The sequence below is a fragment of the Actinacidiphila acididurans genome (assembly GCF_016918855.1).
GTDB classification, from domain to species: domain Bacteria; phylum Actinomycetota; class Actinomycetes; order Streptomycetales; family Streptomycetaceae; genus Actinacidiphila; species Actinacidiphila acididurans.
Map to the genome: position 1 here is coordinate 57672 of NZ_JADKYB010000028.1, position 55651 is coordinate 113322.

The 55651-nt window shown below is 71.9% G+C and carries 55 protein-coding genes and 7 tRNA genes (2 of these 62 only partly in view); 22 read left to right on the plus strand and 40 right to left on the minus strand.

Going from position 1 to position 55651, the window contains the following annotated elements:
* The 3 genes in view from alaS to ITX44_RS35440 are tightly spaced (at most 6 nt apart) and all read right to left on the minus strand, a layout consistent with a single transcriptional unit that may run on beyond the window.
* A protein-coding gene (gene alaS / locus ITX44_RS35430) for an alanine--tRNA ligase (RefSeq protein ID WP_205363214.1) crosses the window boundary here: on the minus strand, window positions 1-2183 show its 5' portion. Its footprint begins 490 nt before the window's first position; the window shows 2183 of its 2673 coding nt (coding positions 1-2183); its start codon is at window positions 2181-2183; its stop codon lies beyond the left edge, outside the window.
* Window positions 2183-2581 (minus strand): DUF6167 family protein, encoded by a 399-nt coding sequence (locus ITX44_RS35435; RefSeq protein ID WP_205363216.1) that lies wholly within the window; start codon window positions 2579-2581, stop codon window positions 2183-2185. Before ITX44_RS35435 ends, alaS begins: the two co-directional genes overlap by 1 nt.
* A 6-nt stretch (window positions 2582-2587) precedes the next feature.
* Window positions 2588-3028 carry a DUF948 domain-containing protein gene (locus tag ITX44_RS35440; protein ID WP_205363218.1) on the minus strand — a complete coding sequence of 147 codons (441 nt, stop codon included), beginning with the start codon at window positions 3026-3028 and terminating at the stop codon, window positions 2588-2590.
* A 173-nt stretch (window positions 3029-3201) separates the two neighbouring features.
* Here ITX44_RS35440 and ITX44_RS35445 point away from each other — a divergent pair, with 173 nt between their 5' ends.
* Window positions 3202-3468: a hypothetical protein gene (locus ITX44_RS35445; RefSeq protein WP_205363219.1), complete on the plus strand. Its 267-nt coding sequence runs from the start codon at window positions 3202-3204 to the stop codon at window positions 3466-3468.
* Here ITX44_RS35445 and rpsD read toward each other — a convergent pair.
* Entirely contained in the window at window positions 3456-4067 is a 612-nt protein-coding gene (gene rpsD, locus ITX44_RS35450) for a 30S ribosomal protein S4 (protein WP_205363222.1), read from the minus strand. The genes ITX44_RS35445 and rpsD overlap by 13 nt on opposite strands.
* Before the next feature lie 196 nt (window positions 4068-4263).
* On the opposite strand from rpsD, the gene ITX44_RS35455 reads away from it, so the two are divergent.
* On the plus strand, window positions 4264-4914 hold the full coding sequence (locus tag ITX44_RS35455) for a DUF2470 domain-containing protein (protein ID WP_372441079.1): 651 nt from the start codon (window positions 4264-4266) through the stop codon (window positions 4912-4914).
* Between the two features lie 13 nt (window positions 4915-4927).
* Here the strand turns inward: ITX44_RS35455 and ITX44_RS35460 are convergent, their stop codons facing one another.
* The 4 genes from ITX44_RS35460 to ITX44_RS35475 all read right to left on the minus strand — a co-directional run bounded on the left by ITX44_RS35460 (window position 4928) and on the right by ITX44_RS35475 (window position 9239).
* Window positions 4928-6397, minus strand: a complete 1470-nt coding sequence (locus tag ITX44_RS35460) for a replication-associated recombination protein A (RefSeq protein WP_205363224.1) — start codon at window positions 6395-6397, stop codon at window positions 4928-4930.
* A 66-nt stretch (window positions 6398-6463) separates the two neighbouring features.
* Window positions 6464-7126, minus strand: a complete 663-nt coding sequence (locus tag ITX44_RS35465; protein WP_205363226.1) for a vitamin K epoxide reductase family protein — start codon at window positions 7124-7126, stop codon at window positions 6464-6466.
* A gap of 128 nt (window positions 7127-7254) precedes the next feature.
* The gene (gene hisS, locus ITX44_RS35470) at window positions 7255-8517 is read right to left on the minus strand and encodes a histidine--tRNA ligase (RefSeq protein WP_205363228.1); all 1263 of its coding nucleotides are present in this window, start codon (window positions 8515-8517) and stop codon (window positions 7255-7257) included.
* Window positions 8518-8528: 11 nt separating this feature from the next.
* Window positions 8529-9239 carry an MBL fold metallo-hydrolase gene (locus ITX44_RS35475; protein ID WP_205363229.1) on the minus strand — a complete coding sequence of 237 codons (711 nt, stop codon included), beginning with the start codon at window positions 9237-9239 and terminating at the stop codon, window positions 8529-8531.
* 252 nt (window positions 9240-9491) lie between these two features.
* Between ITX44_RS35475 and ITX44_RS35480 the strand changes: the two genes are divergently transcribed.
* On the plus strand, window positions 9492-10358 hold the full coding sequence (locus tag ITX44_RS35480; RefSeq protein WP_205363230.1) for a peptidylprolyl isomerase: 867 nt from the start codon (window positions 9492-9494) through the stop codon (window positions 10356-10358).
* Between the two features lie 247 nt (window positions 10359-10605).
* Window positions 10606-11835, plus strand: coding sequence for a DUF349 domain-containing protein (locus tag ITX44_RS35485; RefSeq protein WP_205363231.1), 1230 nt, complete (start codon window positions 10606-10608; stop codon window positions 11833-11835).
* 145 nt (window positions 11836-11980) lie between these two features.
* Here ITX44_RS35485 and ITX44_RS35490 read toward each other — a convergent pair whose 3' ends face one another.
* The 15 genes from ITX44_RS35490 to pgsA all read right to left on the minus strand — a co-directional run bounded on the left by ITX44_RS35490 (window position 11981) and on the right by pgsA (window position 27863).
* Complete coding sequence (locus ITX44_RS35490) at window positions 11981-14446, minus strand: RelA/SpoT family protein (protein WP_372441076.1); 2466 nt, start codon at window positions 14444-14446, stop codon at window positions 11981-11983.
* Between the two features lie 171 nt (window positions 14447-14617).
* Window positions 14618-15178, minus strand: a complete 561-nt coding sequence (locus ITX44_RS35495) for an adenine phosphoribosyltransferase (protein ID WP_205363232.1) — start codon at window positions 15176-15178, stop codon at window positions 14618-14620.
* A gap of 172 nt (window positions 15179-15350) precedes the next feature.
* Entirely contained in the window at window positions 15351-16529 is a 1179-nt protein-coding gene (gene secF / locus ITX44_RS35500; RefSeq protein WP_205363233.1) for a protein translocase subunit SecF, read from the minus strand.
* Window positions 16529-18334, minus strand: a complete 1806-nt coding sequence (gene secD / locus ITX44_RS35505; RefSeq protein WP_205363234.1) for a protein translocase subunit SecD — start codon at window positions 18332-18334, stop codon at window positions 16529-16531. Before secD ends, secF begins: the two co-directional genes overlap by 1 nt.
* A gap of 78 nt (window positions 18335-18412) precedes the next feature.
* Window positions 18413-18844 carry a preprotein translocase subunit YajC gene (gene yajC / locus ITX44_RS35510; RefSeq protein ID WP_205363314.1) on the minus strand — a complete coding sequence of 144 codons (432 nt, stop codon included), beginning with the start codon at window positions 18842-18844 and terminating at the stop codon, window positions 18413-18415.
* Between the two features lie 194 nt (window positions 18845-19038).
* Window positions 19039-20118, minus strand: a complete 1080-nt coding sequence (gene ruvB / locus ITX44_RS35515; RefSeq protein WP_205363236.1) for a Holliday junction branch migration DNA helicase RuvB — start codon at window positions 20116-20118, stop codon at window positions 19039-19041.
* A 100-nt stretch (window positions 20119-20218) separates the two neighbouring features.
* On the minus strand, window positions 20219-20827 hold the full coding sequence (ruvA, locus tag ITX44_RS35520) for a Holliday junction branch migration protein RuvA (RefSeq protein WP_205363238.1): 609 nt from the start codon (window positions 20825-20827) through the stop codon (window positions 20219-20221).
* Window positions 20824-21417: a crossover junction endodeoxyribonuclease RuvC gene (gene ruvC, locus ITX44_RS35525; protein ID WP_205363316.1), complete on the minus strand. Its 594-nt coding sequence runs from the start codon at window positions 21415-21417 to the stop codon at window positions 20824-20826. The genes ruvA and ruvC overlap by 4 nt, the downstream gene beginning before the upstream one ends.
* 159 nt (window positions 21418-21576) lie before the next feature.
* Window positions 21577-22326: a YebC/PmpR family DNA-binding transcriptional regulator gene (locus ITX44_RS35530; protein ID WP_205363240.1), complete on the minus strand. Its 750-nt coding sequence runs from the start codon at window positions 22324-22326 to the stop codon at window positions 21577-21579.
* Between the two features lie 67 nt (window positions 22327-22393).
* The gene (gene pdxT / locus ITX44_RS35535; RefSeq protein ID WP_205363242.1) at window positions 22394-23020 is read right to left on the minus strand and encodes a pyridoxal 5'-phosphate synthase glutaminase subunit PdxT; all 627 of its coding nucleotides are present in this window, start codon (window positions 23018-23020) and stop codon (window positions 22394-22396) included.
* Between the two features lie 2 nt (window positions 23021-23022).
* Window positions 23023-23934, minus strand: a complete 912-nt coding sequence (pdxS, locus tag ITX44_RS35540) for a pyridoxal 5'-phosphate synthase lyase subunit PdxS (RefSeq protein WP_205363244.1) — start codon at window positions 23932-23934, stop codon at window positions 23023-23025.
* 278 nt (window positions 23935-24212) lie between these two features.
* Window positions 24213-24773, minus strand: a complete 561-nt coding sequence (locus ITX44_RS35545) for a LemA family protein (RefSeq protein WP_205363246.1) — start codon at window positions 24771-24773, stop codon at window positions 24213-24215.
* Between the two features lie 212 nt (window positions 24774-24985).
* Window positions 24986-26176 (minus strand): glycosyltransferase family 4 protein, encoded by a 1191-nt coding sequence (locus tag ITX44_RS35550; RefSeq protein ID WP_205363248.1) that lies wholly within the window; start codon window positions 26174-26176, stop codon window positions 24986-24988.
* Window positions 26173-27189: a phosphatidylinositol mannoside acyltransferase gene (locus ITX44_RS35555; protein ID WP_205363250.1), complete on the minus strand. Its 1017-nt coding sequence runs from the start codon at window positions 27187-27189 to the stop codon at window positions 26173-26175. Before ITX44_RS35555 ends, ITX44_RS35550 begins: the two co-directional genes overlap by 4 nt.
* A complete protein-coding gene (pgsA, locus tag ITX44_RS35560) occupies window positions 27186-27863 on the minus strand; it encodes a phosphatidylinositol phosphate synthase (protein WP_205363252.1) in 678 nt (225 codons plus the stop codon). Before pgsA ends, ITX44_RS35555 begins: the two co-directional genes overlap by 4 nt.
* Window positions 27864-28200: 337 nt before the next feature.
* Between pgsA and ITX44_RS35565 the strand changes: the two genes are divergently transcribed.
* Together ITX44_RS35565 and ITX44_RS35570 are read left to right on the plus strand one after the other, a co-directional pair.
* A complete protein-coding gene (locus tag ITX44_RS35565) occupies window positions 28201-30405 on the plus strand; it encodes an elongation factor G-like protein EF-G2 (protein WP_205363254.1) in 2205 nt (734 codons plus the stop codon).
* Between the two features lie 241 nt (window positions 30406-30646).
* Window positions 30647-32296, plus strand: coding sequence for an AbeC-like domain-containing protein (locus ITX44_RS35570; protein WP_205363257.1), 1650 nt, complete (start codon window positions 30647-30649; stop codon window positions 32294-32296).
* Between the two features lie 96 nt (window positions 32297-32392).
* On the opposite strand, the gene ITX44_RS35575 is transcribed toward ITX44_RS35570, so the two are convergent.
* Window positions 32393-32950 (minus strand): HIT family protein, encoded by a 558-nt coding sequence (locus ITX44_RS35575; protein WP_205363258.1) that lies wholly within the window; start codon window positions 32948-32950, stop codon window positions 32393-32395.
* Between the two features lie 65 nt (window positions 32951-33015).
* On the opposite strand from ITX44_RS35575, the gene ITX44_RS35580 reads away from it, so the two are divergent.
* Window positions 33016-33690 (plus strand): potassium channel family protein, encoded by a 675-nt coding sequence (locus ITX44_RS35580; RefSeq protein ID WP_205363260.1) that lies wholly within the window; start codon window positions 33016-33018, stop codon window positions 33688-33690.
* Window positions 33691-33701: 11 nt separating this feature from the next.
* On the opposite strand, the gene thrS is transcribed toward ITX44_RS35580, so the two are convergent.
* The 3 genes from thrS to ITX44_RS35595 form a co-directional block, all read right to left on the minus strand.
* The gene (gene thrS, locus ITX44_RS35585) at window positions 33702-35684 is read right to left on the minus strand and encodes a threonine--tRNA ligase (RefSeq protein WP_205363262.1); all 1983 of its coding nucleotides are present in this window, start codon (window positions 35682-35684) and stop codon (window positions 33702-33704) included.
* A gap of 276 nt (window positions 35685-35960) precedes the next feature.
* Window positions 35961-37154, minus strand: coding sequence for a hypothetical protein (locus ITX44_RS35590; RefSeq protein WP_205363264.1), 1194 nt, complete (start codon window positions 37152-37154; stop codon window positions 35961-35963).
* 37 nt (window positions 37155-37191) lie between these two features.
* Entirely contained in the window at window positions 37192-37761 is a 570-nt protein-coding gene (locus ITX44_RS35595; RefSeq protein ID WP_205363267.1) for a DUF4365 domain-containing protein, read from the minus strand.
* A gap of 214 nt (window positions 37762-37975) precedes the next feature.
* Between ITX44_RS35595 and ITX44_RS35600 the strand changes: the two genes are divergently transcribed.
* Complete coding sequence (locus tag ITX44_RS35600) at window positions 37976-38707, plus strand: exonuclease domain-containing protein (protein ID WP_205363269.1); 732 nt, start codon at window positions 37976-37978, stop codon at window positions 38705-38707.
* A gap of 15 nt (window positions 38708-38722) precedes the next feature.
* Here the strand turns inward: ITX44_RS35600 and ITX44_RS35605 are convergent, their stop codons facing one another.
* Complete coding sequence (locus ITX44_RS35605) at window positions 38723-39595, minus strand: alpha/beta fold hydrolase (RefSeq protein ID WP_205363271.1); 873 nt, start codon at window positions 39593-39595, stop codon at window positions 38723-38725.
* A gap of 261 nt (window positions 39596-39856) precedes the next feature.
* Here ITX44_RS35605 and ITX44_RS35610 point away from each other — a divergent pair, with 261 nt between their 5' ends.
* Complete coding sequence (locus ITX44_RS35610; RefSeq protein WP_205363272.1) at window positions 39857-40135, plus strand: hypothetical protein; 279 nt, start codon at window positions 39857-39859, stop codon at window positions 40133-40135.
* Window positions 40136-40419: 284 nt separating this feature from the next.
* The gene (locus ITX44_RS35615; protein ID WP_205363273.1) at window positions 40420-41151 is read left to right on the plus strand and encodes an HAD family hydrolase; all 732 of its coding nucleotides are present in this window, start codon (window positions 40420-40422) and stop codon (window positions 41149-41151) included.
* Between the two features lie 240 nt (window positions 41152-41391).
* Here ITX44_RS35615 and ITX44_RS35620 read toward each other — a convergent pair whose 3' ends face one another.
* Window positions 41392-42687: a helix-turn-helix domain-containing protein gene (locus tag ITX44_RS35620; RefSeq protein WP_205363274.1), complete on the minus strand. Its 1296-nt coding sequence runs from the start codon at window positions 42685-42687 to the stop codon at window positions 41392-41394.
* A gap of 308 nt (window positions 42688-42995) precedes the next feature.
* Here ITX44_RS35620 and ITX44_RS35625 point away from each other — a divergent pair, with 308 nt between their 5' ends.
* The 3 genes from ITX44_RS35625 to ITX44_RS35635 are packed head-to-tail and all read left to right on the plus strand — an operon-like array spanning window position 42996 to window position 44072.
* Window positions 42996-43400 carry a hypothetical protein gene (locus ITX44_RS35625; RefSeq protein WP_205363275.1) on the plus strand — a complete coding sequence of 135 codons (405 nt, stop codon included), beginning with the start codon at window positions 42996-42998 and terminating at the stop codon, window positions 43398-43400.
* Window positions 43390-43797: an ATP-binding protein gene (locus tag ITX44_RS35630; protein ID WP_205363276.1), complete on the plus strand. Its 408-nt coding sequence runs from the start codon at window positions 43390-43392 to the stop codon at window positions 43795-43797. Before ITX44_RS35625 ends, ITX44_RS35630 begins: the two co-directional genes overlap by 11 nt.
* A 5-nt stretch (window positions 43798-43802) precedes the next feature.
* Entirely contained in the window at window positions 43803-44072 is a 270-nt protein-coding gene (locus ITX44_RS35635; protein WP_205363318.1) for a helix-turn-helix domain-containing protein, read from the plus strand.
* A gap of 154 nt (window positions 44073-44226) precedes the next feature.
* On the opposite strand, the gene ITX44_RS35640 is transcribed toward ITX44_RS35635, so the two are convergent.
* The 3 genes from ITX44_RS35640 to ITX44_RS35650 all read right to left on the minus strand — a co-directional run bounded on the left by ITX44_RS35640 (window position 44227) and on the right by ITX44_RS35650 (window position 44965).
* Window positions 44227-44298: transfer RNA gene (locus ITX44_RS35640), tRNA-Val, on the minus strand.
* A 37-nt stretch (window positions 44299-44335) separates the two neighbouring features.
* A complete protein-coding gene (locus ITX44_RS35645; RefSeq protein ID WP_205363277.1) occupies window positions 44336-44881 on the minus strand; it encodes an SRPBCC family protein in 546 nt (181 codons plus the stop codon).
* Between the two features lie 12 nt (window positions 44882-44893).
* Window positions 44894-44965 (minus strand) — tRNA-Val (locus tag ITX44_RS35650).
* Window positions 44966-45299: 334 nt separating this feature from the next.
* On the opposite strand from ITX44_RS35650, the gene ITX44_RS35655 reads away from it, so the two are divergent.
* Window positions 45300-45713, plus strand: coding sequence for an SsgA family sporulation/cell division regulator (locus ITX44_RS35655; protein WP_003959770.1), 414 nt, complete (start codon window positions 45300-45302; stop codon window positions 45711-45713).
* Window positions 45714-45916: 203 nt separating this feature from the next.
* Window positions 45917-46474, plus strand: coding sequence for a CGNR zinc finger domain-containing protein (locus tag ITX44_RS35660; RefSeq protein WP_205363278.1), 558 nt, complete (start codon window positions 45917-45919; stop codon window positions 46472-46474).
* Window positions 46475-46513: 39 nt separating this feature from the next.
* Here ITX44_RS35660 and ITX44_RS35665 read toward each other — a convergent pair whose 3' ends face one another.
* Together ITX44_RS35665 and ITX44_RS35670 are read right to left on the minus strand one after the other, a co-directional pair.
* The gene (locus ITX44_RS35665; RefSeq protein WP_205363331.1) at window positions 46514-46759 is read right to left on the minus strand and encodes a hypothetical protein; all 246 of its coding nucleotides are present in this window, start codon (window positions 46757-46759) and stop codon (window positions 46514-46516) included.
* Window positions 46760-46958: 199 nt separating this feature from the next.
* Entirely contained in the window at window positions 46959-47435 is a 477-nt protein-coding gene (locus ITX44_RS35670; RefSeq protein ID WP_205363280.1) for a hypothetical protein, read from the minus strand.
* Window positions 47436-47685: 250 nt separating this feature from the next.
* Here ITX44_RS35670 and ITX44_RS35675 point away from each other — a divergent pair, with 250 nt between their 5' ends.
* Window positions 47686-48195 (plus strand): DsbA family protein, encoded by a 510-nt coding sequence (locus tag ITX44_RS35675; RefSeq protein ID WP_205363282.1) that lies wholly within the window; start codon window positions 47686-47688, stop codon window positions 48193-48195.
* Between the two features lie 129 nt (window positions 48196-48324).
* Here ITX44_RS35675 and ITX44_RS35680 read toward each other — a convergent pair whose 3' ends face one another.
* From ITX44_RS35680 to ITX44_RS35690, 3 genes are all read right to left on the minus strand, one after another.
* Window positions 48325-49146 carry a GNAT family N-acetyltransferase gene (locus ITX44_RS35680; protein WP_205363284.1) on the minus strand — a complete coding sequence of 274 codons (822 nt, stop codon included), beginning with the start codon at window positions 49144-49146 and terminating at the stop codon, window positions 48325-48327.
* A 189-nt stretch (window positions 49147-49335) separates the two neighbouring features.
* Entirely contained in the window at window positions 49336-50157 is an 822-nt protein-coding gene (locus ITX44_RS35685) for an aminotransferase class IV (RefSeq protein WP_205363285.1), read from the minus strand.
* Entirely contained in the window at window positions 50154-51314 is a 1161-nt protein-coding gene (locus ITX44_RS35690) for a chorismate-binding protein (RefSeq protein WP_307795638.1), read from the minus strand. The genes ITX44_RS35685 and ITX44_RS35690 overlap by 4 nt, the downstream gene beginning before the upstream one ends.
* A gap of 222 nt (window positions 51315-51536) precedes the next feature.
* Here ITX44_RS35690 and ITX44_RS35695 point away from each other — a divergent pair.
* The 5 genes from ITX44_RS35695 (at window position 51537) to ITX44_RS35715 (ending at window position 52008) form a co-directional block, all read left to right on the plus strand.
* Window positions 51537-51609, plus strand: a tRNA-Gly gene (locus tag ITX44_RS35695).
* Between the two features lie 30 nt (window positions 51610-51639).
* Window positions 51640-51713 (plus strand) — tRNA-Cys (locus ITX44_RS35700).
* A gap of 1 nt (window position 51714) precedes the next feature.
* Window positions 51715-51786 (plus strand) — tRNA-Val (locus ITX44_RS35705).
* Between the two features lie 55 nt (window positions 51787-51841).
* Window positions 51842-51913 (plus strand) — tRNA-Val (locus ITX44_RS35710).
* Window positions 51914-51936: 23 nt separating this feature from the next.
* A tRNA-Val gene (locus tag ITX44_RS35715) sits at window positions 51937-52008 on the plus strand.
* A 192-nt stretch (window positions 52009-52200) separates the two neighbouring features.
* Here the strand turns inward: ITX44_RS35715 and ITX44_RS35720 are convergent.
* The 3 genes from ITX44_RS35720 to ITX44_RS35730 all read right to left on the minus strand — a co-directional run bounded on the left by ITX44_RS35720 (window position 52201) and on the right by ITX44_RS35730 (window position 54499).
* Window positions 52201-52521 (minus strand): TFIIB-type zinc ribbon-containing protein, encoded by a 321-nt coding sequence (locus tag ITX44_RS35720; protein ID WP_205363286.1) that lies wholly within the window; start codon window positions 52519-52521, stop codon window positions 52201-52203.
* 30 nt (window positions 52522-52551) lie between these two features.
* The gene (locus ITX44_RS35725; RefSeq protein ID WP_205363287.1) at window positions 52552-53715 is read right to left on the minus strand and encodes a phosphotransferase; all 1164 of its coding nucleotides are present in this window, start codon (window positions 53713-53715) and stop codon (window positions 52552-52554) included.
* 547 nt (window positions 53716-54262) lie between these two features.
* Window positions 54263-54499: a DUF8836 family protein gene (locus ITX44_RS35730; protein WP_205363288.1), complete on the minus strand. Its 237-nt coding sequence runs from the start codon at window positions 54497-54499 to the stop codon at window positions 54263-54265.
* Between the two features lie 213 nt (window positions 54500-54712).
* Here ITX44_RS35730 and ITX44_RS35735 point away from each other — a divergent pair, with 213 nt between their 5' ends.
* Window positions 54713-55651: the 5' portion of a serine/threonine-protein kinase gene (locus ITX44_RS35735; RefSeq protein WP_205363289.1), read on the plus strand. The gene runs 330 nt beyond the window's last position; only the first 939 of its 1269 coding nucleotides appear in the window; it begins with the start codon at window positions 54713-54715; its stop codon lies beyond the right edge, outside the window.

Sequence of the window (55651 nt, forward strand, 5' to 3'; positions counted from 1 at the left end):
TCGGTCAGCCGGGAGACGAGGGTGTGCTCGCGGGCCAGGAAGGTGTAGGCGTCCACGCCGACCAGGGCTTCGACGCGGCGCACGCCGGAGCCGATGGAGGACTCGCCCAGCAGCTTGACCAGGCCGAGCTGCGCGGTGTTGCCCACGTGGGTGCCGCCGCACAGCTCCTTGGAGTAGTCGCCGATGGTGACCACCCGGACCCGGTCGCCGTACTTCTCGCCGAACTCGGCGATGGCGCCCTGCTTCTTGGCCTCGGCGATCGGCATCACCTCGGCGGTGACGTCGAGTTCCCGGGCCAGCACCTCGTTGATCTTCTGCTCGACGTCGGTCAGTACGGTGCCGGGGACCGCGGTCGGCGAGCCGAAGTCGAAGCGGAAGCGGCCCGGGGAGTTCTCCGAGCCGGCCTGGGCGGCCGTCGGGCCGAGCGCGTCGCGCAGCGCCTGGTGGGTCAGGTGGGTGGCGCTGTGGGCACGGGCGATCGCCCGGCGCCGGGTCAGGTCGATCCGGGCCTGCACGTTGGCGCCCAGGGTCACCTCGCCGACCTGGACCACGCCCTTGTGCACGCTGACGCCGGGCACGGGCTGCTGCACGTCGCGGACCTCGATCACCGCGCCGCCCTCGACCCGGATCCGCCCGGTGTCGGCGAGCTGGCCGCCGCCCTCGGCGTAGAAGGGGGTGCGGTCGAGGACGACCTCGACCTCGTCGCCCTCGGTCGCGGCGGGCGCCGGCACGCCGTCCACCAGCAGGCCGACCACGGTGGCCTCGTTGGTGTCGCTGAGGTAGCCGGTGAAGTCGGTGGTGCCGGCCCGGTCGGCGACCTCGCGGTAGGCGGACAGGTCGGCGTGGCCGGTCTTCTTGGCGCGGGCGTCGGCCTTGGCGCGGTCGCGCTGCTCGCGCATGAGGCGGCGGAAGCCGTCCTCGTCGACCGACAGGCCCTGCTCGGCGGCCATCTCCAGGGTCAGGTCGATCGGGAAGCCCCAGGTGTCGTGCAGCAGGAACGCCTGGTCGCCCGGCAGGACGGTGGCCCCGGTTGCCTTGGTCTCGGTGACCGCGGCGTCCAGGATGTTGGTGCCGGCGGCCAGGGTCTTCAGGAACCGGGCCTCCTCGGCCAGCGCCACCGACTCGATGCGCTGCCGGTCGGTCAGCAGCTCCGGGTACTGCTGGCCCATGGTGTTCAGCACGACGTCGATCAGCTCGGCGGCGACCGCCTCGTGGGCGCCCAGCATCCGCATGTTCCGGATGGCGCGGCGCATGATGCGGCGCAGCACATAGCCGCGACCCTCGTTGCCGGGGACCACGCCGTCGCCGATGAGCATCATCGCGGTGCGCATGTGGTCGGCGACCACGCGCAGGGACACATCGGTGTCGTGGGACCGGCCGTACGGCACCCCGGTCAGCTCGGTGGCCTTGTCGATGACCACGCGCAGGGTGTCGGTCTCGTACATGTTGTGCACGCCCTGGAGGATCATCGCCAGGCGTTCCAGGCCGAGGCCGGTGTCGATGTTCTTGGCAGGGAGGTCACCCAGGATCGGGAAGTCCTCCTTGCCGTCGCCGGCACCGCGCTCGTACTGCATGAAGACCAGGTTCCAGATCTCCACGTACCGCTCGTCGTTGACGGCCGGGCCGCCCTCGGGGCCGAACTCGGGGCCGCGGTCGTAGTTGATCTCGGAGCAGGGGCCGCAGGGGCCGGGTACGCCCATGGACCAGAAGTTGGGGCCCATGCCGAGCCGCTGGATGCGCTCGGCGGGCACGCCGACGACGTCCCGCCAGATGGCCTCGGCCTCGTCGTCCTGCTCGTAGACCGTGATCCACAGCCGGTCCGCCTCCAGGCCGTAACCGCCCTGGTCCTGCGGGCTGGTCAACAGCTCCCAGGCGTACTTGATGGCCCCTTCCTTGAAGTAGTCGCCGAAGGAGAAGTTGCCGCACATCTGGAAGAACGTGCCGTGCCGGGTGGTCTTGCCGACTTCCTCGATGTCCGGGGTGCGCACGCACTTCTGGACGCTGGTGGCGCGGTTGAAGGGCGGCTTGACCTCGCCGAGGAAGTACGGCTTGAAGGGGACCATGCCCGCCGGCACCAGCAGCAGGGTGGGGTCGTCGGCGATGAGGGACGCCGACGGCACGACGGTGTGCCCGCGCTCCTCGAAGAAGCGCAGCCAGCGGCGGCGGATTTCTGCCGACTCCATCAGTGTTCGTCCTTCCGGTTCTCGTGCGCGTCGTACGTGATGCCCCGGCGCGGTGCCGGGAGGTCGCTGTCGCGGGCGGGCCGGCCCGCGCGGTCGTCGTGGTGCCGGCCCTGGAGGTCCTCGCCGGGTTCGAGCGCCCGTTGCGCGGCGCGGCCGGGCAGCTCCGGGTGGCCGGTGCGCAGGCCCAGCGCGTCGTGCAACTCGCCCTCGCGCTGCGCCATGCCGGCCCGGACGTCGCGGGCGAACAGCCGCAGCCGCGCGCCGGTCTCCAGCGCGCGGTCGGCGGCGGTGGCTGCCAGGCTGTCGGGGCTGAGCCGGCGCAGGGCGCGGTTGACCTTGACGGTGGCCCACACCCCGGCGGTGGCGCCGGAGAAGAACCAGAACAAGCGGCGGAACATGGGGCCTCAGTCCTTGGAGCGGTCGCGTCGGCCGCCGCGCCGGGTGGCGCGCAGCACCTTGCCGGGCGTGGCCGCCCGGGCCCGGGCCCGGCCCGCGTCGCCGGTCTGCAGGCCCACCGCGCGCCGCACGCCGTAACCGAAGGCGGCGACCTTCACCAGGGGCCCGCCGAAGGCGGTGGCGACCGTGGAGGACAGGGCGGAGGCGTTGGCGGTCACCTCGGCGACGTCGGAGGTGATGGTGTCGACCCGGTCGAGCTGGGTGTGCGCCTCGCGCAGCGTCCGGGTGGCCTCGCCGAGCAGCGGTACGGCCTGCTTGGTGATCCCGGCCACCAGCTCGGTGGTGCGCCGGAGCGTCTGGGCCAGCCGGAAGAGCGCGACGGCCAGGAACGACACCAGGATCGCCCAGAACACCGCCACGATCAGGCCGGCCACCTCTCCACCGGACACGCTGCCGCTCTCCCTCGCCTCGGACCCGCCTCGGACCGCCCGACCGGCCGCCTGCCGGTCGCCCGACCCGCTCGTGCGACCGGGCTGTGCGACCTTGCCGTGCGAGCACATCGGTAGGACACCGACCTTATCGCGCCGGACCTGCGCCCCCGTACCGGATTCGTCCCCGGCCGGTGCGTGGCGCCGGGCGCGGGAGCGGGGCGTACGCGCTGTACGTACTCGCCTGTGCCGCCTGGCTCGACGGGCAGCCCGGCCGGGCCCGCCGCTTGGCCGAGGAGTCCCTGGCCTGCGACCACGCCTTCCACGACCTGGCCGGCGCCGTCCTCACCTTCGACGCGGCGGTCCACCGCGCCCTGCACCCGCGCCCCTCCCCCGACGGCCGGCCCGGAATCGGCGCGGCCGTCGGAGAGGTGGGGCCACTGCGAGGTCAGCGGGCGTAGAACTCCACCACGAGCTGCTCGTCGCAGATCACCGGGATCTCGGGGCGGTTGGGCTCGCGGTCCAGGCGGAAGGCCAGGGCGGCCAGGTTGACCTGGAGGTAGCGGGGGGACTCGCCCTCGCCGGCCCAGCCGCCCTCGCGGGCGACGACGAAGGGGGTCTTCTCCCGGGAGCGCTCGCGGACCTGGACGACGTCCTCCGGGCGGACCCGGAAGGAAGGCTTGTCGACCTTGCGGCCGTTGACCTCGATGTGGCCGTGCACGACCATCTGCCGGGACTGGTAGATGGTGCGGGCCAGGCCCGCCCGCATCACCAGGGCGTCCAGCCGGCGCTCCAGCTCCACGATCAGCGCCTCGCCGGTCTTGCCCTGCACCTTGCGGGCCCGGTCGTACGCGCGCAGCATCTGCCGCTCGCTGATGTCGTACTGCGCCCGCAGTCGCTGCTTCTCCAGCAGCCGGGTCTTGTAGTCGCTGTTCTGCTTGCGGCCGCGGCCGTGCTCCCCGGGCGGGTACGGTCGAGTCTCGAAGTACCTGACCGCCTTCGGGGTGAGTGCGATGCCCAGCGCCCTGGACTTCTTGACCTTGGGACGCGACTGATTCACGTGCGTCGAACCTCCATGTAAATTAGGTAAGGCTTACCTTAACCGAGGAGTGCGCATGATCCGACCCGGGAACCCCAGGCCCGACGTATCAGGCTCTGGTCAGCCGCGTCCCGAAGCGCGAGAAACGCCGCGCCGGCCCTCGGCCGCACGGCGTGCGCGAACTCTCGTCGAGGGTAACTCCTCGCTCGCCCTGGACATTCCGGGCCTGAGCGGGGCCGAAACGGATCCGCCGGTGCCGCTGCGGCACTTCGTGGCGCCGACCGGTGACGTGTTCCTGCTGTTCCCGGGCGGCTCGGCCGCGGTCCGCGCCGTGCGTGCCGTCGACTCCGGCGAGGCCGCCGCTGTGCTGGAGGTCACCGACGTGGCACCGGTGGCGGTGCCGCACCGCATCCGCGGCCGGGCCCGGGTCGTCGGCTGGCTGTCCGAGGTGCCCGGCGGCGCCTTCGAGTCCGGCACCGAACTGCTGAAGCTGGAACCGGCCGAGGTCACGGTGGACGACCTGTGGGGTGCGGGCCGCGTCGAGCCCGAGGACTTCGCGGCGGCCACACCCGATCCGCTGGCCCCCTACGAGACGGCGGTCCTCCAGCATCTGGCCGCGGACCATGCCGAGGAGGTCGCGGCGCTGAGCGCGCTGATCGACGACCGGCCCGGGTCGGGCCCGGACGGCGGTCGCCCGCCGGTCACCGCGGTGCCGCTGGCGCTGGACGCCTACGGTCTGCGGGTCCGCTTCAGCGGGCCGGACGGCCTGTTCGACGCGTACTTCGACTTCCCCGAACCAGTGGACGGCGTGCCCGCCGCCCGCCGGGCCCTGCACGCGCTGTTCCGCGCCGTGGGCGACGAGGACTGAGCGCGGCGCTCCCCTACTCCCCCGAGCCGTCGCCGCCCGCGCCGTCGGGGCCGCTTCCCGCGCCGTCGGCCCCCGAAGTCCTGCTTCGCGAACCGTTGGGCCCGGCGCCGTTGGCCCCTGCCGCGTTGGTTCCCGAGCCGCCCGCCAGCCGGTCCCGTACCCGTTCCAGTACGTCCGCGTAGCGGGCCTCGGCGCCGTAGCGGGTCGGGTCGTAGTAGTGGCGGCCGCGCAGTTCCTCCGGGAGGTACTGCTGGGCGGCAATGGCGCCGGGTACGTCGTGCGGGTAGACGTACCCCCGGGCGTGGCCGAGTTTGGCGGCGCCCTTGTAGTGGCCGTCTCGCAGGTGCGGCGGGACCGGGCCGGCCTTGCCGTCGCGCACGTCGGCCATCGCCGCGCCGATCGCGGTGGTGGCCGCGTTGGACTTGGGGGCCAGGGCCAGCGCGATGGTGGCGTGGCTGAGGATCAGGGACGCCTCGGGGAAGCCGATCATGGCCACGGCCTGGGCTGCCGCCACCGCGGTGGGCAGCGCGGTGGGGTCGGCCAGGCCGATGTCCTCGCTGGCGGAGATCATCAGCCGCCGGGCGATGAAGCGCGGATCCTCGCCGGCCACGATCATCCGCGCCAGGTAGTGCAGCGCGGCGTCCACGTCGGAGCCGCGGATGGACTTGATCAGGGCGCTGGCCACGTCGTAGTGCTGGTCGCCGTCCCGGTCGTACGCGACGGCCGCCTTGTCGACGGACTCCTCCAGGGTGGCCAGGGCGATGGTGTCCTCGCCCTTGGCCAGGGCGGCGCCGGCGCCCGCTTCCAGTGCGGTCAGCGCGCGGCGGGCGTCACCGCCGGCCATCCGCAACAAGTGCGCCTCGGCGTCCTCGGGCAGGGTGACCGCGCCGCCCAGGCCGCGCTCCTCGGTCAGCGCCCGGCGCAGCACGCCCCGGATGTCCTCGTCGTCCAGCGGTTCCAGGGTGAGCAGCAGCGAACGGGACAGCAGCGGGGAGATCACCGAGAAGTACGGGTTCTCGGTGGTGGCCGCGATCAGGGTCACCCAGCGGTTCTCCACGGCCGGCAGCAGGGAGTCCTGCTGGGCCTTGCTGAACCGGTGGATCTCGTCCAGGAACAGCACGGTCTCCCGGCCGTAGCCGCCGGACTCGCGCTTGGCGGACTCGATGACCGCGCGGACCTCCTTGACGCCCGCGGTGATCGCCGACAGCTCCACGAACCGCTTGTTGGTGGCCTTGCTCACCACGTACGCCAGGGTGGTCTTGCCGGTGCCGGGCGGGCCCCACAGGATCACCGAGGACGGGCCGGCCGGGCCGCCGCCGCCCTCCCCCACCAGGCGGCGCAGCGGCGAACCGGGCCGCAGCAGGTGCCGCTGGCCCACCACCTCCTCCAGGGTGCGCGGGCGCATCCGGACGGCGAGCGGGCTGGCGGCGGGGTCACGCTCCTGACGGGCCTCGGCGGCGGCGGTGAACAGATCTGGCTCCACGTTGTGCAGCGTAAGCCACCCCACCGACAGTCCCGGCCCGGGCCGGAGACTCAGGTCACGCCAGGGTCAGACGAGGGTCTTCCAGTACGACCACCAGCGGGTCAGGATCAGCGTGGCGATGATCCCGTACCACAGCACCGGCACCACCCAGTGGAACTCCAGCACCAGCGACCGGGCACCCGCGGGGACCTTGATGATGCGGTGCTTGATGTTGTGCACCAGCGTGTACCAGAAGATCGCGATGGTGACGGTCCACGCCAGGCTGCACCACAGGCACAGGGAGCCGATGGTGTACAGCGTCTGGTACTGCAGCCAGGAGCAGAAGACCACGCCGAACAGGCCGCCGGCCTGCAGGCCCAGCCAGTACCAGCTGCGGTAGCGGGCCCCGGCGAACAGGCTCATGGCGACGGCCATGACCACCGGGTAGGCGACCAGTCCGATGATCGGGTTCGGGAAGCCGAAGGCGTGCGCCTGCGGGCTCTGCATCACATTGGTGCAGGAGATGATCGGGTTCAGGCTGCACGCGGGGGTGTAGGTCTTGCCCTCGGCCTTGGCCTGGAGCAGCTTGAACTTGTCGTCCGTGATCACGAAGGACGCGACCAGGCCGAGCGCGCCACAGATCAACAGCAGCCAGGTGAAGGCGCGGCCGGCGGCCACGCCGCCGGGAACTCCGGGTTCGTCGCTGCCGCCGTCCGTGCGTGTGGTCTCGTCGAGCGCGGATGTGGTCATGGCCGCCGTTCTTCTCCGTCGGTGGGGGTGACCGGGCAACCCCATTGTGCATGCGGGTGCTGTGGACGCTATAAGGCCGAAGGTCCCTCGTACTCGCACGAACGGCGGCGACAACCCTTACGAGCGGTTCAGGCGAGCCGCTCCTTGACGGCGGTGACGATCTCGTCGAGCGCGACCGGTGCCTGGTCCCCGCTGTCGAGGTCCTTGAGCTGGATCACGCCCTCGGCCAGGTCCCGCTCGCCGGCCACCAGCGCCAGCCGGGCGCCGGAGCGGTTGGCGGACTTCATGGCGTTCTTCATGCCCTTGCCGCCGTACGCGAAGTCCGCTGCGACCCCGGCCCGGCGCAGCGCGGTGACTATGGTGAACAGGGCGCGGCGGGCCTCCTCGCCGAGCGGCACCGCGTACACGTCGGTCATGGCGGGCAGCGGCAGCTCCACCCCTTCGGCCCTGAGCGCCAGCACCGTGCGGTCCACGCCCAGTGCCCAGCCGACCGAGGGCAGCGCGGGGCCGCCGATCATCTCCGACAGGCCGTCGTAGCGCCCGCCGCCGCCCACGGCGGACTGCGAGCCGAGCCCCTCGTGCACGAACTCGAAGGTCGTGCGGGTGTAGTAGTCCAGGCCGCGGACCAGCTTCGGGTCGTCGGTGTACGCCACGCCCTCAGCGGTCAGCACCTCGCGCACCTGCTCGTGGTACGCCTTGCACGCCTCGCACAGGTGGTCGGCGATCAGCGGCACGCCGGTGAGCTGGGCCTGCACCGATTCGCGCTTGTCGTCCAGCACCCGCAGCGGGTTGATCTCGATCCGCTGCCGGGTGTCCTCGTCCAGGTCCAGGCCGCGCAGGAAGTCCTGGAGGGCGGCCCGGTAGACCGGGCGGCACTCCTTGTCGCCCAGGGAGTTCAGCAGCAGCCGGACGTTGCTCAGGCCCAGCGAGCGGTGGGCGTCGACCGCCAGCACGATCAGCTCGGCGTCCAGCACCGGGTCCTCGGCGCCGATCGCCTCCGCGCCGACCTGGGAGAAGTGCCGGTAGCGGCCGGCCTGCGGCTTCTCGTAGCGGTAGTAGGAGCCGGAGTACCAGAGCTTGACCGGCAGGTTGCCGCCGCGGTGCAGGTTGGCCTCCAGGGCCGCGCGCAGCACGGAGGCAGTGCCCTCGGGGCGCAGCGCCAGGTTGTCGCCGCCCTTGGTGGTGAAGGCGTACATCTCCTTGGTCACGATGTCGGTGGACTCACCGACGCCGCGGGAGAAGAGTTCGACGTTCTCGAATCCGGGGGTCTCGACGTAGCCGTAGCCGGCGCGGCGCAGCGGCGCGGCCATCGCCTCGCGCACCGCCAGGTACACCGCGGAGTCGGGGGGCAGCAGGTCGTAGGTGCCCTTGGGGGCCTGGAACGTGCTCACAGCAGGTCTCGTCACAATCCTCGTCGTGGAGCCGAGCGGTGGGCTCCTGCGGCGCGGGCCGCCTCCCCCAGATAGGGGTTGGTGGCGCGCTCGCGGCCGATGGTGGTCTGGGGGCCGTGGCCGGACAGTACGACGGTGGAGTCGTCCAGCGGCAGGCACACGCGGGCCAGCGACTGGTACAGCTCGGTCGTCGAGCCGCCCGGCAGATCGGTGCGTCCGACGGAGTCGGCGAACAGCAGGTCACCGGAGAACAGCACCGACGGGACGTCGGCGGTCTGCGGCAGCCGGTAGGTCACCGACCCCTTGGTATGCCCGGGCGCGTGCGCGACCTCGAGCTCCAGCCCCGCCAGCGCCAGGGTGCCGCCGTCGGTCAGCTCCCGCAGGTCGTCGGGTTCGCCGACGGTCAGCTCGCCGAGCAGCTGCTGCCCGATGGCGCGGCCGAGCGCCTTCTCCGGGTCGCTGAGCATGTACCGGTCCGCGGGGTGGATCCAGGCGGGGACGTCGTGCGCCCCGCACACCGGGATCACCGAGGCCACGTGGTCCACGTGGCCGTGCGAGAGGATCACCGCGACGGGCTTGAGCCGGTGCTTGGCGAGGGCGTCCTCGACGCCTTGGACGGCCTGGTGGCCCGGGTCGACGATCACGCACTCCTCACCCGCGGCGGGGGCGACCACATAACAATTGGCCCCCCAGGCCCCGGCGGGGAACCCGGCAATCAGCACGTTCGTCCTTCTGTCGCTCGTGTCGTCCGCGGCGGTGTGGGCCGCGTCGGCAGGTCAAAAGCCTACCGGCGCGGGCCCGAGCGCCGCGAACTCGTATCGCGCCCGCACAGGTCCGCCTCGTATCGTGCCCCCCGGCGGGCTGGACGGAGGGCGCGCGGAACGCGAAGATCCTCGCACGCGACACGGACGGCACGTGCGTCATCACAGGACACATCGGACATCAACACCGACATCAACGACGGAGACGGTGCAGTGGTCACCAAGGATCAGCGGCGACGACAGCTCGCCCGGGAGAAGTTCGAGCGGCAGCAGCAACGCCGGCATGAGGCGCGGCGCAAGTCGCGGATCCGCAACTCGGTGATCGCCGCCGTCGTGGTGGCGGCGCTGGCCGGCACCGGCGGGGCCTGGGCGGCGGGGGCGTTCAAGAGCGACAAGAAGACGAGCGACAGCGCCGCGGCCAAGGCCTCGGCGACCCCGTCGGCCGCGCCGTCCGCCACCAAGGCGGCGGCCAAGGTGCCGGACCCGTGCGCCAAGCCGGCGGGCGGCACCCCGGGCAAGCAGCAGTGGAAGACGGCGCCGGCGATGGCGATCGACAAGACCGCGAAGTACACCTTCACGCTGGACACCACCTGCGGCGCCATCCCGATGACGCTGGACGCGGCCAAGGCGCCGCAGACCGTGAACTCCTTCTCGTTCCTGGCCGGCAAGGGCTTCTTCGACCACACCAAGTGCCACCGGCTGACCACCAACGGCATCTACGTGCTCCAGTGCGGCGACCCGCAGGGCACGGGTGGCGGCGGCCCGGGCTACACGCTGCCGGACGAGAACCTGACCGCCTTCGGCAAGGCGTCCTCGGCGCAGGCGCCGGTGACGTACCCGGCGGGCACGGTGGCGATGGCCAACACCGGCCAGCCGCACACCGGCGGCAGCCAGTTCTTCCTGGTCTACAAGGACAGCCCGCTGCCCCCGCAGTACACCCCGTTCGGCACCATCGGCGCGGACGGCATGAAGGTGCTGCAGAAGATCGCCAAGGCCGGCGACAACGAGAGCAACGGGCAGGGCGACGGCGCTCCCAACGCCACGGTGGTGATCAACAAGGCCACGGTCGTCAAGTCCTGACGGCGGCCGCGGGGCGCCCGGATCGTGTCGCACACGGCCCGGGCGCCCCGCCCGTAGCGGCCGGGAAGCCGCCCGGGATCTCCGATCGGCACCAAATCAGGATTGGGCCCGTATCGGATGCGGACAGCCGGGCGGCTGGTCGCCTATGTTGGCGTTGGACCGGTCGGGGCCGTCGGCACGGCCGGAGGAAACTGTGGACGATGCCCGTCGGGCGCGCTTCGGCGGGGCATCACGTGGAGGAGGCGCTGTGAGCAGCGACCCGTGGGGCCGCGTCGATGAGACGGGGACCGTGTACGTGCGTACGGCCGAAGGGGAGAAGGAGGTCGGTTCGTGGCAGGCGGGCTCTCCCGATGAGGCCCTGGCCTACTACGAGCGCAAGTACGAGGGGCTCGTCGTGGAGATCGGCCTCCTTGAGAAGCGGGTGCAGACCACGGATCTGGCACCCAAGGACGCCCTGACCGCCATCGAACACCTGCGGGTCATGGTGACCGAGGCGCACGCGGTCGGTGACCTGGCGGCGCTGGGGCAGCGGCTGGACGCGCTGGTGGCGCTGGTGGACTCGCGCCGCGAGGAGCGCAAGGCGGCCAAGGCGAAGCAGCACGACGAGGCGAGGTCCGCCAAGGAGGAGCTGGTCGTCGAGGCCGAGCAGCTCGCGGAGAGCGAGCAGTGGCGGTCGGCCGGGGAGCGGCTGCGGGCGCTGGTGGACACCTGGAAGGGCCTGCCGCGGCTGGACCGCAAGACCGACGACGAGCTGTGGCACCGGTTCAGCCACGCCCGGTCGGTGTTCTCCAAGCGGCGCAAGGCGCACTTCGCGTCGCTGGACGCGCAGCGCGAGGAGGCCCGGCGCACCAAGGAGAAGCTGGTCGTCGAGGCGCAGTCGCTGTCGGACTCCACCGACTGGGGACCGACCGCGGCCCGCTACCGCGAGCTGATGGCGGACTGGAAGGCGGCCGGTCGGGCCCAGCGCGAGGCCGAGGACGACCTGTGGAACCGCTTCCGCGGCGCCCAGGACGTGTTCTTCGCCGCGCGCTCCGCGGTGTTCGCCGAGCGGGACACCGAGCAGCGGGACAACCTGGAGCGCAAGGAAGAGCTGGTCGCCGAGGCGGAGAAGCTGCTGCCGGTGACGGACCTGAAGTCGGCGCGGGCGGCGTTCCGCTCGGTCAACGAGCGCTGGGAGGCGATCGGCCATGTGCCGCGCGACGCCCGCGCCCGGATCGAGGGCCGGATGCACGCGGTCGAGCGCGCCCTTCAGGAGGTCGAGGACGAGCAGTGGCGGCGCTCCAACCCGGAGGTGCGGGCCCGCGCCGCGGGTCTGACCGGTCAGCTCCAGGCTGCGGTGGACAAGCTGCGCGCCCAGGTCGAGGCGGCGCGCGAGTCCGGCAACACCGCCAAGGCCGACAAGCTCCAGGCCGAGCTCGACGGCCGTCAGGCCCTGCTGGACTCGGCCCTGAAGGGCATGCGCGAGTTCGGCGGCTGAGCAGCCGTCAGCGGACCCCTGTCCCCCGGCGCCACCAGGTGCCGGAGAGCAGGGGTCCGCTGCTCGTACGGGGTGCGGCTGCCGCGCGTACTGCCCGCAGCGTGCGCTGTCGCCGGGCCCTGAGCAGCGGGCCCGGTGGGGCGGCTCAGCGCTGCTGACGGCCCGACGTCACCCGGTAGACGTCGTAGACACCCTCGACGCCGCGTACGGCCTTCAGGACGTGACCCAGGTGCTTGGGGTCGCCCATCTCGAAGGTGAAGCGGGAGGTGGCCACCCGGTCCCGCGAGGTCTGCACGGCCGCCGACAGGATGTTGACGTGCTGGTCGGACAGTACGCGGGTGACGTCCGACAGCAGCCGCGACCGGTCCAGCGCCTCGACCTGGATGGCGACCAGGAACACCGAGGACTGGGTCGGCGCCCATTCGACGTCGATGATCCGCTCGGGCTGCTGGGACAGCGACTCCACGTTGACGCAGTCGGCGCGGTGCACCGACACCCCGTTGCCGCGGGTGATGAAGCCGATGATCGGATCGCCCGGCACGGGGGTGCAGCAGCGGGAGAGCTTGACCCACACGTCGCTCTCGCCCTTGACGATCACGCCCGGGTCGGTGGTGGCCCGGCGCTTGCTGCGGCCCGGGGTGGGCGTGGTGATCTCGGCGATGTCCTCGGTGGCGCCGTCCTCCCCGCCGAGCGCGTCCACCAGCTTCTGCACCACCGACTGCGCGGTGATGTGGCCCTCGCCGATCGCCGCGTACAGCGCGGAGATGTCCGGGTAGCGCATCTCGTGCGCCAGGGTGACCAGGGAGTCGCCGGTGAGCACCCGCTGGATCGGCAGGTTCTGCTTGCGCATGGCCCGCGCGATGGCGTCCTTGCCCTGCTCGACGGCCTCCTCGCGGCGCTCCTTGGAGAACCAGGCGCGGATCTTGTTGCGGGCCCGCGGCGACTTGACGAAGCCGAGCCAGTCGCGGGACGGGCCGGCGCCGGGCGCCTTGGAGGTGAAGACCTCCACGGTGTCGCCGTTGTCGAGGGTGGACTCCAGCGGCACCAGGCGGCCGTTGACGCGCGCGCCTATGGTGCGGTGGCCGACCTCGGTGTGCACCGCGTACGCGAAGTCCACCGGGGTGGCGCCGGCCGGCAGCGCTATGACGTCTCCCTTGGGCGTGAAGACGAAGACCTCGCTCTGGGACAGGTCGAACCGCAGCGACTCCAGGAACTCCCCGGGGTCCTCGGTCTCCTTCTGCCAGTCCAGCAACTGCCGCAGCCAGGCCATGTCGTTGACCGCGTCGTCCTTCTTGTCCGACCGCGGGCCGTCGGTGCGCACCTTGGAGGCGCCGGCCACCGCCTCCTGCTTGTACTTCCAGTGCGCGGCGATGCCGTACTCGGCGCGGCGGTGCATGTCGAAGGTGCGGATCTGCAGTTCGACCGGCTTGCCGCTGGGCCCGATCACCGTGGTGTGCAGTGACTGGTACATGTTGAACTTCGGCATCGCGATGTAGTCCTTGAACCGGCCCGGGACCGGATTCCACCGCGCGTGAATGGTGCCGAGCGCCGCGTAGCAGTCCCGTACGGTGTCGACCAGCACCCGGATGCCGACCAGGTCGTAGATCTCCGCGAAGTCCCGGCCGCGGACGATCATCTTCTGGTACACGCTGTAGTAGTGCTTGGGGCGTCCGGTGACGGTGGCCTTGATACGGGCGGCGCGCAGGTCCTGCTGCACCTGGTCGGTGACGATCGCCAGGTATTCGTCGCGCTTGGGCGCGCGCTCGGCGACCAGGCGGACGATCTCGTCGTACATCTTCGGGTAGAGGATGGCGAAGGCCAGGTCCTCCAGCTCCCACTTGATGGTGTTCATGCCCAGCCGGTGGGCCAGTGGGGCGTAGATCTCCAGGGTCTCGCGGGCCTTCTTCTCCTGCTTCTCCCGCTTGAGGAAGCGCATGGTGCGCATGTTGTGCAGGCGGTCGGCCAGCTTGATGACCAGCACCCGGGGGTCCTTGGCCATGGCGACGACCATCTTGCGGACCGTCTCGGCCTGCGCGGCCTCGCCGAACTTGACCTTGTCCAGCTTGGTGACGCCGTCCACCAGGAGCGCCACCTGGTCGCCGAAGTCGCGCCGCAGCTGGTCCAGCCCGTACTCGGTGTCCTCGACGGTGTCGTGCAGCAGCCCGGCCATCAAGGTGGCCGGATCCATGCCCAGCTCGGCCAGGATGGTGGTGACGGCCAGCGGGTGGGTGATGTACGGGTCGCCGCTCTTGCGCTTCTGCCCGCGGTGCCAGCGCTCGGCCACCTGGTAGGCGTACTCGATCTGGCGCAGCTGGGCGCTGTCGCCCTTGGGGTCGTTGCCCCGCACGATCCGCAGCAGCGGCTCCAGCACGGGGTTGTACGAGGTCGAGCGCTGCACCCCGAGCCGGGCCAGGCGGGCGCGCACGCGCGAGGAGGAGGCCCCCGGGCGGGAGGGCGCGACGGTGCCCGCGGTGCGCACCGGCCGGACGGCGGGCGGCACCGGGCGTACGGCGGGCGACTGGCCGTCCACCGGGGCCGGGGCGTCGTCCACCCTGCCCGCGGCCGGTTCCGTCGCGCCTGCGGCTTCGAGTCGCTGTACCTCGTCTGGCAAGAGCACTCCTCACGCGAGTGGGAAGTCCCATGGTATCGACCCGTGGCGCGATACGGGCGCCCGCGGTGGCCGGGCGGCTCCCGGAACACGCGGTACGCGCCCGTGTGCGCCCCGTACACGGCCGATCGGGTCCGGGAGCCTCCAGGGCCTTCCAGCGGCCCCGTGAAGCCCTCAGACGGCCACCAGGGCCTCCAGCGGTGCTCCGCCGAGGGAAGGGGCCAGCCGCTGCCGGCCGCCGAGGAAGCCGAGCTCCAGCATCACCGCGACCCCGGCGACGGTCGCGCCGCAGCGGCGGACCAGTTCCAGGGACGCCTCGGCGGTGCCGCCGGTGGCCAGCACGTCGTCGATCACCAGCACCCGGTCGCCGTCGGTCATGGCGTCGGCGTGCACCTCGATCTGCGCGGTGCCGTACTCCAGCTCGTACGACTGGGTGAGCGTGGGCCCGGGGAGCTTGCCGGCCTTGCGGACCGGGACGAAGCCGAGCCCCGCGCGGGCGGCGGCGGGGGCGGCCAGGATGAAGCCGCGCGCCTCCAGGCCGACCACCTTGGTGGCGCCGTGCCGGGCGCACATCTCGGCCAGGGCGTCCACCAGCGCGTTGAAGGCCACCGGGTCGGCCAGCAGCGGGGTGATGTCCTTGAAGACCACTCCCGGCTTGGGGTAGTCGGGCACGTCCCGGATCCGGGAGAGCAGCAACTCCCGCAGGTTGGCGGAGGCGGCTTCCGTGGTGGTCATCGCACTACTTTCGGTTCTCGCTTCGATCGACCCGTACAACCTACCGGGCGGTGGCCGTCCCGTGCCCCGGGCCGGGCCCGGGCCGCGGCCTGAACGGCACCGAACCGGCCCCGAACGCACCGCGCCGCCCGGGCCTGGGCGGTCCGGGCGGCGGCGGTTGCGTGCGTAGGGCTCAGCGGCGCTTGCCCGAGGGGCGGCCGCGGCCGCGGCTGCCCCGGCTGGGCTGGTTGCGGGCGGCGCGGGAGGCCGACGACGGGCCCTGGCCACGCTGGCCCACGACACCGGCGGCGGCCGGCGCGGCGTCGTCGTCCTCGTCGTGCTCCGCGTCCAGGTCGGCCGACTCCGCGTCGTCCTCGTGGGCGGCCTCCTCGGCCTTGCGGGCGTCGCCCTGGCGCTTGGCCAGCACCCGCTTGCGCAGCGCCTTCATGGCCGGGTCGCGCTCCTTGATCTCGGCCACGATCGGGGTGGCGATGAAGATCGAGGAGTAGGCACCGGCGGTCAGGCCGACGAACAGCGCGAGCGCGATGTCGTTCAGCATGCCGGCGCCCAGCAGGCCGCCACCGATGAACAGCAGCGCGGCGACCGGCAGCAGCGCCACCACGGTGGTGTTGATCGACCGGACCAGGGTGGAGTTGAGGCTGCGGTTGGCGATGTCGCTGTACGTGAAGCGGTTCTGCCGGGTGACGTCCTTGCTGGCTTCCTTCAGGCCGTCGAAGACGACGACCGTGTCGTACAGCGAGTAACCCAGGATGGTGAGCAGACCGATCACCGTACCGGGCGACACCTCGAAGCCGACGATGGCGTACACGCCGGTGGTGATCGTCAGGTCGTGCAGCAGGGCGATCAGCGCGGCCAGGGCCATGCGCCACTCGAAGGTGATGGCGAGGTAGATCACCACCAGCACCAGGAAGATGATCAGACCCTCGACCGCCTTGTGGGTGATCTGCTTGCCCCAGCTCGGACCGACGATCTCCGCGTCGATCTTGTTCTGGGGCATCCCCAGGTCCTTGGCGATCTCCTGCTGGACCTTCGTCGACTGCTGGGTGCTCAGCCCGCTGACCTGGATCCGCAGGCTGCCGGTGCCCAGCTTCTGGACGGTCGCGTCACGGCCGCCGGTGTCACCGGAGATCTTGCTCTGCGCGTCGGAGACCGAGATCGAGGTCTTGGCCGTGGTGAAGACCGCGCCGCCGGAGAAGTCGATGCTCTCCTTGAGACCGTTCACCGCCAGACCGACGATCGCCACGATCGTGACCAGGATCGAGAACGAGTACCAGATCTTCCGCTTGCCGACGAAGTCGTAGCTGACCTCGCCGCGGTGCAGTCGGTGACCGAGAGTGCCGAGCTTGGACATCAGGCTTCCTTCGTCTCGGTGTGCTGGCGGCGGACGCGGCGCAGCGGCGCCTGAACGCCCAGGCTCTCCGGGTTGAGCCCGGACCACTTGTGGCCCTGGGCATAGAAGGGACGCCTGGCCAGGATCGTCATGAGCGGCAGGGTGAACAGGAACACCACGGCGACGTCGAGCAGCGTGGTCAGGCCCAACGTGAACGCGAAGCCCTGGACCTTGCCGACCGACACCACGTACAGCACGGCCGCGGCGAGGAAGGACACGAAGTCCGACACGAGGATGGTGCGCCGGGCGCGCGGCCAGCCGCGGGCCACGGCGGGTTGCAGGGACCTGCCTTCGCGCAGGCCGTCCCTGATGCGTTCGAAGAACACGATGAAGGAGTCGGCGGTGATACCGATGGCGACGATGGCACCGCAGACGGCCGGCAGGTTTAGCGCGAAGCCGATGGCCGAGCCGAGCAGGCACATGATCGTGTAGGTCAGGGCGGCCGACACCATCAGGCTGAGCACCGCGACGAAGCTCAGGCCGCGGTAGTACGCCAGCAGGTAGAGCACGACCAGGGCCAGGCCCACCGCGCCGGCGATCATGCCGCCGCGGAGCTGCTCGCCGCCGAGCGCGGCGGAGACGGTGGTCTGGTCGGAGATCTTGAAGGCCAGCGGCAGCGAGCCGTACTTGAGCACGTTGGCCAGGTCCTCGGCGGACTTCTGGGTGAAGCTGCCGGAGATCTGGGCGTTGCCGCCGGTCAGCGCGGAGGAGACGCGCGGGGCGGAGATCACGTCGCCGTCGAGGTCGATGGCGAACTGGTTGTTCGGCTGCTGCTGCGAGGCCAGGTCACCGGTGACCTTGGTGAACTGGCTGGCGCCGCTGCCGTCGAAGGTCAGGTTGACCACCCAGCCGTTGCCCTGCTGGGAGTCGAAGTTGGCGCTGGCGCCGGAGACCCGCTTGCCGTCGATCAGCGTGGGGCCGAGCAGGTACTTGTACCAGTGGTTCTGCTCCTGGCCGCAGGCGATGACCTGATCGGTGGGCTTGGCACCCTGGCTGGCGTTGGCCCGTGCCGATTTGTTGGTGCAGTCCAGCGCGGTGAACTTGTTCTGCAGCGCGACCGGGACGGACGCGGCGGGGGAGGTCGTCGACGGCGTGCCGGTGCTCGGGGTGCTGCCGGCCGGCGCACTCGGAGTGCCGGTGGGCAGCGGGGTCGGCGCCTTGGCCGGGGCCGCCGTCAGCGCGCCGGTGACGGCGCGGCCCTGCGGGCTGGCACTGCCCGAGGGCGTGGCCGAGGAGGAGGGAGTGGCCGTGGACTTCGCGCCGGAGGACGCCGAGGGAGAGGAGCTGGGCTTGCCGCTGGGCGTGGCCGACGGCTTCGGCGTGGCGCTCGACGACGGCTTCGGGGCGGCCTTCGCCGGCTCGCCGTCCTGCTCGGCGAGCACCTGGCGGAAGTCCAGCCGGGCCGTGGTGCCCACCTGCTGTGCGGCCTGCTGGGAGTTGGTGCCCTTGGGGATGTTGACGATGATGTTGTCGGACCCCTGGGTCTGCACCTCGGCCTCGGAGACACCCAGACCGTTGACACGGCGGTTGATGATGTCAACCGCCGTGTTCATGTTGGCCTTGGTGACCGCGCTGCCCTGATCGGGTTTCGCGGTCAGGGTGATGCTGGTGCCACCGGCGAGGTCGATGCCCAGCCGTGGGGTCCGCTGGCCGGAGATGAAGATCCCTCCGGTCAGCGCCACCAGGGCGACGAGGATCACGGCCAGAGCACGCCCGGGGTAACCCTGGCTCCCCGAGGACCTGCGGCCCTTGTTGGCTGCTGCCACCTTCTTGATTCTCCCTGTTGTACCGCCCCCGATCCGCGCGCTCACGGGTGGCGTCGAGTGTTGTGAGAGCCTGGCAGGTTACTTCGAGTCGGTGCTGGAGGCGCCGGCGGCCGCGTCGGAGACGTCCTTCTCCGTGTCCGCGGACTTCGTCAGATCGATGTGCTCGTCCCGCTCACCCGTGGCGCCGTGATCGTCCGCGGCCGGCGCGGCGGTGTCCGCCGCGTCCTCGGTGTGCTCGGTGTCCTCGGACTCCTCCGGTTCGATGCCGTGCACGATCCGGTTGAACTCGTCCTCGGACAGCACCGTCCCGATGGCGTTCTTGGCGAAGTGGGCGTGCACGCCGTCCGTCAGCTCCAGCAGCACCGTCTCCTCGTTGACCTCCTTCACCACGGCGTACATGCCGCCGATGGTGCGGACGCCGGCGCCCGGCTCCATCTTGTTGCGCATCTCCAACGTCTGGCGCTGCTTGTTCCGGGCGGACCGGGTCATGAGGAACATGACTCCGATCATGACGACGAAGACGAGGATCAGAGGATTCACGGTTAGGACGTTCCTTCGCGCGGCCGGCGTGGGGGCTGGCCTTGGTGTGGGATGTGAGCGCCGCTCCAGAGGAAGGGGCGTCGGCGGAGTTTAAGCTCTGACTTGCCGCTGGAACAACGCCAAGCATGGCACCGGGGTTCCTGAACGGGCGATTCCGGCCGAGGTCACGGCCCGAACAGCCCGGTCTGTCCCGGTCCGCCTGCTCCGCCTCCTTGCGGTGGGGTCAGGCCCAGGTGGGCCCAGGCCGCCGGGGTGGCGATCCGGCCCCGTGGAGTACGGGCCAGCAGGCCCTCGCGGACCAGGAAGGGTTCGGCGACCTCCTCCACAGTCTCACGCTCCTCCCCCACTGCGACCGCCAATGTGGACAAACCCACAGGACCTCCCCCGAAAAGGTTGAGCAGGGCGTGCAGGACGGCCCGGTCCAGCCGGTCCAGACCGCGCTCGTCCACCTCGTAGACCTCCAGGGCCTTGGCGGCGATCTCCTGAGTGATCACGCCGTCCGCGCGGACCTGGGCGTAGTCGCGGACCCGGCGCAGCAGCCGGTTGGCGATCCGGGGCGTGCCGCGGGAGCGGCCGGCGATCTCGGCAGCGCCTTCCACGGCGACGGAGACGTCCAGCAGTCCGGCCGAGCGGTGGATCACCCGTTCGAGTTCGGCCGGCCCGTAGAACTCCATGTGGGCGGTGAAGCCGAACCGGTCGCGCAGCGGCGGCGGCAGCAGGCCGGCCCGGGTGGTGGCGCCGACCAGGGTGAAGGGCGGCAGCTCCAGCGGGATGGCGGTGGCGCCGGGGCCCTTGCCGACCACCACGTCGACCCGGAAGTCCTCCATCGCCATGTACAGCATCTCCTCGGCGGGCCGGGACATCCGGTGGATCTCGTCGAGGAACAGCACCTCGCCCTCCTGGAGGGAGGACAGGATCGCGGCCAGGTCGCCGGCGTGCTGGATGGCCGGGCCGGAGGTGATCCGGATCGGCACGCCCATCTCGGCGGCGATGATCATGGACAGGGTGGTCTTGCCGAGGCCGGGGGCGCCGGAGAGCAGGACGTGGTCGGCGGTGGCGCCCCGCTGCCGGGCGGCCTTGAGCACCAGGTCGAGCTGCTGGCGGACCCGCTCCTGGCCGATGAACTCGTTCAGGTCCTTGGGGCGCAGGGCCGCCTCCACCGCCTGGTCCTCGCGGTCGGCGGCGGCGCCGACCAGTCGCTCGGGGCCGGCGTCGGGGGCTGTGTCGGAGGCGTCCCAGTTCATGGTGGTCTTCGTGATCTCTCGGTCCGGGGGCGGCCGGCCCGGGCGGGCCGGCGGCGGGGTCAGGGGCGCGTACGGGCCGGGTGCGGCGCCCGGCGGCGGGTCAGCGGGTGCGGTTGAGGCTCTGCAGGGCGGCCCGCAGCAGGGTGCCCAGGTCGGGAGCGGCGGCGGCCTCGGCCTGCGGGGTGACCGCGGCGACCGCGTCGTCGGCCTCGCGGGCGGCGTAGCCCAGGCCCAGCAGCGCCGCGTGGAGCTGGTCGTTCCAGGACAGGTCCGCCCGGGCGGCCGGGATCGCGGCGCCGCGGCCGACCGGTGCGCCGAGCCGGTCCTTCAGCTCCAGCAGCAGCCGCTGGGCGCCCTTCTTGCCGATGCCGGGCACGGCGGTGAGCGCCTTCTCGTCGCCCGCGGCCACCGCGGCCCGCAGCGCGTCGGGCGCGTGCACCGCGAGCATGGTCTGGGCGAGCCGGGGCCCGACCCCGCTGACGGTCTGCAGCAGCTCGAAGACCTGCCGCTCGTCGTCGTCCGCGAAGCCGTACAGGGTCAGCGAGTCCTCGCGCACCACCAGGGAGGTGGCCAGCCGGGCCGGCTGTCCGACGCGCAGTTCGGCAAGGGTGCCGGGCGCGCACTGGACGGCCATCCCGATGCCGCCGACCTCGACGACCGCGGCGTCGGGGGCGAGCGCGGCGACCGTGCCGCTGACGAAGGCGATCATGGGGCGGACTCCTGGGCCGGTGCGGGGGCGGGCGGTGCGGTGGAGGGCTTGGAAGCGGGCGGTATGGAAGCGGGCGGGCGGCGGTGCGTCTGGATGGCCTGCTGGAGGCGGTTGGTGGCGGCGCCGCGCCAGATGTGGCAGATGGCCAGCGCCAGCGCGTCGGCGGCGTCGGCCGGGCGGGGCGGGGCGTCGAGCCGCAGCAGCCGGGTGACCATCGCGCCGACCTGGGCCTTGTCGGCCCGGCCGCTGCCGGTGACGGCGGCCTTGACCTCGCTGGGGGTGTGCAGGTGGACCGGCAGGCCGCGGCGGCTGGCGCACAGGATGGCCACCGCGCTGGCCTGGGCGGTGCCCATCACGGTACGGACGTTGTGCTGGCTGAAAACACGCTCCACGGCGACCGCGTCGGGCCGGTGGGCGTCCAGCCACTCCTCGATGCCGCGCTCTATCAGCACCAGCCGGCGGCCGACGTCCTCCTCGGCCGGGGTGCGCACCACCCCGACGCCGACCATGGTCAGCCGGCGGCCGGCGGTCCCGTCCACCACGCCGACGCCGCACCGGGTCAGCCCCGGGTCCACGCCCAGCACCCGCACCGCGCTCCCCTCCCTCCGCGTCATCCGGCCCCTGCGGCCCCGGACTTCGCGCTCCGCAGCCTGTTCCCGCAGGCTATCGGTTGGCACCGACAAACGCCGGAGGGGCCGGCCGGGTGTCGCTCCCGGCCGGCCCCTCCACGTACGCCTCAGGCGTCGACCTCAGTCGATCGACGCCATGACCTCGTCCGCGACGTCGAAGTTGGCGAAGACGTTCTGCACGTCGTCGCTGTCCTCCAGCGCGTCGATCAGCTTGAAGATCTTGCGCGCGCCCTCTTCGTCCAGCTCGACCTGCATGGTGGGCAGGAAGTTGGCGTCCGCCGAGTCGTAGTCGATCCCGGCGTCCTGGAGCGCCTTGCGGACCGGGACCAGGTCGCCGGCCTCGCTGATCACCTCGAAGGACTCGCCGAGGTCGTTGACCTCCTCGGCGCCCGCGTCGAGGACGGCGCCGAGCACGTCGTCCTCGCTCAGCTCGCCCTTGGGGACGATCACCACGCCCTTGCGGTTGAACAGGTACGCCACCGAGCCCGGGTCGGCCATCGAGCCGCCGTTGCGGGTCATGGCGACGCGGACGTCGGAGGCGGCGCGGTTGCGGTTGTCGGTCAGGCACTCGATGAGCACCGCGACGCCGTTCGGCCCGTAGCCCTCGTACATGATCGTCTGGTAGTCGGCGCCGCCGGCCTCCAGGCCCGCGCCCCGCTTGACCGCGCTGTCGATGTTCTTGTTCGGCACCGACTGCTTCTTGGCCTTCTGGATCGCGTCGAAGAGCGTCGGATTGCCGTCGGGATCGGAGCCGCCGACCCGCGCCGCGACCTCGATGTTCTTGATCAGCTTCGCGAAGAGCTTGCCGCGCTTGGCATCGATCACGGCCTTCTTGTGCTTCGTCGTAGCCCATTTAGAGTGGCCGGACATCCGACAGTCTCCTTCGCGTCACCAAATAGCTGTTCTTCGTCGCTCAAGCGATCCTACCGGGAGAGGGTCAGCTCTCGGTGCGCACCATGTGCACGAAGAGTTCGTGGACCCGGTGATCGCCGGTCAGCTCCGGGTGGAAGGACGTGGCGAGCGCCGTGCCCTGCCGTACCGCCACGATGTGACCGCCGTGCTCGGCGAGCACCTCGGTGCCCGCGCCCACCGACTCCACCCAGGGGGCGCGGATGAAGACTCCCTCGACCGGGCCGCCGGGGACGCCGGTCACGTCGACCAGCGCCTCGAAGGACTCGTTCTGCCGGCCGAAGGCGTTGCGGCGGACGATCATGTCGATGCCGCCGAAGGTCTCCTGGCCGGAGATAGGGGTCTCCCCGGGCCCCCAGGGCCCAGGGGAAGGGTCGAGGATCTTGTCGGCGAGCATGATCAGCCCGGCGCAGGTGCCGTAGACCGGCAGGCCCTCGCGGATCGCGGCGCGCAGCGGGTCCATCAGGCCGAACAGCACGGCGAGCTTGGAGATCGTGGTGGACTCGCCGCCGGGCAGCGTCAGGCCGGCCAGCCCGGCCAGCTCCTCGGGGCGGCGCACCGGCCTGACCGCGGCGCCCGCCGCGGTCAGGGCCGCCTGGTGCTCCCGTACGTCGCCCTGGAGCGCCAGGACGCCGATGACGGGCTGTGCGGTCACGCTCACCAGCCCCGGCTCGCGTAGCGCTCGGTCTCCGGCAGGATGTCGATGTTGATGCCGACCATGGCCTCGCCCAGGTTGCGGGAGGCGTCTGCGATGACCTTGGGGTCGTCGAAGAAGGTGGTGGCGCGCACGATGGCGGCGGCGCGCTTGGCCGGGTCGCCGGACTTGAAGATGCCCGAGCCCACGAAGACGCCCTCGGCGCCGAGCTGGCGCATCAGGGCGGCGTCGGCGGGAGTGGCCACGCCACCGGCGGAGAACAGCACGACCGGCAGCTTGCCGAGCTCCGCGACCTCCTTGACCAGCTCGTACGGGGCGCGCAGCTCCTTGGCGGCGGCGTACAGCTCGTTGTTGTCCAGGCCGCGCAGCCGGGAGATCTCGCCCTTGATCTGGCGCAGGTGGCGGACCGCCTCCACCACGTTGCCGGTGCCGGCCTCGCCCTTGGAGCGGATCATGGCCGCGCCCTCGGCGATCCGGCGCAGGGCCTCGCCCAGGTTGGTGGCGCCGCACACGAAGGGGGTGGTGAAGGCCCACTTGTCGGAGTGGTTGACCTCGTCGGCGGGGGTGAGCACCTCGGACTCGTCGATGTAGTCCACGCCCAGCGCCTGGAGCACCTGGGCCTCGACGAAGTGGCCGATGCGGGACTTGGCCATGACCGGGATGGAGACGGCCTCGATGATGCCGTCGATCATGTCGGGGTCGGACATCCGGGCCACCCCGCCGTCCTTGCGGATGTCCGCGGGCACCCGTTCCAGGGCCATGACGGCCACGGCGCCGGCGTCCTCGGCGATCTTCGCCTGCTCGGGGGTGACGACATCCATGATCACGCCGCCCTTGAGCTGCTCGGCCATGCCGCGCTTGACGCGCGCGGTGCCGGTCTCCGGGGTCTGGGCGGTGGACGGGGTGGTGGACACGGTGATCTCACTCCTGCCGAAAGGGGGTATTCCGGTTCTCATCCTCCGGCTGGTCCACTGCGGCCGGAAAGGGCCAATTCGGCTCAGGTGGCTTCTCATGGGGACACCGGCGCCCCTGCCGCCCCGGGGGTCCCAGGAGGTGTCGCCGGGCGCTCGTCGGGAGGGTTACGCAGGGGCTGCCGGGGGCGCGCGGGCGGGTTACGGGGCGGGACGCCGGGCGGGCGCGGCACGACAGCCGGGCGATCCGGACGTCGGCTGTCGGGCGGCCCGGTCCGGTCTCACAGCGCGGTGGCGCCGCGCTCTGCGGTGAGGGCGGGCGGCGGCTCGTCGTCCATCTCGAAGGCGAGCGGGAAGGGCGCGTGGCCGGCCAGCCGGAACCAGCGCACCACCCGGTGGCGGCGGACCGCTCGCGCGGCGCGGACCGCGTCGTTGTGGAACCGCCGGGCCATCGGCACCCGCCGTACCGCCTGGGTGAGTTCGCCGACGGCCGCGGTGCCGCCCGGCGCCTCGCGCACCTGGGCGGCGGTTTCGGGGTCGTCGAAGACCGCGCGCAGCGCCTGGCTCAGCTCGCTCTCGGCCACTTCGCGCTGGTCCGGCTCGGCGGAACGGGCCGCGTGCGCGGACTCGTACAGCACGATCGAGGCGGCCGGGTCCAGTACGCCGGCCGTGGCCAGCTCCTGTGCGACCGACGCGCGCCGCAGCAACTGCGCGTCCAGCGCGGCCCGCGCCGCGTCGATCCGCGCGTGCAGCCGGTCCAGCCGGCCCGCCGTCCAGCTCAGGTAGAGCGCCACGGCCACGAGCGCGACGACGATCCAGATGATGGTGGTCACGGGCGGCAAGGCTACCGGCGCCCGGCGCCGGGCCGACCCGGATCAGTCCCGGTCCGACCCGAAGCGGGGGCGCAGTCCGGTGCTCCTTGGGCGAGGCTTCCGAATTGTGGCCCGGCTTCCGACAAGGCCACGCGGATCCGCCGCCCCGACCCGCCCTCGCGGGACGGAGTCCGGCGCAGCGGGCCGAAGCGCGCGCAGCGCTGCGAGGGCCGCGTCAGAAATCAGTCGCGCGCCAACCCGAACCGCGCGCGCAGCGTGGTGCGTTCGTCGGTGGCCACGCTGGCGGCGCCGTCGGTGACGGTTTCGTAGACCGCGAGGATGTCGCCGCCGACCACGGACCAGTCGAAGCGGCGGACGTGGGCACTGCCGCGGGCACGGAGTTCGGCGCGGCGGGCCGGGTCGGCGAGGAGGCGGACGGCGGCGGCGGCAAGTTCGTCGGCGTCCTCATTGACGAAGAGTTCGCCGGCCGCGCCTTGGTCGAGGACCTGGGCGAAGGCGTCCAGGTCGCTGGCGAGCACCGGCGCGCCCGCCGACATCGCCTCGACCAGGATGATGCCGAAGCTCTCGCCGCCGGTGTTGGGCGCCACGTAGAGGTCCACGCTGCGCAGCAGCCGCGCCTTGTCGTCGTCGCTGACCATGCCGAGGAACTCCACCCGTTCCCGGACGGCCGCGGGCAGGCCCTCGACCGCCTCCTCGGTGTCGCCGCGCCCGGCGACGAGCAGGCGCGTCTCGGGGCGCTCCTCCAGGATCCTGGGCAGGGCCCTCATCAGCACCGGCAGGCCCTTGCGTGGTTCGTCGATGCGGCCGATGAAGCCGATCGTGCCGCCCTGCCACTGCTTGCGGGGCTCGGCGCGGGCGAAGAACTCCACGTCCACGCCGTTGGGGATGACCACCGCGTCGCCGCCGAGGTGTTCCACCAGGGTGCGCCGGGCGTATTCGCTGACCGCGATCCGCGCGCTGATCTTCTCCAGGGCGGGCTGGAGGATCGGGTAGGCGGCGATCATCGCCCGCGAGCGTGGGTTGGAGGTGTGGAAGGTGGCGACGATCGGGCCCTGGGCGGCCCAGCAGGACAGCAGGCCGAGCGAGGGCGAGGCGGGCTCGTGGATGTGGATGACGTCGAAGCGGCCCTCGTGCAGCCAGCGCCGCACCCTTGCGGCGGACAGGAAGCCGAAGTTGAGCCGGGCCACCGAGCCGTTGTAGGGCACCGGCACCGCCCGGCCCGCGGACACCACGTACGGCGGCAGCGTGGGGGCACCTCCCAAGCCGCCAGGCTTAGGGGGAGCGTCGTCGGCGGGCGCGAGCACGGACACCTCGTGCCCCAACCGGATGAGGTGCTCGGCCAGGTCGCGGATGTGGAACTGGACACCGCCGGGCACGTCCCAGGAGTAGGGGCAGACGATGCCGATTTTCACGGCCGCTCCGTTCCCGTACGGTCCCCCGCGCCCGGATCGTCGCTCGGCGCCGTCGCGGAGCGGTCCCCGGACGCCGCGGAGCCGGTGCCGTCGGGCCCGGAGCCGCTCGGCGCCACGGGCACGTTGCGCGGCGGCAGGTCGGCCAGCCACAGGCGCTGGAGCATGTGCCAGTCCTCGGGGTGCTCGGCGATCCCGGAAGCGTACGCGTCCGCGAGGGCCTGCGTCATCACCCCGGTGCGGTACGCGCGGTTGTCGCTCTCGGGTACGGGCACCGGCGGGTGCACCCTGCCCTGCATGACGGGCGAGTGGTCGTACCACAGGGTGACCGGCAGCAGCAGCGCGCCGGTCTGCTGGGCGAGCATCGCCGGGCCGGCCGGCATGCGGGTCTTCTCTCCGAAGAACTCGACCTCGACGCCGCGCGCGGACAGGTCGCGCTCGGCGACCAGGCAGACCAGGCCGCCGGCCCGCAGCCGCCGGGCCAGGGTGCCGAAGGCGGCGGCGCCGGTGTGCGGCAGCACCTCCATACCCAGGCCCTCGCGGTAGGCGACGAACCGGTGGTAGAGCGATTCCGGCTTGAGGACCTCGGCGACGGTGGTGAACGGCGTGTCCAGGCTGGTGGTGACCCAGGCGCCGGCCAGGTCCCAGTTGCCCATGTGCGGCAGGGCGAGGATGACGCCCTTACCGGCCGCCAGCCCGTCGGTCAGGTAGTGCACGTTCTCGGGGGCGAAGCCGCCGCGGATGCGGTCCTTGGACCAGGCGGGCAGCCGGAAGGACTCCATCCAGTAGCGCAGGTACGAGCGCATGCCGGCCCGGGACAGCTCGCGCAGCCGCTCCGGGCCCGCGTCCGGCACCACCCGGGCCAGGTTCGCCTCCAAGCGCAGCACGCCCTTGCCGCGCTGCCGCCAGGCCGCGTCGGCGATGGTCCGGCCCAGCGCCCTGGCCGCCGGTTCCGGCAGCGTCTTGACCGCGCCCCAGCCCAGGCCGTACAGGCTGTCGGTGAGCTGTTCCCTCACACGCCGCTCCGGTGGTCGGTGCGCTGCTGGGCGGCCTGGAGGGCGTCGGCCTCGGCAGCCTCGCGGTGCACGGTGACCATGCGCTGGATCAGGGTGACCAGACTGCCGACGGCCACCACCCACAGCGCGACCGGCAGCACGTACTGGATGCCGGGCACGCCGAAGGTGCGGTGGAAGCCGGCCAGGCCGCACAGCACCAGGGTGATCACGAGCCGCTCGGACCGCTCCACCAGGCCGCTGACGTTCACCGGCAGCCCTATCGCCTCGCCGCGCGCCTTGGTGTACGACACCACCTGGCCGCTGGCCAGGCAGAAGATCGTCACCGCGCACAGCACCAGGTTGTCGCCCTTGCCTGCGTACCACAGGGCCAGGCCGCCGAAGACCGCGCCGTCGGCGACCCGGTCCAGGGTGGAGTCCAGGAACGCGCCCCAGCGGCTGGAGCGGCCGGCCTGGCGGGCCATGTTGCCGTCGACCAGGTCGGAGAACACGAACAGCGTGATCACGACGGTGCCCCAGAAGAACTGGCCCTGCGGGTAGAAGGCCAGCGCGCCCGCCACCACTCCGGCGGTCCCGATCAGCGTCACCGTGTCGGGGCTGACCCCCTTGCGCAGCAGAAATGCGGCGAACGGCGTGAGAACACGCGTGAAGAACGCACGCGCGTACTTGTTCAGCATGGCCTTCCCGACACCTTCGGTGATTCCGTGACACAAAATGACACGAGCGACATCTGCGACATGGATGGCGTGATGGACGTGATTGACTTGAATCTGGTCAAAACAGTAGAAACAGTAGGTGAAGCAAGGCGGCCGGGCAGCCACCGGGTTGGCCCATCGTAGCCAGCCGCCGCGCCCCGGACGCGTGGGGCATTGTCGGTAACCCCGACACTACCGGCAGATGTGCGACGTATGGACGCGCCATTGCCGTCGTGGGAAGGTCGAAGAACCGCAGGCGTCGATGAGGAGGCCGCGCGGGTCTCCCATCGCGCTCCCCTCGACCGGGAGGCGAGAGCACATGGGTGCTGCAACCGACAGGAGAGACGCACAACCGGGAGCCGCCGGAAGGGCACCGACGGCCGGCCGCCCCGAGACGGTGCGCAACGTGGTGCTGGTCGGCCACAGCGGAGCGGGCAAGACGACCCTGGTGGAGGCGCTGGCGCTGGCCACCGGGGCGGTGAACCGGGCCGGCCGGGTCGAGGACGGCGGCTCGGTGTCCGACCACGACGAGATCGAGCAGCGCCAGCAGCGCTCGGTCCAGCTGTCGCTGGTACCCGTGGAATGGGGCGGGTACAAGGTCAACCTGCTGGACACCCCCGGCTACGCTGACTTCGTCGGGGAGCTCAGGGCCGGTCTGCGCGCGGCGGACGCGGCCCTTTTCGTCGTCTCGGCGGCGCAGGACGGCGAGGGCATCGGCGGCGCCACCAGGATGGTGTGGGACGAGTGCGCGGCCGTCGGGATGCCGCGGGCGGTGGTGGTGACCCACCTGGAGTCGGCCCGGGCCGGCTTCGAGGAGACCGCGGCCCGGTGCGCGGCAGAACTCGGCGGGGACGACCCCGACGCGGTGCTGCCGCTGTACCTCCCCGTGCACGGCCCCGCGGGCCCGGACGGCCACGCCCCGGTCACGGGCCTGGCCGGGCTGCTGACCGGCAAGGTGTACGACTACGGCTCCGGCGAGCGCCACGAGGCCGAACCCGGCCCGGACGTGCTGCCGGGGCTCACGCAGGCGCGTAACCGGCTCATCGAGGGCATCATCGCCGAGAGCGAGGACGAGACCCTCATGGACCGCTACCTGGGCGGCGCGGAGATCGACACGGCGACCCTCGTCGCCGACCTGGAGCGGGCGGTGGCCCGCGGCACGTTCCACCCGGTGCTGGCCGCCGCGCCCGCCGCAGAGGGCGCCCGGCAGGGCCTGGGCACCCTGGAGCTGATGGAACTGGTCACCGGCGGCTTCCCCACGCCCCTGGAGCGCGAGATGCCCGCGGTGACCGGCCCGGACGGCCACACCGAGCCCGTGCTCGCCTGCGACCCGGAGGGCCCGCTGGCCGCCGAGGTGGTCAAGACCTCCTCCGACCCGTACGTGGGCCGGCTCAGCCTGGTACGGGTCTTCTCCGGCACGCTGCGGCCCGACGAGACCGTGCACGTGTCCGGACACGGTCTGGAGGACCGCGGCCACGAGGACCACGACGTGGACGAGCGGGTGGGCGCGCTGACCTCGCCCTTCGGCCGGCACCAGCGGCCGGTGCCGTCGGCCGGGGCCGGCGACCTGGTGTGCGTGGCCAAGCTCGGCCGCGCGGAGACCGGCGACACCCTGTCCGGCCGGGACCACCCGCTGCTGATGGAGCCCTGGCAGATGCCCGACCCGCTGCTGCCGGTGGCGATCGAGGCGCACAGCAAGGCCGACGAGGACAAGCTGTCCCAGGGGCTGGCCAAGCTGGTCGCCGAGGACCCGACGATGCGGCTGGAGCAGAACCAGGACACCCGGCAGGTGGTGCTGTGGTGCATGGGCGAGGCGCACGCCGACGTGGCGCTGGAGCGGCTGCGCAGCCGCTACGGCGTCCAGGTCGACACGGTCCCGCACAAGGTGTCGCTGCGCGAGACCTTCGGCGCCCCCGCCGCGGCCCGCGGCCGGCACGTCAAACAGTCCGGCGGCCACGGCCAGTTCGCGATCTGCGACATCGAGGTGGAGCCGCTGCCGGAGGGGTCCGGCATCGAATTCGTCGACAAAGTGATCGGCGGCGCGGTGCCCCGCCAGTTCATCGCGTCCGTCGAGAAGGGAGTACGTGCGCAGGCCGCGCGCGGGGTCGCGCTGGGCTTCCCCCTGGTCGACGTCCGGGTCACCCTGACCGACGGCAAGGCGCACTCCGTGGACTCCTCGGACGCCGCCTTCCAGACCGCCGGCGCCCTGGCCCTGCGCGAGGCCGCGGCCGGCATCCGCATCCACCTGCTGGAGCCGGTCGCCGAAGTCGCGGTCCTCGTGCCGGACGCCTACGTCGGACCCGTGATGAGCGACCTGTCCGGACGGCGCGGCCGCGTCCTCGGCACCGAGCAGACGCCCGGCGGGCGTTCCCTGATCCGCGCCGAGGTCCCCGAGATCGAGATCGGCCGCTACGCGGTGGACCTGCGGTCCCTGTCCCACGGCACGGGCCGCTTCAGCCGCCGCTACGTACGCCACGAGGCAATGCCCGCACCCCTTGCCGCGAAGCTCTCCCAGGCCCACTGACGCAGTGCGGGTTCGCCGGGAGTGCCCCTCCCCCGGGCCCCGGGTACCGCCGGCGGGCGGTGCCCCGCGCCTGGGGAGCTATACCAGGCGAACCGGCCCGCCGCCGGGCGGGCCACCGCTAATGTGGAGCGTGATGCTCTGAACGTGTGATGCCGGTGTGAGCGGGGAACGGTCCGGTCGGAGCGGGTGTGCTGGACGGGCCGGGCACGCGGGGCGTGTCCGACGGCGGAGTGGGGGCGGCGTGACGGACGGGTTCGATTTCAGCCCGGGGGCTCAGGTCCCGTTGCTGGGCGCGGACGGGGAGACCGGTGCCACGCAGGCCCTGTCGTCCGCCGCGTACCGGGACTCCCCGGTGACCGCGCTCACCGGGATCCACAACGGGTCGTCGGTGTCGGCCCCCCGCCTGAAGCTGTTCGAGCCGAACCTGGGCGAGGCCTGGGGACGGGCGCTGCAGCTGCGGATGCTCGGCGGCGGGCGCAACGAGGTGGTGCAGTCCTTCGGCATCGAGCCGCAGACCGTGGTGCAGCACGCCCTGGCCGCCAACCGCATCCGGCAGGAACGGGACATCCGGCTGACCATCATCATGGCGGTCTCCGGACTGCTCTTCCTGCCCGGCGTGCTGCTGTGGCTCGGCGCCTTCCAGCTGCGCCGGTCGCTGGTCTCGCTACGGGCGAAGGGCAACCGGGCCGGGGCGCTGGGCGGCCTGGTCATCGCCGTCACCGTCGCGTTCACCGCCCTGCTGGCCATCCGCCCCCCGTTCAGCGGCTTCTGGCAGCAGTACGCCCGGGTGGTGATGATCGCCCCGGTGATCGGCTGGTACATCGCCAAGCGGGTCTGCGAGAACACCGCCAAGGACCTGCGGGCCCGCTGGGGCGACCTGGCCGGCGGCAGCGGCGTGGGCGCCAAGATCCCCGGCTCGGTGCCGCGCAACCCCGGGCAGACCAAGGCCGAGGCCATCCGGCAGAGCTTCGCCAAGCTGGGCGCCGAGCAGAACAGCAACGTGGCCTTCTACGCCGGTCCCAAGGGGATACTCGGCATGGGCACCCGCTGGGGAAGCTGGCAGATGGCCGAGGAACTGGTGCCGGCCGAGGGGGTCAACGAGATCAACCCGTTCCGGTCCTGGGACGTCGCCCGCGCCATCCACGACAAGCTGAAGATGCTGGAACGCACCCCGCTGCACACCGGCGGCTTCCCCACCCCCTCGATACGGCACTGGGTCGTGGTGCCGATCGGCGAGGGCGCGGGCAAGATCTCCCGCCCGACCGGCTCGGAGGTCGAGGGCTTCGTCGTCAAGGAGCGCGAGATCCAGCGGATCTGCAACGAGCAGCAGTTCGGCAAGGGCAACCGGCACTATCTGGGCACGCAGTTCACGCTGTGGGACGGCAACCTGGTCATCACCCTGATGGTGACCGTCACGGTGCTGGCCTCCACTCTGCGGGTCGAGGTCACCGGCTACGCGCTCGGCCCGATCAACGGCCTGTTCACCTCCGGCCCGCCGGCCAAGGAGAAGTCGGTGGCCAAGACGGTCCGGTTCTGGGAGACCAAGAAGGTCTCGCTGCCGCTGATCGACACCCCCGAGGTGGTCCGCCTGGCCGCCCGGGCCCCGCTGACCTGGTACCCGCCGCTGCTGGACCACCTGGGCGGCTCGCTGAAGCTGCCCGAGCCGTTCGGGCTGCGGCACACCTGGGCGGACAAGCCGTGGGGGCACCGCTTCATGGCCGACGACGCGCTGCGCGCCGCCACCCCCGTACTGCGGGCGGTGCACTCCGCCGCGATCCAGGTCATGGCCGACAACGGCGTGGACACCTCGCGCTTCTCCAGCCGCTCGCTCAGCCTCAGCGGCTCGGTCCAGGACGCCTCGCCGGGCAAGGCCGACGTGTACGACGCCTGAGCGCGACCCTTCGAGAAGGGGCCCGGCGGTGCGTCCGCCGGGCCCCTCGTCGTGTACGCGGACCCGTGGCCGTACGAGGCCGGGTCCTGCCGCCGCTCAGTCCGGCCAGACGTCCGCGAGCATCTTGCGGGTGTCGGCGAGCAACTGCGGCAGCACCTTGGTGTGCCCGACCACCGGCATGAAGTTCACGTCCCCGCCCCAGCGGGGCACCACGTGCTGGTGCAGGTGTGCCGCGATCCCGGCGCCGGCCACCGAGCCCTGGTTCATCCCGATGTTGAAGCCCTGCGCGGCCGACGCCGTACGCAGCGCGGTCATCGCCCGCTTGGTCTGCTCGGCCAGTTCCTCGGTCTCGTGCGCGTCCAGGTCGGTGTAGTCGGCGACGTGCCGGTAGGGCACCACCATGAGGTGGCCGCTGTTGTACGGGTACAGGTTGAGCAGCACGTACACGTACCGGCCGCGGGCGATGATCAGCCCGTCCTCGTCCGACTCCGCCGGGACCGCGCAGAACGGGCAGCCGTCCCCGGCCCCGGGGCCGGTGGGCTTGTTCTCACCCTGGATGTACGCCATCCGGTGCGGGGTCCACAGTCGCTGGAACGCGTCCGGCATCCCCGCCCCCGCCTGCTGCTCCGGCTCACTCGTCATGCCGATCAGCATAGGACTTCCGTTCCCCCGCGCGTGTCCCGGTGCCGAGGCCGGGCGGCTCCCGCGATCCTGGCCGGATGGACGCCGACAGCCGCCTGTCCCGATGGGAGAACCGCACCGAGGTCCCGCTGTTCGTCACGTCCCTGGTGTACCTGGGCGCCTACGCCGTGCACGTGCTCGATCCCGGACTGCCGGTCGCCGTGCACGACGCGCTGCGTGCCGTCATCGGCCTGACCTGGTCGATGTTCGTGGCCGACTACGTGGTGCGGTGGCGGCTGAGCGGCCACCCCTTCCTGCCCGGCTACATGCGCCATCACTTCCTCGACACCGTCGTGGTGGTGCTGCCGCTGCTGCGTCCGCTGCGCGCGGTCCACCTCTACGAGGTCATCCAGCGCCGCCGCGCCCAGCCGCGGTTGAGCCTGTACGGGCGGGTCATCGCGTACGCCGGGATGACCGCGCTGCTGCTGGGCTTCTCCGCCTCGCTGGCGGTCTACCAGCAGGAACGGGGCGCCCCCCACGCGACCATCCGTACCTTCGGGGACTCGGTGTGGTGGGCCTGCTCGACGCTCACCACGGTCGGCTACGGGGACGTGACCCCGGTCACCCCGGGCGGGCGGTCGATCGCCGCGGTGCTGATGTTCCTCGGGCTGGCACTGCTGGGCGCCGTGACGGGTTCTTTCTCGTCGTGGCTGCTCCAGGTGTTCACGCGCGAGGACGAGAAGCCCCCGGGTGGTTTCCCGGGGGCTTCCTGAGGTCCTGCGGATCACACCTGGACGCGGCGCTCCACGACGTCCACGATCTTGGCCAGCGCGATGTCCCTGGGGACGCCGTTCTCCTGCGAGCCGTCGCGGTAACGGAAGGAGACCGTGCCGTTCGACATGTCCTCGTCGCCGACGATGATCATGAACGGGACCTTCTGCTTCTGCCAGGTGCGGATCTTCTTCTGCATCCGGTCGGAGGAGGCGTCCACCTCGACCCGCAGCCCCCTGCGCCTGGCCTCGTCGGCGAACTCCTGGAGGTACGACACGTGCGCGTCGCCAACCGGGATGCCGGCCGCCTGCACGGGCGCCAGCCAGGCCGGGAACGCGCCGGCGTAGTGCTCCAGCAGCACCGCGAAGAAGCGCTCGATGGAGCCGAACAGCGCCCGGTGGATCATCACCGGCTGCTGCCGGGAGCCGTCGGCGGCGGTGTACTCGAGGTTGAACCTGGCGGGCAAATTGAAGTCGAGCTGGATCGTCGACATCTGCCAGTTGCGGCCGATCGCGTCCCGGGTCTGCACCGAGATCTTGGGGCCGTAGAAGGCGGCGCCACCGGGGTCGGGGACGAGCGGCAGTCCCTGCTTCTCGGCGACCTTGCGCAGGGTCTCGGTCGCCTCCTCCCAGGCGTCGTCGCTGCCGACGAACTTGGTCTCGTCCTTGGTGGACAGCTCCAGGTAGAAGTCGGTGAGGCCGTAGTCGCGCAGCAGGTTGAGGACGAAGGTGAGCGTCTTGTCGAGTTCGTCGGCCATCTGCTCGCGGGTGCAGTAGATGTGCGCGTCGTCCTGGGTGAAACCGCGGGCGCGGGTGAGGCCGTGCACGACGCCCGACTTCTCGTACCGGTACACGGTGCCGAACTCGAAGAGCCGCAAAGGCAACTCGCGGTAGGAGCGGCCGCGCGCGTCGAAGATCAGGTTGTGCATCGGGCAGTTCATCGGCTTGAGGTAGTAGTCCGTGCCCTCGTCGAGCTGCATGGGCGGGTACATGCCGTCGGCGTACCAGTCCAGGTGCCCCGAGATCTCGAACAGCTTCCCCTTGGTGGCGTGGGGGGTGTAGACGAACTCGTACCCCTCCTCCTCGTGCCGCTTGCGCGAGTAGTCCTCCATCGTGCGGCGGACGATGCCGCCCTTGGGGTGGAAGACGGCGAGGCCGGAGCCGATCTGCTCGGGGATGGAGAACAGGTCGAGTTCGGTGCCGAGCTTTCGGTGGTCGCGCTTCTCGGCCTCCGCCAGGAAGTCCAGGTGGGCCTTGAGCTCTTCCTTGCTGGGCCAGGCGGTGCCGTAGATGCGCTGGAGCATCGGGTTGCGCTCGCTGCCGCGCCAGTAGGCGGCGGCGTTGCGCATCAGCTTGAAGGCCGGGATGTAGCGAGTGCTGGGCAGGTGGGGGCCGCGGCACAGGTCCTTCCAGCACAGTTCGCCGGTCTTGGCGTCGAGGTTGTCGTAGATGGTCAGCTCGCCGCCGCCCACCTCGACGTCCGCGCCGTCCTCGGATCCGGCGGAGGCGCCCTTGAGACCGATGAGTTCCAGCTTGTAGGGCTCGTGGGCGAGTTCCGCGCGGGCGTCGTCGTCGGTGACCACCCGGCGGGAGAAGCGCTGGCCCTGCTTCTGGATCTCCTGCATCTTCTTCTCGATGGCCTTGAGGTCATCGGGGTGGAAGGGCCGGTCGACGTCGAAGTCGTAGTAGAAGCCGTCCCGGACCGGCGGGCCGATGCCGAGCTTGGCTTCGGGGAAGAGCTGCTGCACGGCCTGGGCCATGACGTGCGCGGTGGAGTGCCGCAGGATGTTGAGGCCGTCCTCGCTGGTGATCTCCACCGGCTCGACCACGTCGCCGTCGGCGAGGGGGTGGGCGAGGTCCTTCAGCGCGCCGCCGACCCGGGCGGCGACCACGGCGCGCTCGCCCTGGAACAGCTCGGCCGCGGTCGTGCCCGTCGTGACCAGCCGCTCTTCCGGTTCGGCGGAATCGCGCTTGATGATCACTCGGAGGTCTGACACCGGTCTGCTCCTGACTGAGTCGTGACGTCGTGACGCCGTCTGTGCTGCTGCGGCGCCGTGGTGCTGTGGGCACCGCGGCGCTGTGCTGCGGTTTGCGGCAGGGGCCGCACCGGTGAATCGTACCGAGCCCGCGGGCGTGCCCGCGAAGGGATTGGCCCGCTGTTACCCGTGGTCACAGCGGGTGGGGCCGTACGCAGGGGTGCGGGGCGGTCGCGGGGTCGGGTACGGGCCCGGTCCGGGGCTGGGTCGGAAACCGAGCCGGGCTCGGTCAGGGGCTCAGTCGGGGTCGCCCGCGCAGGCGTCCTCGAAGGTGCCGACGCCGCCGTGCAGGGCCTTGAGCATGCGGTCGCGTTCGGCCTCTTCGAGCTGGACCGGGGCGACCCCGTCCGGTTCGGCGAGCCGCCGGAAGCCGCCGTGGCTCTCCAGCCGGCCGCTGACCTTGATGGGGAGCCCGACGAGGTGGGCGTGGCCGGCGATGCGGTACGCCTCCTCGTCCAGCTTGACGCGCACCTGGCGGACATCGGCGCCGGCGAGCACCCGCAGCCGTACGGTGCCGCCGCCGTCGGGGGCGCGGCGCCGCATCCGGGTCACGGTGCCGGTGATCCGTACGGCGACGGAGGGCTCCCGGGCCAGATACCGGTCGCCGGCGGCCTGGAGTGCGGGCAGGTCGCCGGGCGAGAACTCGACGGGCTCCGGGCGGGCCGGGTAGCCGTACGGCGGTCCGGCCGCGGGTGACCAGGCGAACGCGACGGTGATGCCCTCAGTGCCGCGGACCAGCTTGACCAGGGAGCGGGCGAGTTCGTGGCTGACGCCGAGCCCGACGGCGGCGTCGAAGGCGTCCATGCCGCCGGTGGCGCGCTGGTAGTCGACCGCGTCGCGGGTGGCCTGGAGGGCGCGCAGCAGGGTGCCGGCGGCGGGCCGGCCCTCGGGTACGGGGGTGTAGGCGGTCAGCAGGTGGGCGGCGGGGGCGGGGCCGACCAGGACCTGGTCGAGGAAGGCGGCGGCCTGCCCGCCGTGGCGTTCGCCGAAGTAGCCGGCCGGGTGGAGGGCGGCGCGGGCTGCGGCCAGCAGCATGGCCCGGGCGCCGGCGCGCAGCTGCTCGGCGGTCGTCCAGGGCACGGCGCCGCCGAGGGTGGGCACCTCGCGGCGCCAGTGGATCTCGTCGCCGGGCACGTTGAGGGCGCGCAGCACGTCGCGAGCGGAGGGGGCGGCGGAGCGGGCGAGCGCGGTGAGCGCCTCCGCCAGCAGCTCGGTGTGGTCGGCGTACACGGGGCGGGTGCCGGGCGGGCCGGCCTCGGGCACCAGCAGGCTGGTGTCGGTGCTGCCGTCGGGGGGCGTCCAGCGGCTGTAGCGGCCGGCCGCCCCGCCGCGCCGCTGCCATCCGTGGCGGCGCAGCAGGGCGAGCAGGACGGCGGGGTCGACGCGCTCGGGGTCCGGTGGCCCGGGCTCGTCGACGGTCAGGTGGGTCACGGTCTGCCTCCGGTCGTGGACCCGCGGACGGATCCGGTCACGGTCTTCCTCCGGCCCCGACCCGCGCCATGATCTCGCACAGGGCACGGTCGTCGAAGATCCGCGCGGTGGAGATCCGCACGGTGGTCTTGTGCCGGCCGGTCACGGCGTGCCCGGCCAGATTCGTCCAGTAGCAGCAGTGCCGCAGTTCCAGCCGGTCGTGACTGGCCCGCAGCCATTCGTCCTGGGTGCGCGGGACGAGCATCACGACCAGGATCTTGTGCACCGACACCGGGGTGCGGGCGAGCTTGGTCAGGTGGTCGTTCTCGAGGGTGAAGGCGAAGGTCGGGCCGCGGGGGTGCGGAGCGACCTGGTAGGTGCATTTGAGCTGCACCTTGATGGTGACCTCGTCGTCCACCGCGTGGGCCCGCGAGGTGTGACTGACGTGCCAGTCGATGCCGTTGTCCGGGAAGGGCTGGGCGAGCGAGCAGCCTGCCGCGGCGGCGACCGCGTGCAGATAGCCCACTTGCAACGTCTCCATGGAACTTGTCATGGCGAGCCCGCCGCGCAGAGGCGCCGCCCGTTCGGGCAGCAGGTCCTCTCCGGGGCCGGGCTGGGCGAGCGCCATCGCTCCGAGCCTTCCTGATGGTGCCTCGATCCGTACGTCTGTGCGGCAGTCGTACGTTTCCCCGTTCGTTCATAACTTCCCCACCTGCGACAACTTGCAAACTATCCCGGTTCGTTGATGTCCGGTCATGGGTACACCCTTGATAGGGAGTTGCCGTACTTCTCCCGAACATCCCCACGACATCCGTTATTTACCGAACCTCGGGGAGTACGTCATGCCACTCTGGTACGAAGGGCCACTGGCCGCGTTCGACACCGAGACGACCGGGGTGGACGTGGAGACGGACCGGATCGTCTCCGCGGCGCTGGTCGTTGAGCCCGCGCAGGGCCAGCCGGCCGAGGTGATCCGGTGGCTGATCGACCCCGGGGTGCCGGTGCCGCAGGCGGCGCGCGCGGTGCACGGCCTGTCCGAGGAGTTCCTGCGGCTGTACGGGCGGCCGCCCGCCCCGGTGCTGGGGGAGATCGCGCAGGAGGTGGCCCGGGCGAGCGCGGCCGGGGTGCCGCTGGTCGTGATGAACGCGCCCTTCGATCTCACCCTGCTGGACCGGGAGTTGCTGCGGCACCGGAACACCCCGCTCAGCTCGTACTTCAGCGGGCCGGCCTGGTGCGTGGTCGATCCGCGAGTGCTGGACAAGCACTTGGACCGCTACCGCAAGGGCCGCCGTACCCTCACCGACCTGTGCGAGCACTACGGGGTCCCGTTGGACGGGGCCCACGACGCGGCGGCCGACGCGACCGCCTCGCTCGCCCTGGTCCGCGCGATCGGCCGCCGCTTCGCCGCCCGCCTGGACGGCCTGGCCACCGCCGAGCTCCACGCCCGCCAGGCCGTCTGGCACGCGGCCCAGTCCCGCGGCCTGGAGGCCTGGTTCGCCCGCAACGGCTCCGACGAACACCCCGACCCCGCCTGGCCGCTGCGTCCCGTTCCCCAGTCCCCGGCGGCGGCCTGACCCCTGGTCAGGTTGTCAGGCGATGCGGGCGGCCAGTTCGGCGACGATGTCGTCGAAGGCGCCGAGCATCAGTGACAGGTGGCCCTCGGCGGGCAGCAGGTGGGCGGTGGCGCCGGCCAGCCGGTCCGCCAGCCAGCGGCCGTGGGTGAAGGGCACCATGCGGTCCTCGGCGCCCTGCCAGACCGAGACCGGGGCCGTGACGGCGTCCAGATCGAAGCCCCAGTCCTGGACGAAGGCCAGGTCGTCGTCGCGCCAGCCGGCGATGCCGCCGGAGACGGCCGCGCGGAAGGCCGCCGCGGTGTATTCGGCGAATTCGTCGGTGAGCGCCTTGCGGTCCACCTCGGAGACCAGGTCGCCCAGAGCGGCGGCCACTTCCTCCGCCCGTACCTCGGCCAGGCCAGGCGCCTCGCCGGTCAGGTAGTCGGTCAGCGGGCCCGGCCCGGCCACGGCGGCGGCGAACTCCGCGAGGTTCTCCGCGCCCATGCCCGCCGACCAGTCCAAGCCCTCGGCTCCGTACGGGGCGACGCCGGCCACGGTGGCGGCGCCCAGGCACCGGTCCGGCAGCAGCGCGGCGCTCGCCAGCGCGTGCGGGCCGCCCCCGGACCAGCCCAGGGTGAGGAACCGATCGGCGCCCAACTCGTCCAGAAGCGCCGCCACATCGGCGGCCACGGCGGCAACCGTACGGCCCGGCTGCGGCGACGAACCGGCGTACCCGGGCCGGCTGTACGCCACGACCCGCAGTCCGTGCCGCGCGGCGCCGGCCACCATCGGGGCGAACAGGATCGCCGCGGACGGGGTGCCGTTGTGCAGCACCAGCGGGGTTCCGTCGGCGGGACCGGCCACCAGGTACTCCAGCGTCCGCCCGTCCGCGAGGTGAAGGGTCGTCATGGGGAGAACGTACTCCCGGGGCGCGGACCGCGGGGCCGGGTGCCGCGTCGTCGACCGCGCCGGCCGGCCGCGGTGCCGGCGCCGCAGAACCGGCACCGTGATCCGCCGGGAGCACCGGCCTCCACCCTGCGTGACGGGCCCGGAAACTCCGGCCGCATCCGCGAGAAACCCGAGTGTCACAAGAGACTGGTGGGGCAGGCGAGTTGACAAAGAGCCGTGAGCGGCGACAGCGCACAGACGTGCGCTGGAGAGGAGAACACCATGTACGAGAAGTACGAGGCACCGGTCCGTCCCGAGGACGTACTGCCGGCCGGCGTCGACAGCGCGGTCATCAACGGGACCAGCGTGCGCAAGGGTTCGATCATGGCCTTCGTCACCAATGTCAAGGCACTGGACGACCTGACCGCCGGCACCCCCGACCACGACGCCGTCGTCAGGCAGATCCGTCAACTCGTACCGGCAGTACGGGCGATAGGCATGCTGGACGTCTTCGCCCCGCGGTCACCCGAGTTGGCCCGCCTCATCGACGAGCCCGCCTGACCCTGCCCGCGGCCTCTCCCGCGGCCGCACCGGCGGCGCATCCCCCGCTGGGGTGCGCCGGGGACGCAACAAAAGAGAAGGCGGGACCTGTCCGCGCTTGTTGCGGACAGGTCCCGCCTTCTTGCTGGTGGGCGACGAGGCTCACCTCTGGAACACAAAGGCCCCGCTCCAGGGCCTCCGGCACCCTGTCGCCACCTTGCCGGGGGCCGGACACACCGCCGGTAGAACGAGAGCCACGCGTCGGCGCTGACCGTGATCGAGCATCGTACCTCTACGCTTGCTCCATGCCCCTCGACGCCGTGGACGCCAGCCAGCCCTCCACCGCCCTCCTCCTCTGGGATGTCGACCACACCCTCGTGAGCATCGGGGGCGGCGTGAGCCGCACTATTTACGCCAAAGCCTTCGAGCACGTAACCGGCCAGCCGTTGGCTTCGCTCGCCGACATGAACGGCCGCACTGAGCAGGCCATCATGGTGGAGACCTTGCGGCTCAACGGGGTCGAGCAGCCAGAAGCGCTGTACGACGACTTCTACGCGGCCCTCGCCGAAGCTGCCCACCAGCTTGCCCGGCGGATGCGGGAGGTCGGCGAAGACCTGCCCGGTGCCCGCGAAGCCATCTCAGCGTTCGCCCAGCGAGGCGTCGTGCAATCGGCTGTCACCGGCAACATCCGGCCCATCGCGGAGACCAAGCTGGCAGCGCTCGACCTCGCCGAGCATCTGGACTTTGCAGTAGGCGGCTACGGGAATGATGGCAGCGACCGGGCCGACCTGGTACGCGAAGCACGTGCTCGGGCGACCGCCAAGTACGGCAACACCTTCCCGAACGGGCACGTCATCGTGATCGGGGACACTCCGCACGACATCCGTGGCGCACATGACGCTGACGCCGTGGCGGTGGGCGTGGCCACCGGTCGTAGCTCTGTTGAGGAGCTGGCAAACGCCGGAGCGGATGTCGTGCTGCGCTCGCTCACCGAGTACAGCACCATAGAGCGACTTCTGGTCCACGCCGGAGCCTAGTCCTCCTGCGCTCGCAGGCCCGCCTCACGCTTCTTGCTGGGCGTACCGGCAGAAACTCGGTTCAGGCTGCTTCACGAGCACTTCGCGGATGACGACCTCCCCACGCTCGCCGAGATGCGGCAGACGCTTGAGGATGGGTCCGAGTTTGTTCGCGTCGAGCGCTACCGCTGGCAGTTCGGGCGTGAAACCGGACCGCGGAGAGGCGCGTATCGAGCCGGGTAAGGGAGCCAACCCATCGCTTCATGAGGCTACGGTCCCCTCGGACGTCACCAGCCGGAACAGCTCCTTGAACTCCTGTACGTAGGGGAGCTGGCGGTAAGGCGCCAGGGCCGTGTCCAGCTCCCCGAGCCGCTCCGTGATCCGCGCCGACCCGATCGTCTGGCTGAGTGCCAAGGCGTCGTGCCCGATCTGGCAAGCGCGCTCGACCTCGCCGTCCAAGATGTAGCACTTCGCCAACCGCGACAGATAGTGCACGCGGTCACGCGCCCGGTTCGGCGCTCTGGTGCTCAGTAGGTCGAGCGCCTCGGACAACGCCGTGATCGCCTCGTCCGTCATGCCCAAGTCGAGGTAGCACGCGCCCCGCTGTGCCGCGACCTCAACGGCATCGCCGTAGGTAACGTACGGCGGTTCTTCGTCTCGGCCCTCTTGGGCGAAGTCGGCCTGCACGGCGTCGAGCACTCGCAGGCACTCCTCATCGCCCAGTGAGGCGTGCGCACGCGCCAGTCGCGCGCCTATGACAGTCTTGATCAGCGGCGTCAGCCGATCCGTCGTGACCGCGAACGCCATCTGTGCCAGCGAACGCGCCGGTTGCGAGCGCCCCCTGTACGTCTCCTGCAAGCTCATGTAGCCGAGCGCACTCGCTACCAGGCCCGGATCACCAACTTCGTGACCAACCTCGATCGCGGTAGCGAAGTACCGCTTGGCGTGGGCGTGCTTGTTGGCGTCCAGCGACAGCCAGCCGACCATCTGGTTCAACTGGCCGTATGCGGCGAGGCCATCACGGGGGTTGGCCTTCACGCTGACCGCCATCCGCGCCACGTACTTCGTGAGCGGGACGTAGAGACTGTCGCCGCCCAACTCGTCGTCCAAGTGGAGAAAGGTCCGCAACAGATGCTCGCCGGTCGCCTGCAACGACATACCGCTGAGCCCGGATACGCCATACTCCGGTGCGTCGTTGGACAGCGGCAGCCAATCGCCGCCAGGCGTGATCATGTCGAGCAGAACCTTACGTGCAGCCTGTTCTGTGCGCTCCGGGGTCGGTTGCATCGGCAGCGGCTCGCGGCGAAGCTTGAACCACAGTAGGTTGCCCGGAATCCGCAAGCTATGCGCCCAACTCATAAGTTTGCCGAGATCCTGCGGTGCGGTACCGCTCTCGATCCGGCTGAGCTGCGCCTGGGTGAGCCCCAGCCACCCGGCGAGCGTCTCTTGCGATACGACCCGGGCGTGCCAGGGGTGGACCCGGTAGGCGTAGAAGACCTGACCCATGTGCCAGCTCGCCAGCGCTTCGCGCAGCCGGTCGTCCTGCCAGAACTCCACCGGTACCTGTGGCGGGTGGCTAACGAGCGTGACCTCCCGTCGCCGCAGGCAGGAAGCACACAATGTGCCCCGGTTGTCGCGGGCCAGCCGCGTACCGCAGGAGCAGTACCGGACCTGCTGTGCCATTCCGTACCCCAAGGCCGCCCTATTGCCGGTGCCAAAGGCCGAGCCTACGGACAGTAGCCGCGCCGTGTCCGGCAGTCCATACGTCCGGCGTATGGCCGCCCTATACAGCGCCGTCGTGACGCCCAGGTGGCGCCTCGGGCCACGCTCCCCATGGCCCAGCCCCCAGGCACAGGAGCAACCGCATGACCACTGTGGCACTTCAACCACGCCCCGAAGGCGACCTCACTGCCGCGTTCGCCTACCTCCGGCGTCTTCCCGGCATGGACGATGCAGCCGTACGGGAAGCGGTCGCGGCACTGGTGGCCTTCTCGGTCGACCAAGGTCTCAGCCTGGCCGGCGTCCACCACGAGGAACGCCCCAGTGAACGCCTCGACATCTGGATGGAACTCGTCATGAGCTGCCGCTCCGAAGGTGTCACCAACGTCCTGGTGCTGAGCGCCGACCACTTCCACCACGACCCCGTGGTCGCGGCCTACATGCGCGAAGAGCTGGCAGACAGGATCCGTGGCACGGTGTGGCTCGCCAGCGAGGCGGCCGTCACGGGTCAGCCGGCACAGGCTGTTGGGGCAGACGACCATGACCGTTGAGCGCTACGTCAGCACCCTCGAACTCGACGCCAAGGCCGAAGCCACGCCGTGGGCAAGGCGTCACGTCCGCGATGTCCTCAGCGCCTGGCAGGTCGCCGACGAACGGATCGACACGACCGAGCTGGCCGTCTGCGAGCTGGTGTCCAACGCCGTGCAACATGTCGCACCCGACACGCCCGAGGCCCATCTCACGCTGACACTTCGGCATGACGAATCACAGGTCATCGCGGAAGTGGCCGATCCCAGCGACCACCCGCCCGTTCCCAACACGACGATGTCCGAGGACGCGGAGAGCGGTCGGGGTCTGTTCATCGTGGGCGAGATCTCCAAGGAGTGGGACTACTACCTTCTTCCGACAGGCGGCAAAGTCGTCTGGTGCATCATCGCGTTGGTGTGACGCTGATGGCCACATCCAAGCGGCACCGTCCGAGCACGCTGCACCACGAACCAGCAGCGGTCACCTGGGCACGCGAGAAGTGCGGGCTCACCAAACGAGCCCTCGCCGAGGCGGTCGGCATCTCAGAACAGCTCATGGGTGAAATCGAGTCGGGATGGCGGAACGCCACCCCTGCCAACCTGGCAAAGATAGCCGAGGCGTTGAACTGTCCACCGGTGGTACTGGAGCGGAAGCGCCAGGAGGCAGGCCCCCCACCCGCACGAAGGGCTCCATAACGTACGAAGGAAACGCCGCGGCAAGGTGCCGACCGCCGGGGCCGCGTCGGGGGTGCGGGTGGCGACGCCCCCGCCACGCGAGGCGAAGCCGAGCAAAAACGACGAGGGCGAGACGGCTCGCGCTTTCCGCGAGCACATCTCACCCTCGATCTCGTGGGCGATACTGGGATCGAACCAGTGACCCCTTCGGTGTGAACGAAGTGCTCTCCCGCTGAGCTAATCGCCCGGGACGTGAGAACCATACAGGCGGTGGGGGGTGGGGTTCAAACGAGATGGTCCTGGTCGGGGTCGGGCGGGGGAAATGCCGGGGACGCGGGGGGAAACACGGCCGGGTCCGGGGGCCGGGTCGGGCTCGGGATGGCGGGCGGGAGGGTGAGGCGGGCGCGGAGGCCGCGGTGGCCGGCGCGCATCATCAGGGCGTGGTTGGCGCGGAAGAGGGGGCGGCAGGGGACCGCCAATAAGCGCATCAGGGGTTTGCGGACCACCACCTCCTGGTCGTAGAGGAGGCGGGTGCCGGTGGGCGCGGGGAGGACGGTCCAGCGGACCCAGCCGTCGAGGTCGCCGGTCATCGCTATTTCGAGGACGCGGGCCTCGGGGTCGTGGCGGGTGGAGCGGGCCGCGACGACGAGGTCGTACGGCAGCAGTGAGCGGAACCTGAGGACGCCGGTGGTCTCACCGGTCTGCCGCACCTCACGGATCTGCGGCCACCACCCGGGATAGGCGTCCGGGCGTTCGAGGACGCCGTAGACGGCGTCGGGCTCGGCATCGAGGTGCCACACGCTGCGGAAGCGGTAGTGACTCCAGTCCATGGGACAAGTGTGTGCGCGATACTGGGATCGAACCAGTGACCCCTTCGGTGTGAACGAAGTGCTCTCCCGCTGAGCTAATCGCGCTTGCGAGATCAACTTTACCCCACCCGGAGCGGGCTCCCGACCACCCACGGCCGGCCGCGGCGCCTCGCTCGCCGGCCGTCCCGGGTCACTCCGAAGCCCGCCCACGGTACGACACGCCCACCGGTCGTCACTGTCCGCAGTCGGATTCCCAAACCTGCGGTTTCTCCGGCACTCACCGAAATGGCCCTGCGGACGGCCCGCGGGATGAGCCGGACGAGGTACCAGAAGCCTCACAAACCGCTCAGAGGGGTTTACAACGTCCCCGCAGGTGGCATGTCGATTTCGCCGACGTGCGAATCCCCGAGCGCACACTGAGCGAAAGGCCCTGGCGCTTATGAACACCACGGTCAGCTGCGAGCTGCACCTGCGCCTCGTTGTGTCGAGCGAATCCTCACTGCCCGTCCCCGCGGGCTTGCGGTACGACACGGCCGATCCGTATGCCGTGCACGCCACCTTCCACACCGGTGCCGAAGAGACGGTCGAATGGGTTTTCGCCCGCGACCTGCTCGCCGAGGGGCTGCACCGCCCCACGGGCACCGGCGACGTCCGAGTCTGGCCGTCCCGCAGCCACGGCCAGGGCGTCGTCTGCATCGCCCTCAGCTCCCCGGAGGGCGAAGCACTGCTCGAGGCCCCGGCGCGGGCCCTGGAGTCCTTCCTGAAGCGGACGGACGCCGCTGTGCCGCCCGGCACCGAGCATCGCCATTTCGACCTCGACACGGAGCTCTCGCACATCCTCGCGGAGAGCTGAGCTCCCTTCCGCCGTCCGCGGCCGTCCTACTCGGGGGGACGCCCGGACCCGACCAGCCGCGCCGGCAGCGGGGCCGCTCCGCCCTGCCGCCCGGCGCGCGACCGGCAAGAGCCGTCACCGTGGCGTCGCAGGCCCACGGCGGCGGCTCTCGCGCGCTAAAGTCACCGGAACCCGCAGCCGTCGGACCACGGCAGGAGCGTTCCGTGCTGATCAACCATGACACCAGGTGCGCGCTGGACAGCGTGGTGGACCTGGTCAACACCCAGCCGCTGATCGACGGCCGGGAGGCGCTCGGCGACGTGGCCGCGCTGCGCGGCTTCGTGGAGCGCAACCAGGTCAGCGAGGTCGGCCGGCTCGAGCAGGACGACGTGCTCGCGGTGCAGGCGGTGCGCGGCAGATTCACCGAGGTCTTCACCGCCACGGACGACAACCGGGCCGCGGGGCTGCTGAACACGATGATCGCCGAGGCCGGGACCACGCCGCGGCTGACCGACCACGACGGCTACGACTGGCACGTGCACTACTTCGCGCCCGGCGCCTCGCTCGCCGACCACCTGGCCGCCGACTGCGGCATGGCGCTGTCCTTCCTGATCGTCGCCGGTGAACGCGAACGGCTGCGCTGGTGCGACGCCCCGGACTGCAGCCGCGCCTTCGTGGACCTGTCCCGCAACCGCTCCCGCCGCTACTGCGACAGCCGCACCTGCGGCAACCGGCTGCACGTGGCCGCGTACCGGGCCCGCCGCCGCGAGGCCACCGCCTGACGGCGGCTCATCGCCTCACGGGCTCATCGCCTCACCGGCTCACAGGAAGAGCAGGTCCCACGCCGCGCCGGCCCCGATCAGCCCGCCGATCACGCACAGGAAGAGCATCAGCGGCGGTTGGGAGAGCGCGTACAGGCACCCCTTCGGTTCGTCGGCCGCAGCCGCGGCCGAGGCCGCCGCCTGGGCGGGGGCTGCCCCCTGCCGCGGTGCGGGGAGGGGGGAGACCGCGGAGGCCGCGGGGCCCGGTGAGGGGTCGGCGTGGTCTTCGACGGGGGTGGGGAGCACAGCCCGATGATCGCGCAGCTCATGATCACGTGGGGCCCAACACGCAGACTTAAACCGGTGTTTACCTGCGGTCTCGCATCGCGGACTCACATGCCGAGACGGCTCGTCCCGGATACCGTACGTCGTTTGCGATCTTGTGGAGGCCCCGCAGTGTGCGTCGGTCGGGCCTGATTCCGCGGGCCGGCCGGACGGGGAGCGGTCAGATGCCCCGGCGCTTGAGGATCTCCTCGACCTCCGAGAACTCCGGGAGGCCGCTGGTGCCGCCGCTGCCCCGGCGCTTGGAGCGGCCCGGCCGGTCGCCGGACGGCAGCGCGGGGGACGGTGCGGTGCCGGGCAGGGTCGCGGTGGCGCGCTCGGCCCGGTTCCCCGCGGCTTCGCCACCGTCCACGGCGCGGCCGGAGAACAGCCGGGTGATCCCGTACAGCAGCGCCGCGCAGGCGAGGACCGCGAAGCCGGTCCACACGGTGGGCTTGAAGACCAGGTCCGCGGCCCAGTCGCCGATCGCGGTGCCGATCCGGCGGCCGAGGGTGACCAGGCCCGCCATGGCCAGGCCGACCGGCAGCAGTGACGCGGCGGCGATCCTGGTGGCGCGCAGGAAACGGCGGCGGTAGGCGGTCTGGAGCGCGACGGCCAGGCCGGCCGCGGACAGCGCGGCGCACAGTACGTTGGTCAGCATCCCGCGGCCTCCGGGGGCAGTACGGCGGCCCGCGCGGGTCTGCGGCGGCCCGGCGCGGGCATTCGTCCCTCCATCGTGCGCCCGGACCCTGCCCGGCGGCCACGGTCCGGGCGACGGTTCAGGGGAATCTCCGGGACATCTCCTCCGCAAGTCCCGGGCGCCCTCCTTCCGGAGTGGGAGGCCCGGCCCGGTGACCGCCCGGGACCGCGACGCGGGAGAGCGCTCCCCCGCGAGGTGGGAGACTTCTCCCATGACCGACCCCGCTTCCCCCGTCGTCCTCGAAGTCTGGTGCGAGTTGCAGTGCCCGGACTGCCGCACCGCCCTCACCGACCTCCACGCGCTGCGCGAGCGGTACGGCGCCGCGCTCGACATCCAGCTCCGGCACTTCCCGCTGGAACGCCACCAGCACGCGCTCGCGGCGGCGCAGGCGTACGAGGAGGCGTACGCGCAGGGGACGGGCTGGCCCTACGCGGAGGCGGTGCTGGCCCGGGTCGAGGAGCTGGACGGGCGGGGCGAGCCGGTGCTGGTCGAGGTGGCCGCGGAACTCGGCCTGGACACCGAGGAAGTGGACACCGCGCTGGTCGACGGCCGGCACCTGCTGGTGGTCGACTCCGACGAGGCCGAGGGCAAGGCGATCGGCGTCAAGGGCACCCCGACGTACGTGATCGGCGGCGAACTGCTGGACGGTTCCAAGAACCAGGAAGGGCTGCGCGAGCGGATCATCGCGATCGCCGACAAGCTGATCGCCGAGCGCGGCTGAACGCGGGCCGGGGGCCGATTCGGCCGACGCGCCAACCCGCGCGCCGATCCGGCACAGCGTTTCGGCAGCCGCTCCGTTTCAGCCCAGCCCTTGGTTCAGCACGGTCCTCGATTCAGCCCAGCTCTTGAATCAGCCCAGCGCCTTCGTGAAGTGCCGCCGCACCGGCCGGTAGCCGAGCGATTCGTAGAGCCGTACGGCCGTGGTGTTGGAGACGAAGACGTTCAGGCCGAGGACGTCGGCCCCCGCGGCGCGGGCCTCGCGTTCGGCGGCGAGCATCATGCCGCGGCCGTGACCCCGGCCCCGGTCGCCCGGCTCGACCTCGACCTGGAGCACCCAGGCGGGCTCGCTGGTGCGCAGCCAGAGCCGGGCGACGGTCCGCCCCTCGTGCTCCAGGGCGAGCAGGGCGGTGCCGGGCGCGGGGGCACCGTCCGGGAGCAGGCCCGCCACACCGGCGTCGGCCCGGGACTGCGCCTCCTCGTGGTCCAGCCCGTACTCCATGAGCGCCTCGACGAACTCCTCCTCGCCGCGCTCCAGCCACGGCCCGTACTCCTGCGCGGCGAGGGGCCGTACGGTGCTGCCGGCGGGCAGGGTCACCGGCCCGCCGGTCAGCGGCTTCTCCATGTGGCGGCTGTGCTCGGTGTAGCCGAGGGCGAGCGCCATCCGCAGCGCCTCGGGAGCGTCCCCGGGCACGCCGACCTGCACCATGCGGCAGCCCCAGGAACGCAGCACCTCCTCGCCGGCGAGCACCGCGGCGGTGCCCCGGCCGCGGCCGCGGTCCCGTTGGTCCACGACGAGGCCGTCGATGTGGCCCACGCCCGGGCCGAACCGGTCCCCGGCGGTCAGGTCCACCCGGCCCACGGGGCGCCCGTTGACACACACGGCGTACGAACGCCCCCGCGCGCCGTCCGTCCCGTTTCGTTCGGGTCCCTGAGGCCTCAGGGTCGTCGTCATGCTCCTGCTCCCGCCCTCGTCACCCGCGCCCTTCACCGCGCGCTTCCCTGCCGTTCTACCGCCTGGTGGCGGCCGGGGCGGCGATGTTCCGCTTGTCGGGACGGCTCGGGACGGCTCGGAAGGGCGGCGCGCCGCGATCCGGCCGGGCGGGGGGCCTCGGGAGCCGGCCCCCGGCGGCGGCGTCACGGATTACGGATTGACGTCTTCCGCCGAGCGCTCGGCGAAGATCCGCTGGGCCTTGGCGGTGACCGGGCCGGGCGCCGCCGGCAGGTCGCGGCCGTCGACTCGCTGGACGGCCTGGATGTCGCGGGTGGAGGAGGTCAGGAAGACCTCCTCGGCCTCGGCCAGCGCGCCCAGCGGCAGGTCGGCCTCCTCTGCGCCGGACCATTCGAGGACCAGCTCGCGGGTGATCCCGGCCAGGCAGCCCGAGCCCAGCGGCGGGGTGAGCAGGCGCCCCCCGAGCACGACGAACACGTTGGAGCCCGTGCCCTCGCACAGCCGGCCCTGGGTGTTGGCGAACAGCGCCTCGGTGGCGCCCTGCTCGCGGGCCCGGGCCAGCGCGACCACGTTCTCGCCGTAGGAGGTGGTCTTCAGGCCGGCCAGCGCGCCGCGCTCGTTACGGGTCCAGGGCACGGTGACCACCGCGGTGGGCGGCGGGCCGAGGGTGACCGGGGAGACGGCCGCGACCAGGGTGGCGGGCCCGTCGCCGCGCTCGGAACCGAAGGGGGAGCGGCCGCCGGTGTACGTGACGCGCAGCCGCGCGGCCGGCATGGGGTTGGCCTCGATCACGGCCGCGCAGGCGCGGGCGACCTCGTCGAGGTCGGGGTCGGGCAGGCCGAGGCCCCGGGCGGAGCGGGCCAGCCGGTTCAGGTGCCGGGTCAGGGCGAAGGGACGGCCGCCTTGCACCTTCAGGGTCTCGAACACGCCGTCGCCGACCGTCAGGCCGTGGTCGTACACCGACACGGTGGCGTCCGCGGACTCCCGCAGCGCGCCGTCCACCCAGATGGTCACCGCAACATCCCTTCACTTGTTCCCTGTGCAACTGTTCCGTGTGCTGCTGTTGCTGCTGTTCCCGGTGCTGCTCCGGGCACCGGCCCGGCGGCGCGGTCCCCGTCCTCCGACGCTACCGCCAGCAGCCGCGCGGCCTTCAATTCCGTCTCGGCCCACTCGCCGTCCGGGTCGGAGCCCCAGGTGATGCCCGCGCCGGTGCCGAACCGCAGCACCGGGCCGCCGGGCACGGTCCGGTCGATCCAGAACGTGCGGATGCCGACGGCGAGTTCGGCGGTCCGGCGGTCGGCGTCCACCCAGCCGATCGCACCGCAGTACGGGCCGCGCGGCGCGGTCTCCAGGTCGCCGATCACCCGCAGGGCGCTGGACTTGGGGGCGCCGGTGACCGAGCCGGGCGGGAAGGCGGCGGCGAACAGCTCGGGCCAGCCGGCACCGGGGCGCAGTTCGCCGCGCACGGTGGACACCAGGTGCACCAGGCCGGGGTGCGGTTCGAGCGCGCACAGTGCGGGCACGGTGACCGAGCCGGTGGCGCAGACCCGGCCGAGGTCGTTACGGACCAGGTCGACGATCATCACGTTCTCGGCGTGGTCCTTGGGCAGCAACTCGGCCGCCGTGCGGGCGGTGCCCTTGATCGGGCCGGACTCCACGACGTCCCCGCGGCGGCGCAGGAACAGCTCGGGCGAGGCCGTGGCGATCTCCACGCCGTACCCGGGCAGCCGGATGGTGCCCGCGTACGGGGCCGGGTTGCCGCGGGCCAGGACGGCGGTCAGGGCGTCGATGTCGTGGACGGCCTGCTCTCCCCGCTGTCCGGGCGCGGCGGCGGGCAGCGGCGCGGTCAGCACCCGGCAGAGGTTGACCTGGTAGACCTCGCCGGTGGCGATGCGCGCGCGGATCTCCCGTACCCCGGCCCGATACGTCTCGCCGTCCATGGAGGAGGTCCAGGCGGCCGGGTCGGGGCCGTGCCAGGCGGTGGGGGCGGGGGCAGTTGCGGACGCGGCCGGGCGGACGTCGCCGAAGCGGGCGCAGACGGTGCGGCCCTCGAATCCGGCGGCCACCGCCCAAAAGCCCGAGGAGTCCAGAGCGGCGAGGTCGTCGGTGACATCCCGCAGGTCGGAGGCGACGAGACCGCCGAAACGGGCCATGGGGGCGAGGTCGGGCACGGTGCTCCCCGGGTGGTCGTCGAAGAGGCCCTCGAAGGGGTCGCCGAAGGGCCCTGACCGAGTCTAGGGCGCCCTCGCGCGGGGCACCCGGCGGGCCGCTGCGGCGTCAACTGCTTGTCATTGGCCCGGCACGCTGCGGAAACCGGTTTTTGAGCTGGACCGGGAATCCGCTAGAGTTCAGTCGTCGCCGAGGAACCAGGAAGCAGGTTCCACGGCACGCCTGCGGACGTGGCTCAGTTGGTAGAGCATCACCTTGCCAAGGTGAGGGTCGCGAGTTCGAATCTCGTCGTCCGCTCGATGTGGGGGTCGTCCAGGTCCCCGCGCTGGTGGAGTGGCCGAGAGGCGAGGCAACGGCCTGCAAAGCCGTCTACACGGGTTCAAATCCCGTCTCCACCTCCAAGGACGATTAGCTCAGCGGGAGAGCGCTTCCCTGACACGGAAGAGGTCACTGGTTCAATCCCAGTATCGTCCACTGGCCCCCGCTGGGGTCCTCGCACCACTCGGCACCACCACTTGGTACCACCCCCGCGCGATTAGCTCAGCGGGAGAGCGCTTCCCTGACACGGAAGAGGTCACTGGTTCAATCCCAGTATCGCGCACGTGGCCCTGCGGGGCTGCTCCCGGACGATTAGCTCAGCGGGAGAGCGCTTCCCTGACACGGAAGAGGTCACTGGTTCAATCCCAGTATCGTCCATTCGTTGGAGGGCGGCGTGTGCTCGCGGAAAGCGCGAGCCACGTCGCCCTCATCGTTTTCTGCGCGACTTCGTCGCGCGAGGGTGGGGGCTTCGCCACCCGCACCCCCCTTGGCCTCTTCCGGGTCGGACGTCGTACGTCGTGCGGGCCCGGAAGCGCGGGTGCTTCCGGGCGCCGGGTCACGCGGGGCGGCTCAGGACGAGAAGAGCATGTGCATGAAGCTCTCGTGGTGCGGCTCGTGGTGGTGCGGCTTGTGGCCGTGCCCGTGGCCCCCGTAGTGGCCGCCCTCGTGGTGCTGGGCGCCCCAGACGGGGGCGGCGGGCTGGCCGTAGCCGGGCGGGGCCGGGTAGGCCTGCGGCGGCGGGGCCGGCTGGGACCAGGTGCCCTCGAGCCGGGTCAGCGCCTCCAGTTCCCCGAAGTCGAGGAAGATGCCGCGGCAGTTGCCGCACTGCTCGATCTGGACGCCGTTGCGGTTGTACGTCTGCATGTGACCGTGGCACTTCGGGCAGACCATGAATTCTTCTCCTCCTGGTAAAGGCTGGGCTCACTGTAGTTGGGCGATACGGGCGCAGGTGGCCAGCACGGCGGACTCGGCGGCGTCCAGGGCGCGGTCCTCCCGGGCGGCCTTGGCCAGGGCGATCGCGGCGGTCTGCACGGCCAGCGCCCGGGCCGGCACATCCAGCCGCCCCCACGGGTCGCCGTCCGCCGCCACCGCGACGCCCCCGGCCGCCCGGTACGCGCCGAGAAACGCCGCCCACTCCCCCGCCGTGAGCAGCCCGGCGCCGAACCACATCGCGGGCCGCGCCAGGTCCCACGCGGGGTCCCCGAGACCGAGGTCGTCGATGTCGATGAGCAGCCAGCGGCCGCCCGAGTCGTACGGCGGGGCGGCGGGGCGGGGCGGGCGTACGGACGTGCGGGCCAGGGCCCCGGGGAGGGGGTCGGCGCTTGCGTAGAAGCCGGCCGACGGGGACGCGGGCCGTGCTGCCGGGCTGAAAGCCGGTCCGTCCGCCGGAGGCCCGTCAGCGGGGGCCGGGGCCCCAGAGAAGGCGTCGCGGTCGCCTGCGCCTGCGTCGGGGTCGGCCGGTGCCGCCGGACCGGAAGCCGGTCCCTCCTCCGGAGCCGCGCCGGCACCGGCCGGGACACGGACCAACTGGCCCAGGTGCCAGTCGCCGTGGCACAGGGTGGCGTGGCCGGGATACGGGGTCTCGTCGCGGGCCCAGGCCGGAAGTCGCTGCCAGGCGCGGCGAACGGCGCGTACGGCGGGGTTGTCGGGCACGCCGGCCAAGCGGGCGACGGCACGGGCGGCCTTGGCGGGGCCGCGCATGGCGGGGAGCGGGCCGGGCAGGGCCGCGGCGGGAACGTCGTGCAGCCGGGCCAGCAGGGCGCCGGCCGCCGGCCAGGGCGCGGTGTCGCGGTCCGCCGGATCGACGGGCGCGCCGTAGGGCCAGCGGGTGACCGGCCGCCCGTCGAGTTCGCCGGGCTCCGTCTCCAGCGGCGGCAGCCAGATCCCGCGCGTCAGCGGGTGCGCGGCCGCCCACAGTCGTATGCCCAGCGCCGCGACATCGGTATCGACCGGGTGAAGCTTCACCACCGCGTCGCCGACCCGCACGACGGTCGCATCGTCCCGGTCGGCCAGCACCGTGTGCGGCCCGGACCGGCCGCCCGCCGCACCGGCCAGGCGGGCCGCCACGCCCCCGCTCGGCTCCACGTCCTTCCCTCCCCCGAGCCCCGCTCGAACTGGTCCCGCCCCGGCGTGGAAGATCACACAGGCCCGCAGCCCCGACAGCGTAATGCCCGGGTATCAGCTGATACCCGGGCAACCGCAGTCGTCCGCCGTACCCCCGTCCCCACGGGGTGGTGCCGGTGGCTCGCCGGCCCGGACCGCTCTTCCGGGCCGGGGACGCCCTGCGGGTGTCCCCGCGAGGCCGGCTGCGAACGACGTCTCAGCGACCACCGCGGGCGCCCTGCGGAGCGCTCGCGCACCCGCGTGCCCGCCGGTGGCCAAATCCTCATGTGTATGCGCTTGTGGGCGGCGGACGCGTTGACCTCGGGGGACGAGTTCACTGCCCGCCGCTTGACCTCAAATCTACGGGCGGGACCGGGGCCGGTCGTCACCCCCGCGTACGGCTTTGCGGGCCTCCCGGAGGATGACGGCGGCGGCCTCTCGTACTCCCCTGGGTGGAGACCGGGCCCCGGGAACCCTGGGTCATCCCTGAGAGGGCCGCGCCGCTCCCGGAGTCCGCGGCGGACATGGGCTAGTCCTCGTCCCCGCCGGCCTGGCGGGGCACCGGCTGTTCGACCAGGGCGAGCACGCGGGTGGCCATGAAGCGGGCGGTACGCACCACCGTGCCGTTGCGGGTCACCTCGCTCACCTCGACCACCCCGCGGCGCACCGCGGTCTCGACCCGGCGGCCGGCCCTGGTGGCGATCACTTCATAAGTGCGGGTGCTGTCCCCCGCGTCGACGACGATTTCCACACGGTCACCTTTCACGGCGTCACTCCCCCTCGGCAGACGGGCCGTTGGTGATATCGGGGGCCGCCCGGCTCGCTCCCCCACGTCAAGATTGCCACCGGGCACCGACAATTCACTGCTCCACGCCTGCGGGCCTTCAGCACGCGAGGACCCATCAGTCCGTAAGCTGTGGGCGGCCGGACCGGCCGGCGAGATCGGTGGAGTGGGGCCTCCCCACGGGAGGTAGGGGACATGGCGATGATGCGGCTCCGGCGTGAGGATCCGCGGGTCGTCGGGGCGTTCCGGCTGCACCGCCGGCTGGGCGCCGGCGGCATGGGCGTGGTCTACCTGGGCGCGGACAAGCGCGGGCAACGGGTGGCGCTGAAGGTGATCCGGCCGGAGCTGGCCGAGGATCAGGAGTTCCGCTCGCGGTTCGCCCGCGAGGTGTCGGCGGCGCGGCGCATTCGCGGCGGCTGCACGGCACGGCTGGTCGCCGCGGACCTGGAGGCCGAACGGCCGTGGTTCGCCACGCAGTACGTGCCCGGGCCCTCGCTGCACGACAAGGTCGCCGAGCACGGCGGGCTGCCCGCCGCCGAGGTCGCCACCATTGGCGCGGCTCTCGCCGAGGGGCTCGTGGCGGTGCACGAGGCCGGGGTGGTGCACCGGGACCTGAAGCCGTCCAACATCCTGCTGTCGCCCAAGGGTCCGCGGATCATCGACTTCGGCATCGCCTGGGCGACCGGGGCGTCCACCCTCACCCATGTGGGCACGGCGGTGGGCTCGCCCGGGTTCCTGGCGCCCGAGCAGGTGCGGGGCGCGGCGGTCACCCCGGCCACCGACGTGTTCGCGTTCGGGGCCACCCTGGCGTACGCGGCGACCGCCGACTCGCCGTTCGGGCAGGGCAGTTCCGAGGTGATGCTGTACCGGGTGGTGCACGAGGAGCCGGATCTGGGCGCCGTGCCGGACTCCCTGGCGCCGCTGATCTACCAGTGCCTGGCCAAGGATCCGGAGAACCGGCCGAGCACCGTGCAGTTGTCGGAGCGGCTGTCGGAGATCGCGGCGCGGGAGGCGCGCGGGATCGGCGCACCGCGCCGGGAGGGCGTGCCACGGACGGCCGGGCCGCGCCCGGAACGGCCGACCGGGCAGCGGGCCCGGGAGTACGCCCAGCAGCCGACCGAACGGCGGACCGCG

Bases quoted from the DNA above. Each gene is read 5' to 3' on its own strand.
- ITX44_RS35605 (WP_205363271.1), bottom strand. From the start codon at position 39,595: ATGACGACCCTTCACCTCGCGGACGGGCGGACGCTGGAGTACCTGGTG.
- secF (WP_205363233.1), bottom strand. From the start codon at position 16,529: ATGTCCAAGCTCGGCACTCTCGGTCACCGACTGCACCGCGGCGAGGTC.
- ITX44_RS35630 (WP_205363276.1), top strand. From the start codon at position 43,390: ATGACCGTTGAGCGCTACGTCAGCACCCTCGAACTCGACGCCAAGGCC.
- ITX44_RS35675 (WP_205363282.1), top strand. From the start codon at position 47,686: ATGACCGACCCCGCTTCCCCCGTCGTCCTCGAAGTCTGGTGCGAGTTG.
- ITX44_RS35495 (WP_205363232.1), bottom strand. From the start codon at position 15,178: ATGACCACCACGGAAGCCGCCTCCGCCAACCTGCGGGAGTTGCTGCTC.
- ruvA (WP_205363238.1), bottom strand. From the start codon at position 20,827: ATGATCGCCTTCGTCAGCGGCACGGTCGCCGCGCTCGCCCCCGACGCC.
- ITX44_RS35670 (WP_205363280.1), bottom strand. From the start codon at position 47,435: ATGCTGACCAACGTACTGTGCGCCGCGCTGTCCGCGGCCGGCCTGGCC.
- ruvB (WP_205363236.1), bottom strand. From the start codon at position 20,118: ATGAACTGGGACGCCTCCGACACAGCCCCCGACGCCGGCCCCGAGCGA.
- ITX44_RS35615 (WP_205363273.1), top strand. From the start codon at position 40,420: ATGCCCCTCGACGCCGTGGACGCCAGCCAGCCCTCCACCGCCCTCCTC.
- yajC (WP_205363314.1), bottom strand. From the start codon at position 18,844: ATGATCGGAGTCATGTTCCTCATGACCCGGTCCGCCCGGAACAAGCAG.
- ITX44_RS35655 (WP_003959770.1), top strand. From the start codon at position 45,300: ATGAACACCACGGTCAGCTGCGAGCTGCACCTGCGCCTCGTTGTGTCG.
- ITX44_RS35625 (WP_205363275.1), top strand. From the start codon at position 42,996: ATGACCACTGTGGCACTTCAACCACGCCCCGAAGGCGACCTCACTGCC.
- ITX44_RS35435 (WP_205363216.1), bottom strand. From the start codon at position 2,581: ATGTTCCGCCGCTTGTTCTGGTTCTTCTCCGGCGCCACCGCCGGGGTG.
- ITX44_RS35720 (WP_205363286.1), bottom strand. From the start codon at position 52,521: ATGGTCTGCCCGAAGTGCCACGGTCACATGCAGACGTACAACCGCAAC.
- ITX44_RS35465 (WP_205363226.1), bottom strand. From the start codon at position 7,126: ATGACCACATCCGCGCTCGACGAGACCACACGCACGGACGGCGGCAGC.
- pgsA (WP_205363252.1), bottom strand. From the start codon at position 27,863: ATGCTGAACAAGTACGCGCGTGCGTTCTTCACGCGTGTTCTCACGCCG.
- ITX44_RS35680 (WP_205363284.1), bottom strand. From the start codon at position 49,146: ATGACGACGACCCTGAGGCCTCAGGGACCCGAACGAAACGGGACGGAC.
- ITX44_RS35580 (WP_205363260.1), top strand. From the start codon at position 33,016: ATGGACGCCGACAGCCGCCTGTCCCGATGGGAGAACCGCACCGAGGTC.
- ITX44_RS35565 (WP_205363254.1), top strand. From the start codon at position 28,201: ATGGGTGCTGCAACCGACAGGAGAGACGCACAACCGGGAGCCGCCGGA.
- ITX44_RS35635 (WP_205363318.1), top strand. From the start codon at position 43,803: ATGGCCACATCCAAGCGGCACCGTCCGAGCACGCTGCACCACGAACCA.
- ITX44_RS35645 (WP_205363277.1), bottom strand. From the start codon at position 44,881: ATGGACTGGAGTCACTACCGCTTCCGCAGCGTGTGGCACCTCGATGCC.
- ITX44_RS35530 (WP_205363240.1), bottom strand. From the start codon at position 22,326: ATGTCCGGCCACTCTAAATGGGCTACGACGAAGCACAAGAAGGCCGTG.
- ITX44_RS35595 (WP_205363267.1), bottom strand. From the start codon at position 37,761: ATGGCGCTCGCCCAGCCCGGCCCCGGAGAGGACCTGCTGCCCGAACGG.
- ITX44_RS35575 (WP_205363258.1), bottom strand. From the start codon at position 32,950: ATGCTGATCGGCATGACGAGTGAGCCGGAGCAGCAGGCGGGGGCGGGG.
- ITX44_RS35600 (WP_205363269.1), top strand. From the start codon at position 37,976: ATGCCACTCTGGTACGAAGGGCCACTGGCCGCGTTCGACACCGAGACG.
- ITX44_RS35610 (WP_205363272.1), top strand. From the start codon at position 39,857: ATGTACGAGAAGTACGAGGCACCGGTCCGTCCCGAGGACGTACTGCCG.